The sequence below is a fragment of the Curvibacter microcysteis genome, from assembly GCF_028649455.1.
Classification (GTDB): Bacteria; Pseudomonadota; Gammaproteobacteria; order Burkholderiales; family Burkholderiaceae_C; genus Curvibacter; species Curvibacter microcysteis.
The window spans coordinates 111371-167974 of record NZ_JAQSIO010000006.1 but is presented as its reverse complement, the minus strand read 5'-3'; the positions used below and the strand labels follow the sequence as shown (position 1 = coordinate 167974).

At 66.6% G+C, this 56604-nt stretch carries 50 protein-coding genes (2 of these 50 only partly in view); 22 read left to right on the top strand and 28 right to left on the bottom strand.

Going from position 1 to position 56604, the window contains the following annotated elements; translation table 11 throughout:
• Both PSQ39_RS16170 and PSQ39_RS16165 read left to right on the top strand, forming a co-directional pair.
• Positions 1–167 carry the 3' portion of an alpha/beta hydrolase family protein gene (locus PSQ39_RS16170; RefSeq protein WP_273927866.1) on the top strand. 1447 nt of this gene lie to the left of the window's left edge, so 167 of the gene's 1614 nt are visible here — the last part of the coding sequence; the start codon falls outside the window, past its left edge; its stop codon occupies positions 165–167.
• Between the two features lie 24 nt (positions 168–191).
• The gene (locus PSQ39_RS16165) at positions 192–911 is read left to right on the top strand and encodes an OmpW/AlkL family protein (RefSeq protein ID WP_273927865.1); all 720 of its coding nucleotides are present in this window, start codon (positions 192–194) and stop codon (positions 909–911) included.
• Positions 912–1102: 191 nt separating this feature from the next.
• On the opposite strand, the gene PSQ39_RS16160 is transcribed toward PSQ39_RS16165, so the two are convergent.
• The 4 genes from PSQ39_RS16160 to purE are packed head-to-tail and all read right to left on the bottom strand — an operon-like array spanning position 1103 to position 4771.
• Positions 1103–2041 carry an SGNH/GDSL hydrolase family protein gene (locus tag PSQ39_RS16160; protein ID WP_273927864.1) on the bottom strand — a complete coding sequence of 313 codons (939 nt, stop codon included), beginning with the start codon at positions 2039–2041 and terminating at the stop codon, positions 1103–1105.
• Between the two features lie 53 nt (positions 2042–2094).
• Positions 2095–3084 carry an L-threonylcarbamoyladenylate synthase gene (locus PSQ39_RS16155; RefSeq protein ID WP_273927863.1) on the bottom strand — a complete coding sequence of 330 codons (990 nt, stop codon included), beginning with the start codon at positions 3082–3084 and terminating at the stop codon, positions 2095–2097.
• A gap of 17 nt (positions 3085–3101) precedes the next feature.
• Positions 3102–4280, bottom strand: coding sequence for a 5-(carboxyamino)imidazole ribonucleotide synthase (locus PSQ39_RS16150; protein ID WP_273927862.1), 1179 nt, complete (start codon positions 4278–4280; stop codon positions 3102–3104).
• Positions 4277–4771, bottom strand: coding sequence for a 5-(carboxyamino)imidazole ribonucleotide mutase (gene purE / locus PSQ39_RS16145; RefSeq protein ID WP_273927861.1), 495 nt, complete (start codon positions 4769–4771; stop codon positions 4277–4279). Before purE ends, PSQ39_RS16150 begins: the two co-directional genes overlap by 4 nt.
• A gap of 107 nt (positions 4772–4878) precedes the next feature.
• On the opposite strand from purE, the gene trxA reads away from it, so the two are divergent.
• A complete protein-coding gene (gene trxA / locus PSQ39_RS16140) occupies positions 4879–5835 on the top strand; it encodes a thioredoxin (RefSeq protein ID WP_273927860.1) in 957 nt (318 codons plus the stop codon).
• Positions 5836–6115: 280 nt separating this feature from the next.
• Here trxA and PSQ39_RS16135 read toward each other — a convergent pair whose 3' ends face one another.
• From PSQ39_RS16135 to pyk, 3 genes are all read right to left on the bottom strand, one after another.
• Positions 6116–7027, bottom strand: a complete 912-nt coding sequence (locus PSQ39_RS16135; protein WP_273927859.1) for a phosphoribosylaminoimidazolesuccinocarboxamide synthase — start codon at positions 7025–7027, stop codon at positions 6116–6118.
• Between the two features lie 93 nt (positions 7028–7120).
• The gene (gene fba, locus PSQ39_RS16130; RefSeq protein ID WP_273927858.1) at positions 7121–8185 is read right to left on the bottom strand and encodes a class II fructose-bisphosphate aldolase; all 1065 of its coding nucleotides are present in this window, start codon (positions 8183–8185) and stop codon (positions 7121–7123) included.
• A 188-nt stretch (positions 8186–8373) separates the two neighbouring features.
• Positions 8374–9810, bottom strand: coding sequence for a pyruvate kinase (pyk, locus tag PSQ39_RS16125; protein WP_273927857.1), 1437 nt, complete (start codon positions 9808–9810; stop codon positions 8374–8376).
• A gap of 240 nt (positions 9811–10050) precedes the next feature.
• Here pyk and PSQ39_RS16120 point away from each other — a divergent pair, with 240 nt between their 5' ends.
• Positions 10051–11163: a fatty acid desaturase gene (locus tag PSQ39_RS16120; RefSeq protein ID WP_273927856.1), complete on the top strand. Its 1113-nt coding sequence runs from the start codon at positions 10051–10053 to the stop codon at positions 11161–11163.
• 107 nt (positions 11164–11270) lie between these two features.
• On the opposite strand, the gene PSQ39_RS16115 is transcribed toward PSQ39_RS16120, so the two are convergent.
• The 6 genes from PSQ39_RS16115 to def all read right to left on the bottom strand — a co-directional run bounded on the left by PSQ39_RS16115 (position 11271) and on the right by def (position 15708).
• On the bottom strand, positions 11271–12464 hold the full coding sequence (locus PSQ39_RS16115) for a phosphoglycerate kinase (RefSeq protein WP_273927855.1): 1194 nt from the start codon (positions 12462–12464) through the stop codon (positions 11271–11273).
• 90 nt (positions 12465–12554) lie between these two features.
• Positions 12555–12890, bottom strand: a complete 336-nt coding sequence (locus PSQ39_RS16110) for an AzlD domain-containing protein (RefSeq protein ID WP_273927854.1) — start codon at positions 12888–12890, stop codon at positions 12555–12557.
• Between the two features lie 25 nt (positions 12891–12915).
• On the bottom strand, positions 12916–13653 hold the full coding sequence (locus tag PSQ39_RS16105) for an AzlC family ABC transporter permease (RefSeq protein ID WP_273927853.1): 738 nt from the start codon (positions 13651–13653) through the stop codon (positions 12916–12918).
• Between the two features lie 13 nt (positions 13654–13666).
• A complete protein-coding gene (gene fmt, locus PSQ39_RS16100; RefSeq protein ID WP_273927852.1) occupies positions 13667–14644 on the bottom strand; it encodes a methionyl-tRNA formyltransferase in 978 nt (325 codons plus the stop codon).
• A gap of 27 nt (positions 14645–14671) precedes the next feature.
• Positions 14672–15202, bottom strand: coding sequence for a hypothetical protein (locus PSQ39_RS16095; protein ID WP_273927851.1), 531 nt, complete (start codon positions 15200–15202; stop codon positions 14672–14674).
• On the bottom strand, positions 15199–15708 hold the full coding sequence (def, locus tag PSQ39_RS16090) for a peptide deformylase (RefSeq protein ID WP_273927850.1): 510 nt from the start codon (positions 15706–15708) through the stop codon (positions 15199–15201). The genes PSQ39_RS16095 and def overlap by 4 nt, the downstream gene beginning before the upstream one ends.
• Before the next feature lie 169 nt (positions 15709–15877).
• Between def and PSQ39_RS16085 the strand changes: the two genes are divergently transcribed.
• Genes PSQ39_RS16085 through PSQ39_RS16075 form a run of 3 tightly spaced genes read left to right on the top strand, consistent with a single transcriptional unit; the run spans position 15878 to position 19056 of the window.
• Positions 15878–17176, top strand: coding sequence for a LysM peptidoglycan-binding domain-containing protein (locus tag PSQ39_RS16085; RefSeq protein WP_273927849.1), 1299 nt, complete (start codon positions 15878–15880; stop codon positions 17174–17176).
• Between the two features lie 42 nt (positions 17177–17218).
• Entirely contained in the window at positions 17219–18523 is a 1305-nt protein-coding gene (gene dprA / locus PSQ39_RS16080) for a DNA-processing protein DprA (RefSeq protein WP_273927848.1), read from the top strand.
• Positions 18524–18558: 35 nt separating this feature from the next.
• Positions 18559–19056 (top strand): DUF494 family protein, encoded by a 498-nt coding sequence (locus tag PSQ39_RS16075; protein WP_273927847.1) that lies wholly within the window; start codon positions 18559–18561, stop codon positions 19054–19056.
• 27 nt (positions 19057–19083) lie between these two features.
• Here the strand turns inward: PSQ39_RS16075 and PSQ39_RS16070 are convergent, their stop codons facing one another.
• From PSQ39_RS16070 to PSQ39_RS16050, 5 genes are all read right to left on the bottom strand, one after another.
• Positions 19084–21495, bottom strand: a complete 2412-nt coding sequence (locus PSQ39_RS16070) for a DUF1631 family protein (RefSeq protein WP_273927846.1) — start codon at positions 21493–21495, stop codon at positions 19084–19086.
• Between the two features lie 29 nt (positions 21496–21524).
• On the bottom strand, positions 21525–22478 hold the full coding sequence (gene secF / locus PSQ39_RS16065) for a protein translocase subunit SecF (protein WP_273927845.1): 954 nt from the start codon (positions 22476–22478) through the stop codon (positions 21525–21527).
• A gap of 78 nt (positions 22479–22556) precedes the next feature.
• Positions 22557–24440 (bottom strand): protein translocase subunit SecD, encoded by a 1884-nt coding sequence (gene secD / locus PSQ39_RS16060; RefSeq protein WP_273927844.1) that lies wholly within the window; start codon positions 24438–24440, stop codon positions 22557–22559.
• Positions 24441–24566: 126 nt separating this feature from the next.
• Positions 24567–24899, bottom strand: a complete 333-nt coding sequence (gene yajC, locus PSQ39_RS16055) for a preprotein translocase subunit YajC (protein WP_273927843.1) — start codon at positions 24897–24899, stop codon at positions 24567–24569.
• Between the two features lie 290 nt (positions 24900–25189).
• A complete protein-coding gene (locus tag PSQ39_RS16050) occupies positions 25190–28783 on the bottom strand; it encodes an indolepyruvate ferredoxin oxidoreductase family protein (RefSeq protein WP_273927842.1) in 3594 nt (1197 codons plus the stop codon).
• Between the two features lie 297 nt (positions 28784–29080).
• Here PSQ39_RS16050 and PSQ39_RS16045 point away from each other — a divergent pair, with 297 nt between their 5' ends.
• On the top strand, positions 29081–29581 hold the full coding sequence (locus PSQ39_RS16045; protein WP_273927841.1) for an Lrp/AsnC family transcriptional regulator: 501 nt from the start codon (positions 29081–29083) through the stop codon (positions 29579–29581).
• Positions 29582–29593: 12 nt separating this feature from the next.
• Here PSQ39_RS16045 and mltA read toward each other — a convergent pair whose 3' ends face one another.
• A complete protein-coding gene (gene mltA / locus PSQ39_RS16040) occupies positions 29594–30757 on the bottom strand; it encodes a murein transglycosylase A (RefSeq protein WP_273927840.1) in 1164 nt (387 codons plus the stop codon).
• Here mltA and PSQ39_RS16035 point away from each other — a divergent pair.
• Complete coding sequence (locus tag PSQ39_RS16035) at positions 30756–30893, top strand: hypothetical protein (RefSeq protein WP_273927839.1); 138 nt, start codon at positions 30756–30758, stop codon at positions 30891–30893. The genes mltA and PSQ39_RS16035 overlap by 2 nt on opposite strands.
• 86 nt (positions 30894–30979) lie before the next feature.
• Positions 30980–31621 carry an OmpA family protein gene (locus PSQ39_RS16030; protein ID WP_273927838.1) on the top strand — a complete coding sequence of 214 codons (642 nt, stop codon included), beginning with the start codon at positions 30980–30982 and terminating at the stop codon, positions 31619–31621.
• Positions 31622–31705: 84 nt separating this feature from the next.
• Here PSQ39_RS16030 and PSQ39_RS16025 read toward each other — a convergent pair whose 3' ends face one another.
• The 5 genes from PSQ39_RS16025 to PSQ39_RS16005 all read right to left on the bottom strand — a co-directional run bounded on the left by PSQ39_RS16025 (position 31706) and on the right by PSQ39_RS16005 (position 39983).
• Positions 31706–32290, bottom strand: a complete 585-nt coding sequence (locus PSQ39_RS16025; protein WP_273927837.1) for a molybdopterin-dependent oxidoreductase — start codon at positions 32288–32290, stop codon at positions 31706–31708.
• Positions 32291–32389: 99 nt separating this feature from the next.
• Positions 32390–33019, bottom strand: coding sequence for a response regulator transcription factor (locus tag PSQ39_RS16020; RefSeq protein WP_273927836.1), 630 nt, complete (start codon positions 33017–33019; stop codon positions 32390–32392).
• A 33-nt stretch (positions 33020–33052) separates the two neighbouring features.
• Positions 33053–35071 carry a two-component system sensor histidine kinase NtrB gene (locus PSQ39_RS16015; RefSeq protein ID WP_409242048.1) on the bottom strand — a complete coding sequence of 673 codons (2019 nt, stop codon included), beginning with the start codon at positions 35069–35071 and terminating at the stop codon, positions 33053–33055.
• A gap of 17 nt (positions 35072–35088) precedes the next feature.
• Positions 35089–35904, bottom strand: a complete 816-nt coding sequence (locus PSQ39_RS16010) for a carbon-nitrogen hydrolase family protein (RefSeq protein ID WP_273927835.1) — start codon at positions 35902–35904, stop codon at positions 35089–35091.
• On the bottom strand, positions 35901–39983 hold the full coding sequence (locus tag PSQ39_RS16005) for a YhdP family protein (protein WP_409242047.1): 4083 nt from the start codon (positions 39981–39983) through the stop codon (positions 35901–35903). The genes PSQ39_RS16010 and PSQ39_RS16005 overlap by 4 nt, the downstream gene beginning before the upstream one ends.
• Positions 39984–40113: 130 nt before the next feature.
• Between PSQ39_RS16005 and glnE the strand changes: the two genes are divergently transcribed.
• Complete coding sequence (glnE, locus tag PSQ39_RS16000) at positions 40114–42825, top strand: bifunctional [glutamate--ammonia ligase]-adenylyl-L-tyrosine phosphorylase/[glutamate--ammonia-ligase] adenylyltransferase (RefSeq protein ID WP_273927833.1); 2712 nt, start codon at positions 40114–40116, stop codon at positions 42823–42825.
• 40 nt (positions 42826–42865) lie between these two features.
• Here the strand turns inward: glnE and PSQ39_RS15995 are convergent, their stop codons facing one another.
• Positions 42866–43519, bottom strand: coding sequence for a DsbA family oxidoreductase (locus PSQ39_RS15995; protein WP_273927832.1), 654 nt, complete (start codon positions 43517–43519; stop codon positions 42866–42868).
• A gap of 135 nt (positions 43520–43654) precedes the next feature.
• On the opposite strand from PSQ39_RS15995, the gene PSQ39_RS15990 reads away from it, so the two are divergent.
• Positions 43655–44242 carry an IMPACT family protein gene (locus PSQ39_RS15990; protein WP_273927831.1) on the top strand — a complete coding sequence of 196 codons (588 nt, stop codon included), beginning with the start codon at positions 43655–43657 and terminating at the stop codon, positions 44240–44242.
• 148 nt (positions 44243–44390) lie between these two features.
• Positions 44391–45608 carry an HD-GYP domain-containing protein gene (locus PSQ39_RS15985; RefSeq protein WP_273927830.1) on the top strand — a complete coding sequence of 406 codons (1218 nt, stop codon included), beginning with the start codon at positions 44391–44393 and terminating at the stop codon, positions 45606–45608.
• Positions 45609–45710: 102 nt separating this feature from the next.
• Here PSQ39_RS15985 and PSQ39_RS15980 read toward each other — a convergent pair whose 3' ends face one another.
• Both PSQ39_RS15980 and PSQ39_RS15975 read right to left on the bottom strand, forming a co-directional pair.
• The gene (locus PSQ39_RS15980; protein ID WP_273927829.1) at positions 45711–46586 is read right to left on the bottom strand and encodes a ferritin family protein; all 876 of its coding nucleotides are present in this window, start codon (positions 46584–46586) and stop codon (positions 45711–45713) included.
• 50 nt (positions 46587–46636) lie between these two features.
• Positions 46637–48208 (bottom strand): cryptochrome/photolyase family protein, encoded by a 1572-nt coding sequence (locus tag PSQ39_RS15975; RefSeq protein WP_273927828.1) that lies wholly within the window; start codon positions 48206–48208, stop codon positions 46637–46639.
• A 161-nt stretch (positions 48209–48369) separates the two neighbouring features.
• Here PSQ39_RS15975 and PSQ39_RS15970 point away from each other — a divergent pair, with 161 nt between their 5' ends.
• The 9 genes from PSQ39_RS15970 (at position 48370) to PSQ39_RS15930 (ending at position 56228) form a co-directional block, all read left to right on the top strand.
• Complete coding sequence (locus PSQ39_RS15970; RefSeq protein WP_273927827.1) at positions 48370–48966, top strand: glutathione peroxidase; 597 nt, start codon at positions 48370–48372, stop codon at positions 48964–48966.
• A 267-nt stretch (positions 48967–49233) separates the two neighbouring features.
• On the top strand, positions 49234–50541 hold the full coding sequence (locus PSQ39_RS15965; RefSeq protein WP_273927826.1) for an NAD(P)/FAD-dependent oxidoreductase: 1308 nt from the start codon (positions 49234–49236) through the stop codon (positions 50539–50541).
• On the top strand, positions 50538–51350 hold the full coding sequence (locus tag PSQ39_RS15960; protein ID WP_273927825.1) for a DUF1365 domain-containing protein: 813 nt from the start codon (positions 50538–50540) through the stop codon (positions 51348–51350). The genes PSQ39_RS15965 and PSQ39_RS15960 overlap by 4 nt, the downstream gene beginning before the upstream one ends.
• A 22-nt stretch (positions 51351–51372) precedes the next feature.
• Positions 51373–52599 (top strand): SAM-dependent methyltransferase, encoded by a 1227-nt coding sequence (locus tag PSQ39_RS15955; protein ID WP_273927824.1) that lies wholly within the window; start codon positions 51373–51375, stop codon positions 52597–52599.
• Positions 52596–53147 (top strand): chalcone isomerase family protein, encoded by a 552-nt coding sequence (locus PSQ39_RS15950; protein ID WP_273927823.1) that lies wholly within the window; start codon positions 52596–52598, stop codon positions 53145–53147. The genes PSQ39_RS15955 and PSQ39_RS15950 overlap by 4 nt, the downstream gene beginning before the upstream one ends.
• Positions 53144–54448 (top strand): MFS transporter, encoded by a 1305-nt coding sequence (locus PSQ39_RS15945; protein WP_273927822.1) that lies wholly within the window; start codon positions 53144–53146, stop codon positions 54446–54448. Before PSQ39_RS15950 ends, PSQ39_RS15945 begins: the two co-directional genes overlap by 4 nt.
• Positions 54433–54966 (top strand): DUF3833 domain-containing protein, encoded by a 534-nt coding sequence (locus tag PSQ39_RS15940; RefSeq protein WP_273927821.1) that lies wholly within the window; start codon positions 54433–54435, stop codon positions 54964–54966. Before PSQ39_RS15945 ends, PSQ39_RS15940 begins: the two co-directional genes overlap by 16 nt.
• A 3-nt stretch (positions 54967–54969) precedes the next feature.
• Positions 54970–55752, top strand: a complete 783-nt coding sequence (locus PSQ39_RS15935; RefSeq protein ID WP_273927820.1) for an SDR family NAD(P)-dependent oxidoreductase — start codon at positions 54970–54972, stop codon at positions 55750–55752.
• Positions 55753–55754: 2 nt separating this feature from the next.
• Positions 55755–56228, top strand: a complete 474-nt coding sequence (locus tag PSQ39_RS15930) for a nuclear transport factor 2 family protein (RefSeq protein WP_409242046.1) — start codon at positions 55755–55757, stop codon at positions 56226–56228.
• Between the two features lie 70 nt (positions 56229–56298).
• Here the strand turns inward: PSQ39_RS15930 and PSQ39_RS15925 are convergent, their stop codons facing one another.
• Positions 56299–56604, bottom strand: partial view of a glutathione S-transferase N-terminal domain-containing protein gene (locus tag PSQ39_RS15925; RefSeq protein ID WP_273927819.1) — the final stretch only. It continues 309 nt past the right edge of the window; the window shows 306 of its 615 coding nt (coding positions 310–615); its start codon lies beyond the right edge, outside the window; the stop codon is at positions 56299–56301.

Here is a 56604-nt window from a genome sequence, read left to right as displayed (position 1 = left end):
GCTTCGCCACCGCCAAGGCCGCGACCGCGGCAGCGGCCGTCGCTGCGGGTGCCACCGATGGGGGTGCCAGCGCCGTGATCCAGTCCTACCACGGCGGTTTGGTGCCGCCTTTCTGCACCGTGGCGGCCCGTGGCTTCTTCCAGCAAGTGCTGGCTGCCGGCGTCTGACCCCCGATCCCAGGAGACCTCATCATGACCATTTGCAAGTCCCTGGGCGGCGCCGCCGCCCTGACCCTGGCCCTGGCGGGCCTGCACACCCAGGCGCAAGCCCAAAGCCAGGATTACACCGTGCGCGTGGGCTACTCCAACATCGCGCCCCACTCCTCGGCTTCGGACGCGACCGGCCCGTTTTTGTTCAAGCCCAACTCGGGCATCAGCCTGGAGGTGAAGAACGAAAGCACGCTGTTCTTCTCCGTGGCACGCAAGATCGACGACCGCTTTGAGGTGGAGTTGGCCCTGGGCCTGCCGCCCACCCACGACGTCACCGCCAAGCTCAACCCCAGCATCGTGCCGGGCTATGTGGTGTCGGCCTACCAAGGCCAGACCATTGCGCGCATCCGGCAACTGGCGCCCACGGTGTTCCTCAACTACAGCTTTGGTGACAGCAGCAGCGCGCTGCGCCCCTTTGTGGGCCTGGGCCTGAACTACACCCGCTTCGACGAGCGCCGCTCCACCCCGACCGGCAACTCGCTCAACGGCGGGCCGACCGACATCCAGCTCAGCGACTCCTGGGGCCTGGCCGCGCAAGTGGGCCTGGACTACCGCATCAATGACAAGTGGTCGATCCACGGCTCGGTGGCCACTGCGCGGGTCAAGACCAAGCTGACCGCCACCACCGCGGGCGCCGCCCGGGTCATGGACATCAACTTCCACCCTGTGGTGTTGACTGTGGCCGCCGGCTACCGCTTCTGAGTCCGATGCGCTTCTGAGGCTTGGGGCTGCGGCCCCGTGTTGGGCCGACCTCCCGGGGTCGGCTTTTTTTTTGGCCCTCGCCCGAAGGCCGGGCGGGCGAAAAAAAACCAGCGTCAGGTGACGCTGGTGGATGCCATGGACGCCTGGTGAGCGCTGAGGAGGCCACGGCCCCACAGCGCTCCCCGATTGGCTTACCAGCGCGACTTCATGCGACCGTAGGCATAGGTGCCGTAGAGGGTTTGCGCGGCCGGGGTGAAGTAAACCTTGTCGGCAAAGGTGTACTTGGTGTAGTCGACACCGCTGGCCAGCGTGCTGGTGGTGCACAGGCTGGCGTTGACTTGGCTGGTGCCAATGCCGATGCCCTTGCCGCTGTCCACCGAGGTGCAGGCGATGTTGGTCGAGTCGGTCAAGGAATAGCCGCTCGGGCTGGCGATCACCAGGTTGTAGTAGTAGGCCGCGTCGATGTAGAGCACATTGGCGCCCAGGTCGTTGATGCTCAGCAGCAGGGCGCTGTTGAACTTCAGCACGGCCGAGCTGATGTTGCTGGCCTGGCCCGAAGCCACGCCCCAGGGCGACTTGCTCACGTCGTACAGGCCCGACACCACCACGTACTTGGCGCCCGCCGTGACCAGGCGGCGCACTTGCGTGCCCAGGTCGGTACCGGCTTGGGACATGACGTTGCTCAGTGCCGTGGCGTCGGTGCTGGCAGCGTACTGGGCCAGCAGGTCGCCCAGGCCGCCGTTGATGAAGACCACGTCGTTGCCACCGAACTTGTCGGCGGCCAGGAAGGCGTCCACCTGTTGCTTGACCGACAGGGTGCTGCCCCCCACGTCGTCGGTCGTGCTGATCAGGCGCGCGTGGCCACGGGCGTAGCTCTTGCCACCGGCCGACACCGTGCTCAGGTTCAGGCCGTAGCTGGTTGCCACTTGCTGGGTCCAGACGTTGACGGTGCCGTCGTTGACGGTGTAGCGCGAGCCCGATTGGCCCAGGTCACTCAGGCCGTCACCAAAAGCGATGAAACGCGAAGGGGCCAAAGCCGATTCGATGGTGCTGGAGCCGCAAGCGGTGAGCACGGCAGCCGATGCACAAGCCGCCAGCAACACAGCGCGGCGCAACCATTTTCCAGTCATTGAAATCTCCAAAAGATGCCGGGTAGTTTAACGAGCACAGGCCACCCTGGCCTTCAGGCCGCAGCGGCCCGTTGTAAACGATCGCGCACGCCTTCCCAGGCCGCGCCCGCCGGCGGGGTTTCGACCCAGATCAGCTTGACCCCGGCCTCGTCAAAACCGCGCAAGGCGGCAAAGAGTTGTTGCGCCGTGGCCTCGGCGTCGTCGGGCATGCGGCGCACCAAGACCTGCCCACTGGCTGGGCGCACAGGGCTGCGTGCGTACACGGCCATCCCGCTGGCCTGCGGGCCCAGCACGTCCAAGGCGGTCTGCAAGGCCTGGGCGTCCATCAGACGCACCTTGGCCAGGGGCGCGTAATGCGCCTCCAGCGTGCCCGAGGCCCGCGGGTCGGGGCTGGCCAGTTCCTCGCGGGTGCGCAGGGCCTGACCGCAGGCGGCCTCGATCTGATCGCGCGTGATGCCCCCCGGGCGCAGCAGCACCGGTGCGCCACGCGTGCAGTCCACGATGGTCGACTCAATGCCCACCTGGCAGGCGCCCCCATCGAGCACCAGCAGGTCCGGGCCGAACTCACCTTGCACATGGGCGGCGGTGGTCGGGCTGACGCGGCCAAACAGGTTGGCGCTGGGCGCGGCCAGGCCGTGCACGCCCAAGGCCACGCAGGCGCGCAGCACGGCCGTGGCCACCGGGTGTGAGGGGCAACGCAGGCCCACCGAGTCCTGGCCACCGGCTGCGGCCGCACCTGCCTCGGGGCGGCGCGGCAGGATCAGGGTCAGCGGCCCCGGCCAAAAAGCCTGCATCAGGGCACGGGCAAAGTCGGGCACCTGGTGGGCGAAGTGGTCTGCGCCCGCGGCGTCGGCCACGTGGACGATCAAGGGGTGGTCGGCAGGTCGGCCCTTGGCCTGGTAAATCTTGGCCACGGCGTCATCGCGGCTGGCGTCGGAGGCCAGGCCGTAGACGGTCTCGGTGGGCAGGCCCACCAGCTCACCGGCGGCCAGGGCCTGCGCGGCGGCCTGCACCGAGGCGCTGTCTTGCCCATCGAGGATCATGCTGCGTCCCTCATCGTTCAAAACGCTTCCAGGCCCAGCACGGCAGCGGCCTGCAAGGCCACAGCGCGCGCCGCTTCGGGCGTGGCGGCGGTGATGTTGAGGTGGCCCATCTTGCGGGCCCGCTTGGCGTCGAGCTTGCCGTACAGGTGCAGGTGGGTGCCTGGCAAGGCCAGCACGCGGTCCCAGGGGGGCGTGACAGCCTCGTTCGCGCCCGGTGCAAACCACAGGTCGCCCAAGAGGTTGAGCATGATGGAGGGGCTGTGCAGGCGCGGCTGCACCAGGGGCAGGCCCACCATGGCCCGCACCTGCAGGTCGAACTGGGACAGGTCGCAGCCGTCGATCGTGTAGTGGCCGCTGTTGTGCGGGCGCGGCGCGATCTCGTTGACCACCAGGGAGCCATCGGCCAGCACAAAGAATTCGACGCACAGCACGCCCACGTAGTCGAGGCCCGTGGCCACCGAACGCGCAGCCGCCACGGCCTGCTCGGCCAGCGCGGCGGGCAGGTTGCCCTCGAACACCTCGGTCACCGCCAGAATGCCCTCGCGGTGCAGGTTGCGCTGCACCGGGAAGTTGACCATGGCACCGTCGGCGCCACGCGCCACGATGACCGAGCACTCGCTGGCCAGGGGCAGCATTTTTTCGAGCACGCAAGGCACTTGCTTGAGCCCGGCCCAGGCGGCGTTGAGCTCCTCACGCGTCTTGACGCGGACCTGGCCCTTGCCGTCATAGCCCAGGCGCGCCGTCTTCAGGATGCCGGGCAGCAGGGACTCGTCGACCGCCGCCAGTTGGGCCGGGGTGTCGATCACGGCGTAGGGCGCGCAGGGCACGCCACAGGCCACGAAATGGGCCTTTTCACGGGCGCGGTCCTGGGCAATGGCCACGGCCGACGCGGCGGGGGCCACCGGGCGCGTGGCGGCCAGTTGCTCCAGCGCTTGCGCGGGCACGTTCTCGAACTCGGTGGTCACCGCGCAGGACAGGCGGGCCAGCTCGGCCAGGCCTTGCGGGTCCAGGTAGTCGGTCTGGATGTGGTGGTGGCTGACGCGGCCGGCCGGGCTGCTGGGATCGGGGTCCAACACCGCCGTGAAGTAACCCATTTGCTGCGCGGCATGGACGAACATGCGGCCCAGCTGGCCGCCCCCGAGCACGCCGAGGGTGGTTTCCGCCTGCACGGCGGGGAGCAAGGGGGCGCGGCTCATGCGACGGGCGGCAAGGTCATGGCGCGGGCCACTTCGGTCTGCTCGGCGCGGAAGGCCTCCAGGCGCTGGCGCAGCTCGGGGCTTTCATTGGCCAGCAGGGCCACCGCGAACAGGGCCGCGTTGGCGGCACCCGCGGTGCCGATGGCGAACGTGGCCACCGGGATGCCCTTGGGCATCTGCACAATGCTGTGCAGCGAATCCACACCTTGCAGGTGGCGGCTGGCCACCGGCACGCCGAGCACCGGCACCGTGGTTTTGGCCGCGATCATGCCGGGCAGGTGGGCTGCACCGCCGGCCCCGGCGATGATGGCCTTGAGGCCACGACCGGCCGCCGATTCGGCGTAGGCGAACATGTCGTCCGGCATGCGGTGGGCCGAGACCACGCGGGCTTCGTGGGCGATGCCGAATTGCTGGAGAATCTGGACTGCATGCTGCATGGTGTCCCAGTCGCTGCTGGAACCCATGACCACGCCAATTTGAATGCTTGTCATAGGGCTGTTGGGTTCGGCGCGGGTTGGCAGGCCGATTTTGGTCTGCCACAACCGGGTGCGCCGGGTTGCAACCTTGAATTTTACTTTTAGGCCCAGAAGGCTACGAAATGATTGACGTCACGATCCAAAACTTTGAAACCGAAGTCATCGCTGCTTCGATGCAAACCCCCGTGCTGGTGGACTTCTGGGCCGACTGGTGCGGCCCCTGCAAACAGCTGGGCCCGATGCTGGAAAAGCTCGAAGAAGAGTACGCCGGCCGCTTCATCCTGGTGAAGATCAACGCCGACGAAGAGCAGCAGCTGGCCAGCGCCTTCGGCATCCGCAGCCTGCCCACCTGCATCTTGCTGATGGGTGGCAAGCCGGTGGACGGCTTCATGGGCGCCATCCCGCCCGCTGAACTGCGGGCCTTCCTGGACAAGCACCTGCCCTCGGAAGAAGTCCTGCAAGCCGAAGCAGAAACCGAAGAGGCCGAGGCCCTGCTCGAAGCGGGCGACACCGAAGCGGCCATGGCGAAGCTGGCCGACGCGCTGGCCGCCGACCCGAGCAACGACGAGGCCCGCTACGACTATGCGCGCCTGCTGATCGGCAGCGGTATTTTTGAAGAGGCCCGGGCGCTGATCGCCGAGCCGCTGACGCGCATCCCCAAGCCGCTGCGCTTTGAAGCCTTGCTGCACTGGATGGAAGCCTTGGCGTTTGTCGGCAGCGACGAGCGCGGTCAGTGGGAGCTGGCGGCCTTCGACGCCAAGATCGCCGAGAACAAGCGCGATTTCGACACCCGATTTGCCAAGGCCCGCGTGCTGATCGCAGCGGGCGACTCCACCGGCGCCATGGACGAGCTGCTGGAGATCATCATGCGCGACAAGACCTGGAACGAAGAAGCCGCGCGCAAGACCTATGTGGCCTTGCTGGAGCTGCTGACCCCACCCAAGCCCAAGGCCAGCGCGGACGCCAGTGGCAAGTCCGCCGGCGGGATCGAGTTGGCTGGCAAGAGCGTGGCCGCGCTGGACCCGCAAGCCGAGCTGGTGGCCCGTTATCGCCGCAAGCTGAGCATGGCCTTGAATTGAGGCCCCCACGGTCGCGCACTGCGTGTCGCTCCCTGCCCCCCGAGGGGGCCGCAGGCCGCCTTGGGGGCGGCCCGGCGCCGGCCTGATCTCCACTCAATACCGACTTGCTCGAACTGAGAGGGGCTCATTCACACGCTGGGGTGAATGCCTCGTGCCTCCTGTGCGTGTGGGTGGCGGACTCCCAGAAGGGACGGCCTGATCGCCATGCAACACTGCCTGGCCTGGGCGACAGGGGAGATGCGCCCAGCCTGAGCCGGGCGCGGCGCTGGCTTCATGCCGCTCAGGCGGCGGTCAGGCGCTCCAGGGCTTCGCGGTACTTGGCGGCGGTTTTTTCGATGACCTCGCGCGGCAGGCGGGGCGAGGGGGCGGTCTTGTTCCAGGGCGCGCCATTGATGCGCACGGCTTCCAGCCAGTCGCGCACGAATTGCTTGTCGTAGCTGGGCGGGTTTTCGCCGGCAGCAAAGGCGGCGTCGTAGCCTTCGACGGGCCAGTAACGCGAGCTGTCCGGGGTCAACACCTCATCCATTAGCACCAAGGTGCCATCGGTGTCCAAGCCAAACTCGAACTTGGTGTCGGCAATGATCATGCCCTTGGTCAGCGCGATCTCGGCAGCGGCCTGGTAGATGGCGATGCTGATGTCACGGATGCGGGTGGCCAGGTCCAGACCAATCATCTCGACCGTGCGCTCGAAGGTGATGTTTTCGTCGTGCTCACCCGCTTCGGCCTTGGCCGCAGGCGTGTAGATGGGCTGCGGCAGGCGCGAGGCGTTCTTCAGGCCTTCGGGCAGGGGCACGCCACAGACATGGCGGTTCTCTTGGTATTCCTTCCAGCCGCTGCCGGCCAGGTAGCCGCGCACCACGGCCTCGACCGGGATGGGCTTGAGGCGCTTGACCAGCATGGAACGACCCGTGACCTGGGCCACTTCGTCGGCGCTGACCACGCTCTCCGGGGCGTCACCCGTCAGGTGGTTGGGGCACAGGTGGCCCAGCTTGTCGAACCAGAACAAGGCCATCTGGGTCAGCAGCTCGCCCTTGCCCGGGATGGGCTCGCCCATGATGACGTCAAAGGCCGAGAGGCGGTCGCTGGCCACCATCAGGATGCGGTCGGTGCCCACGGCGTAGTTGTCACGCACCTTGCCTCGGGCGAGCAGGGGCAGGGAAGTCAGAGCGGAAGTGTGCAGGGCGGAGGACATGGCTTTGGCGTGAGAAATATTCGGCAACCCAGAAATGAAAAAAGCCCGTTGAACAGTCAACGGGCTCGCGCTATTCAGCGTGATTATCGCAAATCAGTTCACGACCTGGGCCAGAGCGCCTTGGGCGTACTGGGCGGCCATGACCTGCAGGGTCTGGCCCTTGATCTTGCCACCTTGACCTTCGCAACCGAATTCCAGGTAACGCTGCTTGCAGACTTGCTTGGCGGCTTCGCGGGCGGGCTTGAGCCACTCGCGGGCGTCGAACTTGTCGGGGTTCTCAAACAGGAACTTGCGCACCGCGCCGGTCATGGCCAGGCGGATGTCGGTGTCGATGTTGATCTTGCGCACGCCGTACTTGATGGCTTCCTGGATTTCCTCGACGGGCACGCCGTAGGTTTCCTTCATCTTGCCGCCGTACTGGTTGATGATGGCCAGCAGCTCTTGCGGCACCGACGACGAGCCGTGCATCACCAGGTGGGTGTTGGGGATGCGGGCGTTGATTTCCTTGACGCGGCTGATGGCCAGGATGTCGCCGGTGGGCTTGCGGCTGAACTTGTAGGCGCCGTGGCTGGTGCCGATGGCAATCGCCAGCGCGTCCAGTTGGGTGGCCTTCACGAAGGTGGCGGCTTCTTCGGGGTCGGTCAGCATCTGGCTGTGGTCCAGCTTGCCGACGGCGCCGATGCCGTCTTCTTCGCCGGCGTCGCCGGTTTCGAGGTTGCCCAGGCAGCCCAGTTCACCTTCGACGGTGACGCCGGTCTTGTGGGCCATTTCGACGACCTTGCGGGTCACTTCGACGTTGTAGTCAAAGCTCGACGGGGTCTTGCCGTCTTCCATCAGCGAGCCATCCATCATCACCGAGCCAAAGCCCAGGTCGATCGCGCCTTGGCAAATCTTGGGGCTGGTGCCGTGGTCTTGGTGCATGACCAGGGGGATGTGGGGGTACGCTTCGCAGGCGGCCTGGATCAGGTGCTTGATGAAGCTCTCGCCCGCGTACTTGCGCGCACCGGCGCTGGCTTGCAGGATGACCGGCGCACCCACTTCGTCGGCCGCAGCCATCACGGCCTGGACTTGCTCCAGGTTGTTGACGTTGAAGGCCGGGATGCCATAGCCGTTGACAGCGGCATGGTCCAGCAGTTCGCGCATGGAAACGAGAGGCATGGTGGTGATCCGTGAGAAGTGATGAAACCAGACCGGCGCGACCAAATTGCATGGTAACCGCGCCGTAACTCCTGCGATTTTAGCCGCAGGCAGGGCAGAACCCCGCACTTCAAGCATCAACTGGGCCAGGCCAGGCCTGGCGCCAGCCTTTCGACGGGGGCCCGGCCGGGCTGGCCGGGCCGCGCCAATCAGCCCACGCAGCAGATTTTGAGCATGTTGGTGCCGCCCGGCGCGCCCATCGGCTCGCCGCAGGTGATGGCGTAGACGTCGCCGCTGTTGACGATGCCGCGCTTCTTGAGGTGGGCTTCGGCTTGCACGAGGGCGGTGTCGCGGTCGCCGCTGGTGTCCATCAACAGCGGGCGCACGTTGCGGAACAAGGCCATGCGGCGCTGCGTGGCCACCTTCGGGGTCAGCGCATAGATCGGCACATGGATGCGGTGGCGGCTCATCCACAAGGCGGTGGAGCCGCTGTCGGTCATGGCCACGATGGCCTTGGCGCCCAGGTGGTGGGCGGTGAACAGCGCGCCCATGGCGATGGACTGGTCAATGCGGGTGAAGGATTTGCCCAGGAAGTCCGCATCCAGCTCGACTTGCTCGGCCGACTCGGCGGCGCTGCAGATCTTGGCCATTTCTTCGACCGTTTCGAGCGGGTACTTGCCGGCGGCGGTTTCGGCCGACAGCATGACCGCGTCGGTGCCATCCAGCACGGCGTTGGCCACGTCGCTGACCTCGGCGCGGGTGGGCACCGGGTTGGTGATCATGCTTTCCATCATCTGGGTGGCGGTGATCACGACTTTGTCGTTCTCGCGCGCCAGCTTGATCATGCGTTTTTGCAGGGCAGGCACCACGGCGTTGCCCACTTCCACGGCCAGGTCGCCCCGCGCGACCATGATGCCGTCGCTGGCGGCCAGGATCTCCTCGAGGCGCGGAATGGCTTCAGCGCGCTCGATCTTGGCGATCAGGCCCGGCTTGTGGCGGTACTCGGCAGCCGCCACATTGCACAGCTGGCGGGCCATTTCCATGTCGGTGGCGTTCTTGGGGAAGCTGACGGCCACGTAGTCGGCCTGGAAGCTCATCGCGGTGCGGATGTCTTCCATGTCCTTGCCGGTCAGGGCCGGGGCAGTGAGGCCGCCGCCTTGCTTGTTGATGCCTTTGTTGTTGGACAGTTCGCCGCCGAGCTTGACCACGGTGTGGACTTGCTCGCCGCGCACGGCCGTCACGGTCAACACGATCAGGCCGTCGTTGAGCAGCAGCAGGTCGCCGGCTTTGACGTCGCGCGGCAGTTCTTTGTAGTCCAGGCCCACGCCTTGCAGGTCGCCGGGTTCGGTGCGCGAAGCGTCGAGCACAAACGAGGCACCAGCCTCCAGCATGACCTTGCCTTCGGCAAACTTGCCGACGCGAATCTTGGGGCCTTGCAGGTCGGCCATGATGGCCACTTCACGGCCAGCGCGCTGGGCGGCGGCGCGCACCAGGGCGGCGCGGTCGATGTGGTCCTGCGCCTTGCCGTGGCTGAAGTTGAGGCGCACGACGTTGACGCCCGCTCGGATCATCTTCTCCAGCAGGTCCGGGTCGCTGGACGCGGGGCCCAAGGTGGCAACGATTTTGGTGGCGCGGCGGGTGCTCATGAAGGGGTGTCTCCTGTAACTTAATTTCCATTTTTACATGGAACGAGTTACCAAGTCGGTACGAAAAGCCCCAAACCGGGTTTGTCCCAGGCGCCCCAGGGGCCGGCCGCCGCACAAGACCCGACGAGCAGCAGGGGCATGCCAGGGCGCCCAAAACATGCGCCCGGTTTGAGCCCGGTCAACGGCTTGTCTTGTCAAAGCCCTACCATCCGGGACTTGCCGCAGAACCAATAGGCGACCATGACCGCAATTCAGACCCCTTCCCAAGAGCTTCCGGCGCCGCTGGCCCCGGACGCGCCGCTGCCCCATCGCAAGATCATCCGCTCCTGGCTGATCCCGCTGTCCGAACGCACCACTTGGTGGGCTTTTGTGCTGCTGGCCTTTGACTACGCCTTGCTCGCCGCCTGCCTGTATGGCGTGGTGTCGCTGGAGCATGTGGGTCTCAAGCTGCTGTGCGGCCTGGCCGCTGGCTTTGTGCTGGGCCGCCTGTTCATCATCGGCCACGACGCCTGCCACCAAAGCCTGACGCCGCACCGCCAACTGAACAAGTGGCTGGGCCGCATTGCGTTTTTGCCCTCCATCACCCCCTACAGCCTGTGGGACGTGGGCCACAACGTGGTGCACCATGGCTTCACCAACCTCAAGGGCGTGGACTTTGTGTGGGAGCCCAAGACCCAGGCCGAGTTCGACGCCATGACACCGGGCCGCCGCTTCATGGAACGCCTCTACCGCAGCGGTTGGGCGCCGGGCCTGTACTACATGGTCGAAATCTGGTGGAAGAAGATGTTCTTCCCCAACCAGTCGAGCATGGGCACCCGCCGTCCGCTGTTCTTCTGGGACTGCGTGGGCGTGTCTGCCTACGGTCTGGTCTGGATCGCCGGCCTGGTGGCTGCTGCCCTGGCCACCAGCCAGTCGATTGCGCTGCTGCTGGTGTTGGGCTTTGTGGTGCCGATGCTGTTCTGGTTCGCCATGATTGGCTTCGTCGTCTATGTGCACCACACCCATGTGAAGGTGTCCTGGCATGACAACAAGGCCGCCTGGACGCGCGCCCAGCCCTTTGTGTCGACCACCGTGCACCTGACCTTCCCGTTCCAGATCGGCGCGGTGCTGCACCACATCATGGAGCACACGGCCCACCACGTGGACATGAGCATCCCCCTGTACCGCCTGAAGGACGCGCAAAAGATGCTGGAAGACCTGCTGCCGGGCCGCATCATCGTCCAGCCCTTCTCGTGGGCCTGGTACTTCCGCACGGCGCGCGCTTGCAAGCTGTATGACTTCTCGCGCCGCTGCTGGACCGACTTCAAGGGCCGCGCCACCAGCGAGCCGCAAGCCCTGCCCGTGGCCGCCTGAGTTTTCAGCCGACCCTGACAATGCAAAAAGCCACAGGCCCTGGCGGGCACTGTGGCTTTTTTCATGGGCGCCGCCGGCGCCAGGCCGGCAGCACAGGACCAGGGCGATCAGCCCGCGGCGCGCTGCGACAGGATGTCAAAGGCCGGCAGGGTCTTGCCCTCCAGCACTTCGAGGAAGGCGCCGCCGCCGGTGGAGATGTAGCCCACTTGCTTCTCGATGCCGTACTTGGCGATCGCAGCCAGGGTGTCGCCACCGCCGGCGATGCTGAAGGCGCTGGAGTCGGCAATCGCCTGCGCGATGGCCTTGGTGCCGTTCTCGAAAGCGGCGAACTCGAACACGCCCACCGGGCCGTTCCAGACGATGGTGCCAGCGGCCTTGAGTTGGGTGGCCAGTCGGGCCGCCGTGTCGGGACCGATGTCCAGGATGAGGTCGTCGTCGGCCACGTCAGAGGCTTGCTTGACGGTGGCCACGGCGTCGGCCGAGAAGGTCTTGGCCACCACCACGTCGGTGGGAATCGGCACCTCGGCGCCACGCGCCTTCATGGCCTCGATCACGGCCTTGGCCTGGTCCAGCAGGTCGGGCTCGGCCAGGCTCTTGCCGATCTTCAGGCCGGCGGCCAGCATGAAGGTGTTGGCAATGCCACCACCCACGATGAGCTGGTCCACCTTGTCGGCCAGGCTCTTCAAGATGGTCAGCTTGGTGCTCACCTTGGAGCCGGCCACGATGGCCACCAGCGGACGCTGCGGGTGGGCCAGGGCCTTGGTGATGGCGTCGATCTCAGCGGCCAGCAGCGGGCCGGCGCAGGCCACGGGGGCGAATTGGGCGATGCCGTAGGTCGTGCCTTCGGCGCGGTGGGCGGTGCCGAACGCGTCGTTGACGAAGATGTCGCACAGCGCAGCCAGCTTGTGGGCCAGCTCAGGCTTGTTCTTCTTTTCGCCCACGTTGAGGCGGCAGTTTTCCAGCAGCACGACCTGGCCCGGGGCCACAGTCACGCCATCGACCCAGTTGGAGACCAGGGGCACGTCGCGGCCCAGCAGCTCGGCCAGGCGCTTGGCCACCGGGGCCAGCGAGTCTTCGGGCTTGAACTCGCCCTCGGTCGGGCGGCCCAGGTGGGAGGTCACCATCACGGCCGCACCGGCGTCCAGGGCCATCTGGATGCAGGGCACGCTGGCGCGGATGCGGGTGTCTTCGGTGATGTTCCCGGCGTCGTCTTGCGGCACGTTCAGGTCGGCACGGATGAAGACGCGCTGGTCACGGACTTTGCCGCTGGCACACAGGTCGGAGAAACGGATGACGTTCATGGCTTCTTAGGTTGAGTTCTGGACAAACCCAACCATTTTAGAAGCTAGTCCTTCAGGGCCCTGACAGACGGGCCCGTTGCGCGCGGCCGCTCACCAACCCAAGCCGAGGTGCAAGGGCAGGAACACCGCCATGCCCACCACGATGGTGATCAGCACGTTTTTGCGCCAGAAGTAAACCGCGGCACCGGCCAGGGCCGCGTACAGGCGCGCGTCCTGCAGCGTGGGCGTGAGCTGGCCCTGCACCATCACCACCTCAGGCACGACCACCGCAGCCAAGGCGGCAATCGGGGCGTACTGCAGGCCGCGCTGGGCCCAGTGCGGCAAGCTCCAGGGCTTGCTGGAGATGAAGAAAAAGCTGCGTGCAATCACGGTCACACAGGCCAGGCCCACGATCACGGCCACGCTCCAACCGTCGGTTTGTCCCATGGTTCAGGTCTTTCTGGCCGCAGCCTCAGTGGCCTGGTGCGCTCGGGCGGTGCGGCTGCAGGCGCTCCAGTCCCAGGCACAGCAACACGGCCACTGCAATGGCCACCACGATGTTGAGCTTGAGCGGCAGCGAATACGCCACCACCGCAGCCACGCCCGCCACGGCCGCCGCCACCCCGCGCAAGCGGGTGCTGCCCAGCGAGCACAGGATGCCGATCAGGCACAAGATGCCGGCGAAACCCAGGCCCCATTGGGTGGGAATGAAATTGGCCAGGCCCACCCCGATCAGGCTGGCCAGCATCCAGCTGCCCCAGTTGATCACGCAGTTGCCCGCCAGGTAGGCGGCCTGCGCCAGCTGCTGCTCGGGCGTGCTGCCGGGCTTGGGGTAGCGGCGGGTGAACAGCACATAGGTCAGGTCGGCCGTCAGGTAGCCGTGCATCAGGCGTTCCCAGCGCGGCAGGTGCATCAGGTAGGGCCGAAGGTGCAGGCTGAACACCACAAAGCGCAGGTTGACGCAAAAGCCGGTGGCCAAGATCACCCAGGCTGGCGCGTTGGCCACCAGCAGCGGGATGGCCGCCAACTGCGAGCTGCCGGCAAACACCAGCAAGGTCATGAGCACCGACTCGAACACGCTCATGCCCGACTTGACCATGGCCACGCCGGTCATCAAACCCCAGGCGGCAATGCCAGGGGCCTGGGGCCACATGTCCTTCACCCCCTGGGCAAAAGCCGGATGGCGGTAATGGGCGGCGCGCAAAAACATCGGCAGGCTCCGTTCAGGCCGCGGCCTGGCCGAGCACGGCGCCCGGGCTCAGGGCAAAACCCCGCAAGAAGTCCGCCACCGGCAAGCGCTTGCCGCCAGCCCGCTGCAGCACCCGCAGGCGCAGCACGCCTTGGCCGCATTGCACGGCCACCGAGTCGGCGTCCAGCGCCAGGACCTGGCCGGGCACCGTGCCCGCAGCCGGCACGGCTGGGCCGTCGGCCACGGCCGCCGCCCACACCTTGATCACCTCGCTGCCCAGCGCCGTCTGCGCGCCGGGGAAGGGGTCAAAAGCGCGCACGCGGCGGGCGATTTGATCGGCGCTCAAAGCCCAGTCGATGTGCGCCTCGGCTTTTTCGATCTTGTGCGCGTAGGTGATGCCGTCAGCGGGCTGCGGCGTGCGGATCAGGCCGCCACCGGGCGCGCGTTGCAAGGCCTCCACCACCATGCGCCCACCCAGCTCGGCCAGGCGATCGTGCAAGGTGGCGGTGCTGTCCTCGGGGGCGATGGCCAGGCGCTCGATGAGCAGCATGTCGCCGGTGTCCAGGCCCGCATCCATTTGCATGATGGTGACGCCCGTGTCGGAGTCACCAGCCTCGATGGCGCGGTGGATGGGGGCCGCCCCGCGCCAACGCGGCAACAAGGAGGCGTGGATGTTCAGGCAGCCCAGCGGCGGGGTGTCCAGCACCCACTGCGGCAGGATCAGGCCGTAAGCGGCCACCACCATCACATCGGCCTGGGCCGCCAGGATGGCGTCTCGGCCCGCTGCGGCCTCCTCGGGGTACTTGCCGTCCAGGCGCAGGCTGCGCGGCTGGGCCACGGGCACGCCATGGTCCAAGGCCCACTGTTTGACCGGCGAGGGCTGCAGCTTCATGCCGCGCCCGGCGGGGCGGTCGGGCTGGGTCATCACCAGGGCGATCTCGAAGCCCGCCGCATGCAGGCGCTCCAGCGCGACCCGCGCAAATTCCGGCGTGCCGGCAAAAATCACTCTCATGGTCTCGGGCCCCCTGCGGGGGCTAGGTCAACGTAACAGGCGCTCGCCCGAATCGCGCACCTGCTGGTAGACCACGCGGCGCAACACGCCTTGGGGGTCCAGGTGCAGGTAGGCATAAAAAGCTTCGTTCAGGTCCAGGAAGCGGTAGACCCACACATCGCCCTCAAAACGGGCCACGTGGTCCACACGCACCGGCGCACCATAGCGGCGGCGGATGTCTGCGGCCTGGGTCTGGTCGATCACCAGGTCGGTATCAAGGCGGTTTTTTTCCAGGGGCTGGTCGATGCGCTGCAAGCGGCCCTGGGCGTCCAGGTCCAGGTTGTAGACCGCCGTGCCCGCGGGCAAGAAGGAATACTGCAGCCGCTCGCCCGCCGCCAAGGCGTAGGTCGCGGTGGGCGGGCCCAGGCGGCTCAGCACGTCGGCCCGGGTCGAGCCCAAGGGCTGTGAGGACGGGAAACGAAACACCGGCGTGCCCGCGCAGGCCGACAGCAGACCCGCGGCCACAGCGAGCGCCGCCAACAGGCCGGCGCGGCGGGAACCGGCCTGGGTGAAGCTCACTCGCGGGCCTCGCGCTGGGCCTTGATCAGCTTGGTCTTGATGCGGTTGCGCTTGAGGGGCGACAGGTACTCGACAAACACCTTGCCCATGAGGTGGTCCATCTCGTGCTGAATGCAGACCGCCAGCAGGCCGTCAGCGCTGATTTCACGCGACTCGCCTTGCGCGTCCAGGGCCTTCACGCGCACCTCGTTGGCGCGTTCCACACCGTCGTAAATGCCGGGCACCGAGAGGCAACCTTCTTCGTTGAGGTGGCGCTCGGGGCTGGACCAGACGATCTCGGGGTTGATCAGCACCAGGGGCTGATCACGGTCTTCGGACACGTCGATGACGATCAGGCGCTCGTGGTAGTCGACCTGGGTCGCTGCCAGGCCAATGCCCTTGGCGTCGTACATGGTCTCGAACATGTCTTGGACGCGCGCTTGAAGGCGCTCGTCAAAAACCGTGACGGGTTTGGCCACCTTGGTCAGGCGGGGGTCGGGGTAGCAGAGAATGGGTAAAAGAGCCATGGCGTTTCGCAGCAGTTGTCGCTATTTTCGCCACTTTTGTGATCGCTGGCTGAGGCGCACCGATTTTTCATTGCCCAATCAAGGGCTTGGGCGCAAAATCTGAGCCGATTTGTGATGATTCCGCCGGGTTGACGCCCACCTTCAATGGCGGACCCCGGGAGCGACAGGAATGCCAAACCAACTCAACCAAGCAGCGGTGCAATTCCAGCGCCGGCGGATGACCTTCTCCGCCCTTTCGCTGCTGGGCCTGATGAGCACGCCCAGCTGGGCCCAACGCTACCCCGTCACCTCCGAGCAAAAAGCCACGGCCGAGCGCGTGGCCCAGAACGGCGTGCCCGTCAGCGAACTCGCCGCCAATGCGCCCGACAGCTACACCGTCAAGGCCGGTGACACCTTGTGGGGCATCTCGGGCCTGTACCTGAGCAAGCCCTGGCGCTGGCCCGAACTGTGGGGCATGAACCGCCAGGACGTCAGCAACCCCCACCTGATCTACCCCGGCCAAACCCTCTACCTGATCCGCCAAGGTGGCCTGGCCCGACTGAGCCTGCGCAGCAACAACAACAGCAGCGACGGCGGTGAGATCCCCACCGTGAAGGTGGTGCCGCGCACCCGCACCGAAGCGTTGTCGGCCAACGCCCTGCCCACACTGCGCATCCAGCTGATCGAACCCTTCCTGGCCGAGCCGGTGGTGGTCGACGAGCGCACCTTGCTCGAGGCCCCGCACATCGTGGCCGGCCAGGACGATCGCGTGCTGATCAGCCGTGGTGACCGCGCCTACGCCCGGGGTGAAGCCAACACCCCACTGGTGATCGGACCCGGCCTGCCGCGCGACTTCCGCGTGTTTCGCAGCGCCAAGCCCATCAAGAACCCCAACAACGGCGAAATCCTCGGCTACGAAGCCCAGTACCTGGGCCGAGCCCGCCTGGAGCGCAGCGAAAGCACCCAAGACGCCCCCGAGGCCAGCCCGCCGCTGCGCCCCTTCCCGGACAGCCGCGTGTCGGACCAAGGCTACCCCACCGAAGCGCCCAAGCCCGCGCCCGGCGAGGTGGTGCCCGCCACCATCGACATCGTCTCGATCAAAGAAGAAATCCGCGCGGGCGACCGCCTGCTGCCCGAGCCGCCGCGCCAACTGGTCAACTACGTGCCGCGCGCCCCTGAGATGCCCATCACCGGCGGCCGCATCGCTTCGGTCTACGGCAGCGCTGTGGCCAATGCGGCGCAAAACCAGGTCGTGGCCATCAACCTGGGCAAACGCGACGGCATCGAGGCCGGCCATGTGCTGGCCATCCTGACCGAGGGCGCGCGCATGATCGACAAGACCGACGACCAGCGCACCCGCGTGAAGCTGCCTGATGAGCGCAACGGGCTGCTGATGGTGTTCCGCACCTTCGATCGCGTGTCCTATGCGCTGATCCTCGAGATCAAGCAAACCGTGCGCGTCGGCGACCGGCTGATCCACCCGCTCTGAGCAGCGCCCATGCCTGCGCAGCACCGTCCCCCGCGAGGCTGAATGCCCCAAGCCCTGCCCAGCCGCGAGGAAATCTCGGCTTGGCTTCGGCTCACGCTCAGCCCTGGCCTGGGCAAGCAAAGCGCGTATCGCTTACTCAGTACCTTCGGTCTGCCTGAGGGCTTGTTTGAACAATCCAGCGCGGCCCTGTCCCCGCTGCTCAGCCCGGCCCAGATCCGCTCGCTGCACACGGTGCCCGAGACACTGCCCGAGCTGCTGGAACGCACCTGGCGTTGGCTGCAAGCGCCCGCCCCCGGCCTGCGCCACCGCGTGCTGAGCCTGGCCGACCCCGACTACCCCAGCGCCCTGTTGGCCCTGGACGACCCGCCGCTGCTGCTGTACCTGATCGACGCCGCAGCGCCCCCTGCAGCCCCGACCCCGGCCGGCCCAGAGGCCCCATCCACCTGGGGGCGGGGCGCCCAAGCGCTGGCCATGGTGGGCAGCCGTGCGGCCAGTCCGCAAGGCCTGGAGACCGCCCAAGCCTTTGCCCAGGCGCTGGCGACGCAAGGCGTGACCATCGTTTCGGGCCTGGCCCTGGGCATTGATGGGGCGGCCCACCGGGGCGCACTGGCTGTGCCGGACCCGACACCACACTGGCCCACCCTCGCGGTGGTGGGCACCGGGCTGGATCGGGTCTACCCACGCCAACACCAGGCCCTGGCGCACCAAATCGCCCAACGCGGCCTGCTGCTCAGCGAATACCCTTTGGGCACGCCGCCGCTGCCGGGCAACTTCCCCCAGCGCAACCGCTTGATTGCAGCGTTGTCGCAAGGCACGCTGGTGGTCGAAGCCGCTTTGGCCTCGGGCTCCCTGGTCACCGCGCGTTTGGCCGCGGAACAAGGCAGGGAGGTGTTGGCCATCCCGGGCTCCATCCACGCGCCCCATTCCCGGGGCTGTCACGCGCTGATCCGCCAGGGCGCCAAGCTGGTCGAGACGGTGCAGGACATCGTCGAAGAAATGCCCTGGCAGACGCTGGCCCCCAGGGTTCAGACCCGCAGCTCACCGGCCCGAAGCCGCGCCAACGCTGCAGCGGCACGGGCCCGCCACAACCCCCAACCCCAAGCCATGCCCAACACCGAGCGCCCCGCGACCGACACGCCCGCTGAACCCACGGCCAGCCGTGCCATGCCCCACGACCCCGATGCCCTGCTGGCCGCTCTGGGCCATGGCCCCAGCTCGTTGGACGCGCTGCAAGCCCGCAGCGGCCTGCCCACGCCCGAGCTGCAAGCCCGTTTGCTCACGCTGGAGCTGGACGGTCAGGTGGCGCGCCTGCCGGGTGGGCTGTTCCAGCGCGTCGGACTGGCCTGAAAAGCGGGCTTGGGCAAGTCGGCTATATTCCGCGCATGATGGAAGTTCTGGCGTTTGTGTACGAAAACTATGGGCAAGGCGACAACTGCCCCGAGCTCAAGCAACTCAGCGACAAGCTGAATTCCGAGGGCTTTGACGAGACCGAGGTCGAACAGGCCCTGGATTGGCTGGAAGGCCTGCAAGAGGCCGCCGCCACGCTGCGCCGCCAGCGCCCCAACGCCAACAAGCAAGCCAGCGCCCTGGCCTGGCTCGCGCCGCAGGCCACCAGCCTGCGCGCCTACACGTCGCATGAACTGGAGCACCTGGGGGCCGAAGGCCTGGGCTTCATCCACTTCTTGCAGGCCGCGGGTGGCCTGCCACCGGCCCTGCATGAGGTGGTGATGGAGCACGCGGTCGCCACCTCGGGCCGGGCCCTCACGCTGGAGGCCCTGAAGGTCATCATCTTGATGGTGTTCTGGCAGTTCAACCACCAGCCCAACGCGCTGGTGCTCGACGAGCTGTGCAGCTCGCCCACCCAACGCACCCTGCACTGAACTGCCGGCCCCGTCGGGCACGGCCAATCAGCTGAGCAAGCGCTCCGGGTTGGCGTCGAGCTTGGCCAAGGCCTCGCGCGTGGCGCGCAAGGTCAGCGTTTCTTCTTCCTGCGGCACCAGCAAGCCGGCTTGCAGGTAAGCCGCCAGGCGGCGCAGCTGGATCAGGTAGCTGCCGCCATCCAGGGAGGCAAACAAGTGCAGCTGTCGGCGCTCGCTGCGCCAGGCGTACTGCACCTGGGTCGTCGAGCCATTGTGGTCCAGCGTGAACCACAAACCCGGCTGCAATTCCAGCGCCCAGGCCAACATGTCTTCGCTGGCCTGCCCGCCGCCACCCACCACCACGGTGAGCGAAGTGGAGTCCACGCCCAGCATGACCTCCAGGCTTTCGGCGTCCAGCGGCAACTCGTCCAGGCCCTCTTCGGTGACGTAGTCCTCGAGGTGGGTCAGGCGCTTGGCCATGGCGTCGATGGTGGCCTGGGGGATGGCTTCGGTCTTGGACAGGAAGGCGTCCGCCAAGGTCTCGCTGAGGATCTTGATGTGCGCCTCTTGCGCGCTGCCATTCACGCCCAGCAGGCTCAGGCCCTGGCGCAGGCGCTGCAGCAGCATGGGCAGGTCGTGGATGACGCGCGCGCGATCGGCCCGGTTGGGCTTGGCGCTGGCAGCCCACACCAGATCGGCCGCGGTCTTTTTGAACAAGACCGTGGTCTCGTGCTGGGGCCCGCTGCGCACCGCCGACAAGGCCAGCACCTCGGACCAGACCTTGAACAGGAAGTCGCGCACCTCGTCGCGCACCGGCATGTCCTTGAGCATGTTGCGCAGCTCGATGGTGTACTGGATGCCCAGGGTTTCTTTTTGCTCCACCTGCTGGGCCACCGAGACCAGGCGCGAGGTCTTGCTCTTCTCGGTCAGGAATCGGTCGAGGAAGCGCTGGAACTCGTCGTGCACCAGCTGGAACACGCGGCGGCCGGTTTCAGGGTACTGCTCGATCACCTGCACCACGCGGCGGATCTCGGCCTCCAGGGCCGAGTCGGCGATGGCGTTGTCATCAAAGCCCAGCACGCAAGAGCCCATGCGGTCGATCAGCAAACGGGCTGGGTGGCTGAGGTTCTCAAAGAACTCGGGCTCGGCCAGGGCCACGCGCAACACCGGCACCTGAAGGCGGGCAAACCAGACCCGGATGGTGGGCGGCAGGCGCTCTTCGGACAGGATGCTTTGGAACATCAAGGCCACGATCTCAATCGTGGCCTTCTCCGCCGGATTAGAGGTCTTCTTCTTGAGCTCGGCCGACTTCTCGCGCACCGCACCCGCGGCCGCGGCCACACCGCCGGCCGTGGCGTCGAGCACCAGCACGTCCGACATGGGCGCGCCGTCGCGGCGTTGCTGCAGCAGCGGGGCCTGCGCCAGCGCCTGAGCCAGCGCTTCGCTGGCCACGCCGGACAATTGCAGACCAGCGCCCAGGCCGCCCGCCACGCCCATCCCCCCAGAACCCGATCCCGTGAAAGACCCGGCGCCTGAGGCGGGGCCTGCCAACACCGACGCGCGGCCGCTCGAGAAGCCGCCGGGCACATCGCCCACCGAGCGCATCAGCAAACGCTGCAGCTGCCCCATCAGACCATGCGCCCGCGCCCGGGCGCGCAACAAGGGGGTGGTGGCGGTCAGCAAGCGGGTGTCTTCGATGCGGCCGCCCCCGCTGCCCAGGCCGGTGCGGGCCGAGTGCAGGTCTTGCGCGGTCGACATCAAGGTGGCCGACTGGGAGCTCAGCTCCAGGCCAGCCGAGGAGGGCGCGCGCTTCACGCGGGCCCGCAGATCGTCATTGGCCACCACACCGCGCTGCATGAGCCAGGTGTTGGCCTGGCGGTAGGCCTCGCGCAACTGGGCCGCCATCAAACCCTTGAGGCGCTCGAACACGGCCACCAGGCTGTCGCGCGACAGCTCGCACTTCACCCACTGTTCCACCATCAGCTGGACCAGGGTCTCGACGCGCAGCACATCGTTGGCGGGCAGCTCCTCGCCCGCTTGCAATTCCTGCAGGCGGCCGCGCAGCTCACCCCACTCCAGGGCCACACGCTCGGACAGCGAGGCCGCCAGGCGCGAGGACATGATCTTGTTCTCGACCACGTCGTCGCCGAGCAACTCCAGGTTGAGCACATCGAAGTTCGCTGCACGCGGCGCGGGGGACGGCGAAGAAGGCTTGGCAGCCCCCTGCCAGGCCTGGCGCAAGCCCGCCAGCAAGCTGGGACGCTGGTCTTGCCAGGCCAGCCAGGCATCACGGTGGGCCTGCATGTCGCGCGCCGTGCCGGTCTGGGAAGCCAGCGCCAGCAGTTGGGTGTCACAGGCTTCGGCCAGCGCCGGCAAGCCTTGCAGGAGCACATCGATGAAACGCTTGCGTACCTGCGCCCCCAGCTCACCGGGAGGCGTGGTCGCAGCGTAAGTGGCCATCGGTGCTCAGCTCCTGTGGATCAGGCAGGTCAGACCGTGGCCCCGGCGTTGGGGTCGGAGGGGTCTTCGTCCTTGCGCACCGGGCCCTTGACCAAGTCTTCGCGCTTGATGCCCAGCCACATGGCAATCGCCGCGGCCACGAAGACCGAGGAATAGATACCGAACAAAATGCCGATGGTCAGGGCCATGGCGAAATAGTGCAGGGTCTGGCCACCAAAAAGCAACATGGACAACACCATGATCTGGGTCGATCCGTGGGTGATGATGGTGCGGCTGATGGTGGAGGTGATGGCGTTGTCGATGATCTCGACTGTGTTCATCTTGCGGAAACGGCGGAAGTTCTCGCGGATCCGGTCAAAAATCACCACCGACTCGTTGACCGAGTAGCCCAGCACGGCCAGCACCGCGGCCAGCACGGCCAGCGAGAACTCCCACTGGAAGAAGGCAAAAAAGCCCAGGATGATGATCACGTCGTGCAAGTTGGCGATGATGGCCGCCACGGCGAACTTCCACTCGAAGCGCACGGCCAAGTAAATCATGATGCCCAGCACCACCACGCCCAGGGCCTTGAGGCCATCGTGGGCCAGTTCTTCACCCACCTGCGGGCCGACAAATTCCGTGCGGCGCAGCGTGGCTTCAGCGTCCAGGGCCTTCAGCGCGCCCATGACCTGCTCGCTTTGCTGGGCCGAGCTGACGCCTTTTTGAGCCGGCAGGCGGATCATCACGTCCTTGGAGCTGCCGAAGTTCTGCACCTGCACGTCCGAGAAGCCCAGGCCCGCCACCGAGGTGCGGACCTTCTCCAGCTGAGCCGCCTGGGTGTAGCTGACGTGCATCACGGTGCCGCCGGTGAACTCCACCGACAGGTGCAAGCCGCGCGTGAGCAGGAAGAACAGCGCTGCGGCAAAGGTGAGAAAGGAAATCACGTTGAACACCAGCGCGTTCTTCATGAACGGGATGTCTTTGCGGATCTTGAAAAATTCCATCGCTTGGGTCCTTGCTGGGCCGCGCTGCCCTCAGGGGCGCGCGGCCGGATTCAGTCTGCCTGTTTCAGTCGGCCCGGTTCATTCAGCCCGGCTCAGCGCCGTGCCACCGTCGGGACGCCACACCGTGCCAATGGCCACGGACTTGAGCTTCTTCTGACGGCCATACCAAAGGTTGACCAGGCCGCGCGAGAAGAACACGGCCGAGAACATCGAGGTCAAGATGCCGATGCAGTGCACCACGGCAAACCCGCGCACCGGGCCGGAGCCGAAGGCCAGCAAGGCCAGGCCCACGATCAGGGTCGAGATGTTGGAGTCCAGGATGGTGGCCCAGGCGCGGTCGTAACCGGCGTGGATGGCCGCTTGCGGCGCCGCACCGGCGCGCAACTCTTCGCGCACGCGCTCGTTGATCAGCACGTTGGAGTCAATGGCCATGCCCAGCGCCAGCGCCATGGCGGCGATGCCGGGCAGGGTCAGCGTGGCCTGCAGCATGGACAGCACGGCCATCAGCAGCAGCAGATTCAGGCCCAGGGCCAGGCTGGAGAAGACGCCGAACATCATGTAGTAGACGCACATGAAGACGCAGATCACCACAAAGCCCCAGGTCACGCTGTGCAGGCCCTTGGAGATGTTCTCGGCACCCAGCGTGGGGCCGATGGTGAGTTCTTCGATGATTTCCATCGGCGCGGCCAGCGAGCCCGCGCGCAGCAGCAAGGAGGTGTCGGTAGCTTCCATGGCCGTCATGCGGCCCGAGATCTGGACCCGGCCGCCGCCGATTTCAGAGCGGATCACCGGGGCGGTCACGACCTCGCCCTTGCCCTTTTCGAACAAGATGATGGCCATGCGCTTGCCCACGTTCTCCCGCGTGACGTCGCGGAAGATGCGCGAGCCCTTGGCGTCCAGCGTCAGGTTGACGGTGGGCTCCTGGGTCTGGCTGTCAAAGCCGGGCTGAGCGTCGGTCAGGTTCTCACCGGTCAGGATGAACTGCTTCTTGACCACCAGGGACTGGCCGTTGCGGTCGGGGTAGCGTTCGCTGCCAAACGGGACGGGGGCGCGGCCGGTTTCAGCCGAGCGGGCGTCCGAACTTTCGTCGACCATGCGCACTTCCAGGGTCGCGGTGCGGCCCAGGATGTCCTTGGCCTTGGCCGTGTCCTGCACGCCAGGCAGTTGAACCACGATGCGGTCCACGCCTTGCTGCTGGATCACGGGCTCGGACACGCCGAGTTCGTTGATCCGGTTGTGCAGCGTGGTGATGTTCTGCTTGAGCGCCATCTCCTGCACCTTGCGCGCGGCTTCGGGCTTGAGCGCGGCGCGCAATACGAATTCGGTGCCATCGGGGGCGTCGGTCAGCAGCAACTCGGGGAACTGGTCGGCGATGGCGTTGCGCGCAGCCTGCACGGTCTGGGCGTCACGTGCCTTGACCTCGACCACCTGGCCGTTGCGGCTGATGCCGCCATGGCGCACGGTTTTCTCGCGCAGCAGGGAGCGGATGTCGCCCGCCAGCGAGTCGGCCTTCTTGGTCAAGGCGGCCGCCATGTCGACTTGCAGCATGAAGTGCACACCACCGCGCAGGTCCAGGCCCAGGTACATGGGCGCGGCGTGCAAGGCGCTGAGCCAAGACGGGGTGCTGGAGAGCAGGTTCAGCGCCACCACATAGGACGGGTCGCTGGCGTCAGGCACCAGGGCGTGCTGCAGCGCGTCCTTGGCCTTGAGCTGGTCGTCGGGGGTGAGAAAGCGCGCCTTGATGGAGTTGCCGTCAAAGGTCAGCGCATCGGCCTTGAGGCCCGCCGCGCCCAGCGCGTCTTGCACGCGCTGCACCGTGCCGGTGTCGATCTTGATCGTTGCCTTGCCCGAAGACACTTGCACGGCCGGAGATTCGCCGAAGAAATTGGGCAGGGTGTAGAGCACCCCTACGAGCAACACGACCAAGATGATCGCGTATTTCCAGACCGGGTAACGGTTCATGATCGCGCTGATACCTGACTAATGAAAAGAAAGTTGGCCCAGCGCTCGGCAGCACACGCCGCCGAAGGCAGGGCCGGCCAGACAGGCAAGCGCAGAGAGCGGTTTGCCTGGTGGGCCATGGCTGGTTTACTTCACCGAGCCCTTGGGCAGCACTTGGACCACGGCGCTGCGCTGGATTTGCACTTCCACGCCATTGGCCACTTCCAGGCCCAGGTGGGTTTCACCCATCTTGGAGACCTTGCCCAGCAGACCGCCGGAGGTCACGACTTCGTCGCCCTTGGCCAGCGCGTCAATCATGGCGCGGTGTTCTTTTTGGCGCTTCATCTGGGGGCGGATCATGACGAAGTACAGCACCACAAACATCAGCACCAGGGGCAGCATGCTGGTCACGGAGGACATGATGTCGCCACCGGCGGCAGCGGCCGGGGCCGTTTGGGCAAAAGCGGAAGAAATGAACACAAAAGACTCCACAAGGGGTGACAAAAAACAAAGCTTGCCGGCCCGCCCAGGCCGGAGCCAGGCGGGCGGGTGCTGGCAGATTGTAAGCCGGGACCATCCCCCTGCCTGGCCAGGGATTTGACAGCGGCACTGGCCTTTTTCAAGGCCTGCGGCTGAAGGGATCAGGCGACGGCCGAATAGCGGGCTGGGCCACAAGCACGGGCCACCATGAAAAAGGCCGGGTGTCGCCACCCGGCCGCTGGGCCCTGAGGCCATTGAAGCGGCGCCCCATGACGCCCGCGTGTCGCCCCTCAGGCCGCTTGACGGCTCGGCGCCTGGCCGCGCCACTGGGCCAACAAGGCCTGCCAGCGCTGGCGCGCGGCGTGCAGATTGCGCTCCTTGACGTGGCCGTAACCCTTGATTTGCTCAGGCAAACGGGCCAACTCAAGGGCCAAAGCGTGGTTATCGGCGCTCAGGCCCCGGCACAGCTCCTCGACCAAGGCGCGGTACTCGGTGATCAGGGCACGCTCGGTGCGGCGCTCTTCGGTGCGCCCAAACACATCGAAGGCCGTGCCACGCAGGCCCTTGAGCCGCGCCAGCCAGCGGAAGCCCGTCAACATGGCCGGGCCGTACTTCTTCTTGAGCAACTGACCCTTGTCGTTCTTCTTCGCCGTCAGCGGCGGCGCCAGGTGGAAGTTGAGTGTGAAGTCGCCCTCGAACATGCTGTTCACACGCGCCAGGAAGGCCGGGTCGGTGTGCAGGCGGGCCACTTCATACTCGTCTTTGTAGGCCATCAGCTTGAACAGGTAGCGCGCCACGGACTCGCTCAGCGCGGTCTTGCCCAGCGCGCCCTCGACCTGCTGCACCTGGGCCACCAAAGCTTGGTAGGTGCTGGCGTAGGCCGCGTCCTGGTAAGCGGTGAGGAACTCCACCCGGCGCGCCACCAGCGAAGCCACGGTCTCACGCGGCTTGAACTGCAGCACCTGGGTGGGGGCCAGCAGGGCCTGCACCGCCGCCGGGGCGTGCGCGGCCTGACGGCCCCAATGGAAGGCGGCCTTGTTGGCCTCGACCGCCACGCCATTGAGCTCGATGGCCCGGGTCAGCGAGGCCAGGCCCAGCGGGATCCAGCCTTTTTGCCAGGCGTAGCCCAGGATCATGGGGTTGACGTAAATGCTGTCGCCCATCAGGCGGCTGGCCACGCCTTCGGCGTCAAACGCGCCCAGGCCGGCGCCCACCGCCTGCTGGATTTGGGCAAGGCAGGCATCGGCGGGGTTTTGCCATTCGGCATTGCGCACAAAAGCGGCCGTGGGCGTGCTGTGCGAATTGAGGGCGACGAAGGTGCGGCCTTCGCGCATGCGGGCCAGGGTTTCCTTGCCTGCCGCCACCAGCGGGTCGCAACCCAGCACCAGGTCGGCCGCAGCCACGCTGACGCGGGTGGTGCGGATGTCGTCCTGACGCTCGGCGATCAGCACATGGCTCCAGGTGGCGCCGCCCTTTTGGGCCAGGCCCGCAGCGTCTTGCGTGACGATGCCCTTGCCCTCGATGTGGGCGGCCACGCCCAGCAGTTGGCCGATGGTGATGACGCCGGTGCCCCCGACACCCGCCACCACAATGCCCCAGACCCCGCCATGCGTGGCCGGGATGCCGCGCAGCAGCGGCTCGGGCACGGCGCCCAGCTCGAACGGCGACACGGCTTGGCCCTTGGCCTTCTTCTTGAGCTGGCCACCTTCGACGGTGATGAAGCTCGGGCAGAAGCCCTTCAGGCAGGAGGTGTCCTTGTTGCAACTGCTTTGGTTGATGGTGCGCTTGCGACCGAACTCGGTCTCCAGCGGCTCCACGCTCAGGCAGTTGGACTGCACGCCGCAGTCGCCGCAGCCCTCGCAGACCAGCTCGTTGATGATCACGCGCTGGGCCGGGTCGACCATCGTGCCGCGCTTGCGGCGGCGGCGCTTTTCGGTGGCGCAGGTCTGGTCGTAAATGATGACCGTGGTGCCCTTGAGCTCACGGAAGGCGCGCTGCACCGCGTCCAGGGTGTCACGGTGCTGGATGGCGATGCCCTCGGGCAGGCCTTGCACGCCGGCGTACTTCTCGAGTTCGTCGGTGACGATGGTGATTTTTTGGGCGCCCTCGGCGCGCATGCTTTGCGCGATCTGCAGCACCGAGTGGCCCTCGGGGCGCTCACCGACCTGCTGGCCGCCCGTCATGGCCACCGCGTCGTTGTAAAGGATCTTGTAGGTGATGTTGACCCCCGAGGCGATGCTTTGGCGCACCGCCAGCAGCCCGCTGTGGAAGTAGGTGCCGTCGCCCAGGTTGGCGAACACATGCTGCTCGGTGCTGAAGGGCTGCTGGCCCGTCCAAGGCACGCCCTCGCCGCCCATCTGCGTGAAGCCCACGGTGCTGCGGTCCATCCAGGTGGCCATGAAGTGGCAACCGATGCCGGCCATGGCGCGTGAGCCTTCAGGGACCACGGTGCTGGTGTTGTGCGGGCAACCCGAGCAGAACCAGGGCTGGCGGTCGGCGCCTTGCACGCCGTTGACCTCGATCACCTGCATGGAACGCTGCTTGGCCTCCAGCAGGGCCAGCTGGGTCTGCACCCGGGTGGCCAGGTCACTGCCCGGCACCAAAAGGCCCAGGCGCTGCAGGCGCTTGGCGATGGCACGTGCGATCAGCGCAGGCGACAGGTCGGCGTTGGCGCGCAGCAAGGTGTTGGCAGAAGGGTTGGGACGCGACCATTCGCCGCCACTGAATTCGCCCTCGCCCTCGTCGAACTTGCCCAGCACATTGGGGCGCACGTCGGGACGCCAGTTGTAGAGCTCTTCCTTGAGCTGGTACTCGATGACCTGGCGCTTTTCCTCCACCACCAGGATCTCTTGCAGGCCAGTGGCGAATTCGCGGGTCAGTTGGGCCTCCAGCGGCCAGACCACGCCCACCTTGTGCAGGCGGATGCCCAGGGCGCGGCAGGCGTTGTCGTCCAGGCCCAGGTCGACCAGGGCTTGGCGCATGTCGTTCCAGGCCTTGCCGCTGGCCATGATGCCCAGGCGGTCATGGGGCCCCTGGACGGCGGTGTAGTTGAGGCGGTTGGCGCGGATGTAGGCCAGGGCGGCGTACCACTTGGTGTCGAACAGGCGGGCTTCCTGGTCCAGCGCGTGGTCGGGCCAGCGGATGTGCACGCCACCCGGGGGGATCTCGAAGTCGGTCGGGATCTGGATCTGCACCCGGTCCGGATCGATCATGGCGGTGGCGCTGGACTCGACGATCTCTTGGATGGTCTTCATGCCCGACCAGACGCCGGCATAGCGGCTCAGCGCAAAGGCATGCAGGCCCAGGTCCAGGATTTCCTGCACGGTGGACGGGAAGAACACCGGGAAGCCGCAGGCCTTGAAGATGTGGTCGCTCTGGTGCGCGGCGGTGGAGCTTTTGGAGATGTGGTCGTCGCCCGCCACCGCGATCACCCCACCCCAAGGCGTGGTGCCAGCCATGTTGGCGTGCTTGAAGACGTCGGAGCAGCGGTCCACGCCCGGGCCCTTGCCGTACCAAATGCCAAACACCCCATCGAATTTTTGCGTGCCCTCGGGCGCGAAGCCCAGTTGCTGCGTGCCCCACAGCGCGGTGGCGGCCAACTCTTCGTTGACGCCGGGTTGGAACACGATGTTCTGCGCCTTCAGGTAAGGGCTGGCCTTCCAGAGGGCCTGGTCGTAGCCGCCCAGGGGCGAGCCCCGGTAACCGCTGATGAAGCCCGCCGTGTTCTTGCCCTGCTGGGCGTCGCGCAGGCGCTGAAGCATGGGCAGCTTGACCAGGGCCTGCACCCCGCTCATGAAGGCGCGGCCGTAGTCCAGGCTGTATTTGTCGTCCAGCGTCACCGTTTCCAAGGCGCGGCGAATGTGGTCGGGTAAGGGGGCGTTCATCGTTGTCTCCTGGCGCGGCACGGGGGCCTGCCGCTTGTTGCTTTTTTGACGCCGGTCCAGCGCGCTGGGCCTGACGTGGCGAGGTTCGAATGAGTGTATGCGGCGGGCCCAGATATGTCTTTGCGTTCTATTCCCTCAAAAAGGCATCAAAAGATCAAATCTTCCCCATAATTCAGTTCTGAGAAAGATTTATCCAAATCAAGGGTTTTCACGGCAATTCAGCCCTGGCTGCTTCAGGCCTCTGCAGGCGCTGTCCAGCCTCCCTTGATGCGCTTTTTGCCGACCGGCCGACACCCCATGAACACCCTGGACAAATTCGACATCGCCATCCTCATCGAGCTGCAGGCCGACGCCCGGCTCACCAACGCCGAACTGGCCCAGCGCGTGGGCCTGTCGGCCGCGCCGTGCTGGCGCCGCGTGCGGGCGCTGGAGGAGGCAGGCTTCATCAAGGGCTACCGGGCCGAGATCGACCGCCACAAGATCGGCCTGGGCGTGCTGGCCTTTGTGCGCCTGGACGCCGAACGCAACACCGGCGACGCCACCAAGCGCCTGGAAGACGCGGTGCGCGAGCTGCCCGAGGTGATCTCCTGCCACTACATCAGCGGCACTGGCACCTTTGAGTTGCAGGTGGTGGCGCAGGACCTGGACAGCTTCTCGCGCTTTGCGCTCAAGAGCCTGATCAACCTGCCCAATGTGAAGGACCTGCACACCAGCTTCTCGCTGGGCGAGGTGAAAGCCAACAGCGCCTTGCCCCTGGGCCACCTCTTGCCCCAGGGCAAGACCTCGGCGCCACGTTGAAGCCGAGTGTGCTCAGCGCGGCCACAACACCCACAAGCGCAGCGGCTGCTTGAGGCGGCCGGCCAGCTCGCCCGCGTCGGCGCCCCAGCCGGCAAAGTAGTCGGCCCGCACCGGGCCGATGATGGCGCTGCCCGTGTCCTGCGCCAGCACCAAGCGCTGCAGCTGGGCCGTGGGACCGCTGGAAACCAGCCACACCGGCGTGCCATAAGGGATGTTCTGGCGCTCCACCGCGATCGAGCGGCCGGGCGTCAGCTCCACGCCCTGGGCACCGCGCGGACCTTGAGAGGGATCGGTGCCGGACAAGGCCTCTTCCTTGAAGAACACGTAGCGCGGGTTGCTCCACAGCAGCTCGTTGCTGCGCTGCGGGTTCTGCGAAATCCACTGGCGGATGCCTGGCCAGGTGGCGTCGCGTGTCAGGTTCTGGTCGAGCAGCCAGCGGCCAATGCTTTTGTAAGGCTGGTCGTTGGTGGCCGCAAACGCCAGACGCACCATGCGCTGGCTACCGTCGGGCTCGGTGATGCGCAGGCGGCCCGAGCCCTGGATGTGCAGCACCATGGCCTCGACCGGGTCGGCGATCCAGGCGATCTCGCGCCCGCGCAAGGCGGCCTGGGCGTCGGCCTGGGTTTCGATCTCCTGGCGCGTGTACCAGGGGCGGCGCTGGCCCAGGCTGGCGGGCGCGCGGTACAGCGGCACGGTGTAGCCCTTGCCGGGCAGGCGGCTGGCCGGGATCACGGGCTCGTAGTAGCTGGTCAGCAAGCCCTCGGCCTGGCCGTCCAAGGACTCCACCCGGTGCGGCTGCAGGCGCCGCAGCAGCCACTGGCGCTGCTCTTCCGGGGTGGCGATGCTGAGTTGACGCACCTCGGCGCACAAGGGGGCAAAGACCGGGCCAGGCCGCTCGCAACTTTTGACCCAGGCGGTCCAAGCCTCGAACAGGTTGTCGTCCTTGAAGCCCGGCAAGTCCGACCAGCGCACCGGCACCCAGCGGCTGTTGCCTTGCACGCGCGGCACGGGCAAAGGCTGGTTGTCATCGGCCTCCAGGGGCGCGGACGGCGTGACCACCGGCGCCGGGAGGCTGGTTTCAGGGGGGCTGCTGGGGGCCGGCAAGCGGCTGGCACAGGAGGCCAGCATTCCTACAATGAGGACTGTCGCGGCATTCCACAGGAGTCTTTTGATCATGGGTCTGATTTTGCTTGAAGCCCTGCTGGCGCTGGCCGTGCTGGTCTTGATTGTCTGGTGGACCATGTTTTCTGGTCGCCAAAAAGGTGAACTACCGCCACCGGACGAAAAAGACACAGATTCTCACAAAAAGTAAAGCCAAAACCGACGATTGGCAGCTTAAAGCAGCTACAAAGCAGTCTCAACCCGGGGGCTCCTGCGCCCCCATCCTGGAGACTGACGATGAAGAAAACCCTGCTCACCGCCCTGGCGGCAGCCACCCTGTTGGGCGCTTGCGCCGACATGAGCGAGAACCAACGCCGCACCACCACGGGCGCTGGCGTGGGGGCCTTGGCGGGCGCCGTGTTGAGCTCCGCCACGGGGGGCAGCGCCGGTACGGGGGCGGTGTTGGGCGCCGGCATCGGGGCCCTGGGCACCTACATCTGGTCGCGCCACATGGACGAGCAAAAGCGCACCATGGAACAAGCCACCCAGGGCACGGGCGTGACCGTGACCCAGACGAGCGACAACCAACTGCAGCTCAACATCCCCAGCGACATCTCGTTTGACACCGGCAGCGCCGCCATCAAACCCAACCTGCGCCCCATCCTGGACCAGTTCGCCACCAGCCTGCGCAACAACCCGCGCGCCGAGGTGCGCATCGTGGGTCACACGGACAGCACGGGCAGTGACGCCGTCAACCGGCCCCTGTCGCAGGACCGGGCCGCCAGCACGCGCGACTACCTGGCCGCACGCGGCGTGGCTTTCGAACGCATCCAGATCGAAGGCCGGGGCGCCAGCCAGCCAGTGGCCAGCAACGACACCGTGGAAGGCCGGGGGCGCAACCGGCGTGTGGAGATTTTTGTCGGCGAGCGCTCCAACTGAGCAAACTGACCGGGGCCTCGCGCGGGGCCTCTGACCCGCCCGCCCGGGGCTCCCCACGCCCAACACGGCTTGCGCTGGCCGCGCTCAAGCCGCCTTGACGCCGATGTGGTATAGGCCCCAGGGCGCCTTGGCAAAGCCTTCGCTGGCGGGTTTGCCCTTCAAGGCGGGCAGCTTGGCGGGGTCGAAAACGGCCCACAGCGGGCCCAGGCCCCCCAAGGCCATGGGGCGACCGTCGATGCGCGTGGCCACCATCATTTGGCGCGCCTGGATGTCGGCCACGCTGAGTGCGACGTTGTAGCCATCCACCGCGCGCAGCTCGATATGGCGCGTGGGCGTCAACACCACGCCTGCGGCTTGCAGCACCGTGGTCAGCAACGGCCCGCTCAACTGGTGTGGTTTGTTGTCGTACTCCAGCGCGGGCTGGATGCTGACCGCGGGCAGCGCCGCCAGGGCCGAAGCCGTGAAGGTGGTGGCCTGGCTGAACTCGATGCCGTGCTTGCCCATCATCTGGTCGATGACCTTGTCCAAAGGACCCCGATTGGGCTTGCCCACAGCCCCGCTGACGGTCAGCAGCACGGGTTCGTCGCTGGCCGCTTGGGCCTGGCTGGGCAGGGTGGGCAGCAGCGCGCCGGCCGCGCCAGCAAGGGACAGGAAATGGCGTTTTTTCATGCAAGGCTTTCTGCGCCCGGGGGCCCGGGCGGGTGGGCGAAATTCTGCATGAGCCGCTTGTCGGCCACAAGCGGAGGCGCCCGCGCAGGGGCCCCGTGCTCAGTCCAGGCTGCGCAGCAGATTGGCCAGCTCGACGGCCGACTTGACGTTCATCTTGTCGAACACGCGCGAACGGTGCACTTCCACCGTGCGCACGCTGATGTCCAGTTGGTCAGCGATCAGCTTGTTGGGCAGGCCCTCGATGACCAGGCGCATCACGTCACGCTCGCGGTCGGTCAGCTCGGTCAGGCGGGTTTGCAGGCCCACGCGCTGGCGCCGCGTGGCCAAGACCTCGGCCGAGCGCCGCAGGGCCTGCTCGATGCGGTCGACCAGGGCGTTGTCGGAAAACGGCTTTTCACAGAAGTCAAAGGCGCCGCGCTTGACCGAGTCAACCGCCGTGGGCACGTCGGCGTGGCCGGTCAGGAAGATCACCGGCATGGCGTCTTGCAGGCCGCGCTCGATGAGCTGCTCGAACAAGGCCAGGCCGCTCATGCCGGGCATGCGCACATCGAGCAACAGGCAGCAAGGCTGGGTGGGCGCGGGGCGCGATTGCAGCACGCGGTCAAAGCTCTCGGCGCTGTCAAAGACCTCGCTGAGGAGGCGGCGCGAGCGCAACAGCCAGGCCAGGGCGTCGCGCACGCCGGCGTCGTCGTCCACGATGTAAACAGTAGCGTCAAGCGAGGGTTCCATAAGCGTTGGTGCAGTGCGTGAGCGCGTCCCAGGTCAGGGCGCCGGGGTTTTCTTGACGGGCAGGGTGAAGCGAAAGATCGTACCGGTTGGCGAGAGCCGCTCGAAGCCCAGGTAGCCGCCGTGCTGTTCCACCACCGTGCGGCACAGGCTCAGGCCCAGGCCCATGCCCTCGGCCTTGGTGGTGAAAAAAGGCGTGAACAGCTGCTGGCCGACCTCGTCGGGAATGCCGGCGCCCTGGTCGGCCACCGACCATTCCAGCCAGCCATTGGCCTCGTTCGACGCGGCCTTGCGCGCCTGGATGCGCAGCACGCGGTCGCGGATCTCGGGTTGGTCCATGGCCTGCATGCCGTTGCGGGCCAGGTTGAGCAGCACCTGCTCGACCATGGTGCGGTCGCACATGACCTCGGGCAGGCCGGGTTCGATCTCGGTGACCACGCGCACGCCCAGCTTGCGGGCCTGCAAGGTGACCAGGGGCATGATGGCCTCCAGCAAGCGGCGCGCGGGCACGGCCTCGCGGGCCTGATCGCGCCGGCGCACAAAGTCGTGCACGCTCTTGATCACACGCCCGGCGCGCTCGGCCTGCTCGGCGATGCGGCGCAAAGCCATTTCGATGTCCGGCGTGACCGTGCTGTCGCCCTGGCGCAGCAGGTTCATGGAGCCGGTGGCGTAGCTGGAGATGGCCGCCAACGGCTGGTTGAGTTCGTGGCTGAGCAGCGAGGCCATCTCGCCCACCGTGGCCAGGCGGGCCGTGGCCTGCAGGCGCTCTTGCGAGGCGCGCGACAGCTCTTCGATGCGGCGCTGCTCGCTGATGTCCAGGAAGGCGCTCATCCAGCCGGTCTGCAGGCCTTGGGCGTTGATCAGCGGGGCCTCGATCACCAGCACCGGGAAGCGGCTGCCGTCCTTGCGCATGAAGACCGACTCAAAGCCTTCGCGTGGCGGCACGTTGCCCGCCAGGCGAATGGCCTGGCGCTGCTCGTACTCGCTGACCAGGTCCGGCGGCCAGTAGGGCGCGGGCATGCCGTGGCCCAGCAGTTCGTCCGAGCCAAAGCCCACCATCTGGCAAAACGCCGGGTTCACGTAGGTGATGTGGCCTTGCAGGTCGCGCGCGCGCAAACCGGTGACCAGGGAGTCCTCCATGGCCTTGCGAAAAGCCAGGGCGTCGGCCAGGTCACGCTCGGCCGCCAGGCGCCGGCGGGTGTCCTTGGCCAGCAGCACCAACACCGACACCAGGGCAATCGCCATGGCCGTGACCAGCGCCGTCATGACATTCGGGAACAGGCTGGGCGCGCTGTGCCAGCTGTCCAGGCGCAGCACCAAGGTGTTGCCCGGCAGGTCCAGCAGCTGCTGGGCGGTGAACATGCGCGTGCCACGCCGCGCCGAGCCATGCAAGGCCAAGCGGGTGCCGTCGGCCTCGGTGAAGGAAAGTTCCTGGCTGCGCGTCAGCTGCTTGCCCACCAGGTTGGACAGCACCTCTTGCAGCGCGTAGGTGGCCAGCACATACCCAGAGACGCGACCCGAGCTGATCAAGGGCATGCACAGCTCGACCACCTCCAGGCCCAGGCCGTCAATGCGGGGCACGAAATAGGAGCTGGAATACGCCGGACCGTTGAAGCGCCGCGCCGTGGCGCAGGCCAGGGCCACATCGGTCTGAGCGCTCTCGCGACCGCTGCGGTCAAACAAGCTGCTGCGGTAAGGGGTGTCGACCTGGGACAGGGTGTGCAGCGCGCTGTCGCGCCACTCGATGCGCACGATTTCGCGGTGCTCGCGCAACAGCTCGGCGGCCTCGATGGCCCAGGAGTTGGGGGTGGGGTTGCTGGCCTGCAAAGCCTGCAGGCTTTGCACATTGCGTGTGAGGCCGCTGCGGATGTCGGTCACCGCGTCCGAGGTGTCGCGCTCGATGCGGGCCTGCACCTGGCTGGCCTCGTAGCGCCCGGCCAGGTAGACCATCACGCCCAGCATCAACAGCACCAGCACCGCCAGCAGCAGCCACAGGATCCAGCGCCGCCAGCCCAGGGGCAGCAGGCGGGCCTCATCGGCACGCCCAGGCAGCAGGGTTGAGCTCGGCCCGCTCACAGAACGCGGTGGCCCAAAGCGGGCAGTTGTGCACGGCAGCGCTGCAGCACCGCGGCATCCAGCTCGGCCATCACCGCGCCCGGGCCCTGGGCCTGCTCGGCCAGCAGCTCGCCCCAAGGGCTGACAGCCAGGCTGTGGCCCCAGGTATGGCGGCCGCTTTCGTGCACGCCACCCTGGGCTGGCGCCAGCACATAGGCCAGGTTCTCGACCGCACGGGCGCGCAGCAGCAGCTCCCAGTGGGCCTGGCCCGTGGTGTAGGTGAAGGCGCTGGGCACCAACATCAGTTGGGCGCCATCGCGGGCGTAAGCACGGTACAGCTCGGGAAAGCGCAGGTCGTAGCAAATCGACAAGCCGATGCGCCAGGTGTGACCGTCACGCGAGGGCAGGTCAAAACACGCGGGCTGGTGCCCGGCTTCGAGCACGCGCGACTCGTCGTAGCGCTCACGCCCGTTGTCAAAGCAAAACAGGTGGATCTTGTCGTAGCGGCTCACGCAGTCGCCCGCCGGTGACCAGACCAGGCAGCTGTTGGTCACGCGTTCGGGCTGGGCCGTGCTGAGCGGCAGGGTGCCGCCCACGATCCACAAGCCCAGCTCGCGCGCCGCGCGGGCCAGGAAGTCCTGGATGGGACCTTGGCCCGGGCGCTCCTGCACCGCCAGCTTGTCGGTGTCGCGCGCGCCCAGCAGGCAAAAATACTCGGGCAGCACGGCCAGCTCGGCGCCTTGCTCGGCGGCCTGCTGCAGCAGTGCGCGGGCGGCCTGCAAATTGGCGTCCACGCTGGTGGCCGACACCATCTGGAGGGCTGCGACTTTCATGGGTGGAGGGCTCCGTTGGAAGTAGGGCTGGCCTCGCGCGCGGGGCGTTCGACCTTGACGATGCGCGGCTCGGTCCAGCTGCCATCGATGTGGAATTCTTGCGTGGCCGCTTCCATCAGCGGGCGGCGCAGGAACATCTGCGCCAGGAAGGTGCCCAGGCCGATGGCGGGGTTGATGGCGGTGGCCACCAGCGAGGCCGTGCCGGCATTCACCTCGGGCACCACCACCACCTTGAGGTCCTGGGTTTCACGCGCCAAATCGGCCGAGCCTTCCATCAACACCGCCGCATTGACGCCCTTCATTTGCAGGTTGTTGGTGCTGGCCCGGCCCTGCTCGATGCGTGCGTCGCCACGCACCAGGTCAAAGGAAAAGCCCTGGCTGAAGACGTCGCGGAAGTCGAGCGTCAGTCGGCGTGGCAAGGCCTGCAGGCTGAGCACCCCCAGCAGCTTGGCCAGGCCCGGATCGGCCTTGAGAAACTGCCCCGATTCCAGGTTGATGCTGATCTGGCCGGCCAGGCTGGGGTAGTCCAGCGACAGGGGCGAACCCAACCAGGCCACCTGACCTTCCATCAGCCCATGGCCCTGCCGCACCACGCCGGCCATGCCCAAACGCTTGAGCAGTTCGCCGGCGTCGCGCACGTCGAGGCGGAAATTCATCACGGTGCGCCGGTGCTCTTGCAGCGAGCGGCTCAGGCGCGACGCGCCCACCTGGGCCCAATTGCCAGTGGCGGTGAAGGTGGCCTCGGGCGTGATGAGGTTGAACTTGTTGAGCCGCCACTCGCGCTGGGCCGTGTCGCCACCTCGGTTGACGGCTTCGATCTCGACCCGCCCCAGGCGCTTGCCGCGCAGCTCGAAATCGTCGACCACGATGTCCAGCGCGGGGATGGTGGCGGGCTGCTCGTCGAGCAGGGCTTCGACCTCGTTTTGCGTGCTTTGCGCCAGCTTCAGGCGCGACAGGCGCGCGAACAAGCGCCCGGCCCCGGTGCCGCCGGGCGGGCGGTACTCGAGGTAGCCATTGAGCTCCTGAGCGTCCAGGTTGGCGCGCCACATCGCGCCCTCGCGGGTGCTGCCCAGCACCACGTTGTGCAATTGGCGGCCGTCCGCGGTCAGCTCGCCCGCGCGCACCGCCATGGCCGTGGGCAGGTAGCTTTGGGTGGCGGCGTCGGCCGCGTTGCTGGCGGGTGCTGCTGCATTGGGTCGACCCGGCCCGCCAGCACGGGTCAGCACGTGCTCCCAAGCGTCCAGGTCCAGCTGGGGCAGTTGCACGCTGGCCATCACGCCGCTGGCTGGCAGGGGCGCGGCTTCACCAGCGGCCAAGCCCACCGCCACGCTGCCCTGCAACACGCGGGCCTGGGGACCGGACAGGTCGCGCAGGTAGTGCACCGACATCAATCGGCCCAGCTCCACCTGCAACTGATCGCGCAAGGGTCCCCCCGCGCCCGCATCGCGCAGCAAGCTGTTGTCAAAACGCAGCGGCAGGGCGACATCGGCTGGCTTGTTCAGGGGCGCGGGCAGGTTCAGTGCCAAGCCTTGCAAGCTGCTTTGCACCTGGATTTCCGGCTGGCCCTGGTAAAAGCCCAGGGCCAGGGTGTAGGGCGCACTGCCACTGGCGTGCTCGGCTAGCTTGGCGACAAAGCCCAGCTCCGCCGCCTGGCGCAGGCCTTCGGCCGTGGCCACACCGCTGGCGCGCAACTGCACCTGGGGCTCGCCCAAGGCCACTCCCGGGCTGGCCGCTGGGGCCGGGCGCATGCCGCCCTCGAGTTTGAGATCCCCCCCCAGGGCCCGGCCCTGCACGTTGTTGAGTTGGAAGCCGGTCTCGGAAAACGCCACGCTGCCGCGCAGGCGTGACAAGCCCGGTGCCTGCGGCGCGATGCGCAAATCGTTGCTGCCGGTGAAGGCCACGCTGCCTTGCACCTTGGTGCGCTCGATCTGGCTGATGGGCAGGGACAGCTTGAGTTTGACCTCCGTGGGCCCGCTGACGCTGGCCTGGCCCAGGGCCTGGTGGGTCAAGCGGCTGAGGGCCGAGCCATTGACCAAGGCCACCACTTCAGGCAGCGGGCCTTTGACCGTGGCATCCACCCCGACCACGGTGCGCATCAGGTTGGGGATGTCGGCCTCGACCTTGGTGATTTGCAGTTCGGGGTGATTGGCAAAGCGGGCGCTGGCGCCTTTGACGTACATGCCCAGGCGATCGAACACCAAGTCCCCTTGCAGCTCACTGAGCGCCGGCCAGGGCAAGGTGCCAGCCGGCATGATCGACTTGGGCACATAGGTCAGGGCCGCGTCGCGCACCTTGGCGCTGATGCGGAACTCGCCCTGCTTGGGGTTGGCGAAAGGCAGGTCATGCAGGTCGCCCTTGATGCGGAACTGCGCGTGGCTGACCCGGCCGGCCGTGACGGCTTCCTGCACGTAATGGCGCACATCCGCATTCAAATACAGCGGCAGGTAGCGGTGGATGCGGGCGCCGTCGGCTTCGCTGACGGTGGCGTTCAAGTCCAGCACACCAGGAAACCGGGAGCGGGCACTGGACTTGGCCGGGTCGGCGCTTTGCCACTGCAGGCGGGCCTCGCCGCGCAAGTCGGGGTTGGCAAAGTGCAGATCGCCGACCTGCAGCGTCAGACGATCCCCTTCACGCTGCCACTGCAACTGGGCATCGAACTGGTCGACGGGCAACACCGGCTCATCGAACACGCCAGGCAGGTCAAATTGCCCACCCGCCATCTGCAAAGCGGCCTTGCCACCGGCCTGGGTGAGGTCAAAGTCCAGGTCCAGCCCCCGCACCCCAGGCAGGCCCTCGCGGGCGCTGAGGGACAGGCCGGCCACGCGGCCTTTGACGCTGTAGCGCTCCGGCCCATCGGCCGGGCCTTGCCACTGGGCTTGCAAGGTCTGCACCAGGCCGCGCGGCGCGTGGCGGGCCAGTGCCTGGTGGGTGGCCTCGCCCAAGGGCACGCGGTGGGCAATCTGGCTCAAGGCGGCCAGATCCATGCGGTCGGCACGGAACTCGCCCCGCCCGGGCTGTTTGGCCTGGGGCAGGGTGTAGCTGACGAACACATTGCCCCCCGGCCAGCGCAGGCCATCGGCGGTCAAGAACTGCAAACCGCTGGTCGAGAAATCAAAGCCCCCGGGCAGGCGGTGCCCGCCCAGGCGCCCCTGCACCGAGCTCAAGGCCAGCGGCTCCAGGCCCGGCGCCAGCTGCACATTGACCGAGGCCAGGGCCACGTCCGCGACGGCGCCAGTGAGCTGGCCCTTGGCCACATCGGCCCACAGGCGCAGCGCGCCCTGGCCGCTGCTGACTTCGAACCCCGGGTCAATTTGCTGGCGCAGGCGCGCCACATCGACACGGTTGAACTGGGCGAAGACCTGGCCGGTCCAGTCCTGCCAACGGCCCCGGTGCACGCTGATCAGAGGCTGGCGAAATTGCGCCACCAGGCTGAAACGCTCGCCCCACTGGGACGGCGGGGTGGCGTCTAGGCGCGCGATGTGGCGCCGGGGGCTGTTGCGCATGACCAGGCTGAGGTCGGACAGCGACAAAGTGTCCAGGCCGCGCTGTTCGTCTGTCCAGTGGACGATGCCGCCGGAGATCACCAGTTCGGCCTGAGAAAACACCCAATCCGCGATCTGGCCCCCATCCCCAGGCGTCCCGTCCAAGGCCAGGCCCGCCACATGCAGGCGGCCGTCGGCGCTGCGCCTCACCTCCAGCTCGGGCCGGTCCACATACAACTGTTGAAAACCCAGGTTCCACAGGGAGCGCGGCGACAGGGCCGCCACCACGCGCGGCAGGATCAGGGCATCCCGCCCTTGCATGTCGGACAAGGTGACGTCTTCGAGCTCAAAGGTGGGGATCAAACCCTCGCTGCGGGCGCTGATGTGACCGATGTGGACAGGAAGCCCCAAAGCCCGGCTGGCTTGCCTTTCCAGCTGCGGACGGAATTCAGCAATCCGGGGCACAATCCAGCCGTGCAGCGCCCCCCAGGACAGCGCCAGCACGAACCAAAAAGCCAGCAACACCCGCAAGGTCCAACGCGCCAGGGCTGAGGCCATCTTCAGTCCTCGGGTTGGAAGGGGCAGGGTGTCGTTCATGTCGCGGATGGAATGTGGCCGGAATTATGACCCGCAGCGAAACCAGGGCCGACAGCGGCCCTATGAAGATATGTGAATCAAAGCAGCAACCACCCGGTTGCTTGCTGGCGTGCCCTGAAGGCCTTTGACCATGCAGCCCTTAGCCGAAAAATCCCGACTGGTGCAACGCCTGCGCCGCCGCTACGAAAACCTGTTGCATTTGTTGCCGCCGGGCACCCCCACCCGGGCCAGCATGGCCGAGGCCCTGGCCGCCTTGCGCGAGCGCCAGTACGACACCAGTGCGGCCCTGCGCATCCTGCGCCAACTGGTCATGGAGCGCCTGGTGGTGTTGGATTGCGAGCAGCAGGCCCCGCTCCACACCGTCACGCGTGCGGTCACCGAGCTGGCCGAGTTGGCCCTGGACGTGGCTTGCACCGAGGCGCAGCAAGAGTTGGACAGCCGGCACGGCGTCCCCCTGGGCCCGGACGGCCAGCGCGCCGAGCTGTGGGTCATCGGCATGGGCAAGCTGGGGGCACGCGAACTCAATGTGTCCAGCGACATCGACCTGATCTACGTCTACGACCACGACGGCGAAACCGCCGGCCAGGCCGATGGGCGCGGCCGCATCACCCACCATGAGTACTTTGCGCGTGCCGTGCGCATGATTTTTGGCCTGATTGGCGACACCACCGAGCACGGCTTTGTCTTCCGCGTCGACCTGGCGCTGCGCCCCAACGGCAACTCCGGGCCGGCCGCCGTGTCACTGAGCGCGCTGGAGGAGTACTTCCAGGTCCAGGGCCGCGAGTGGGAACGCTTTGCCTGGCTCAAGAGCCGGGTCATTGCACCGCGCGCCTGCCTGGGCAACCCAGGCGTGCAGCAACTGCGCGGCGTGGTGCTGCCCTTTGTGTTCCGCCGCTACCTGGACTACAGCGTGTTCGAGGCCTTGCGCATCCTGCACCGCCAAATCCGTGAACATGCCGCGCGCCGCAGCGCCGGCCACCCCGAGCGGGCCAACGACGTCAAGCTGTCGCGCGGCGGCATCCGCGAGATCGAATTCACCGTGCAACTGCTGCAAGTGGTGCGCGGCGGCCAGTACCCCGAACTGCGCTGCCGCCCCACCTTGGAGGCTTTGCAACGCCTGGCCCGCGCCGGCCTGATGCCCACCGAGACCGCCGAGGCACTGGCCCGGGCCTATACCTTTTTGCGTCGGGTGGAGCACCGCATCCAGTACCTGGACGACCAGCAAACCCATGTGCTGCCCACCCAGGACGACGACCTGAAATGGGTGGCCCAGACCCTGGGCTTCGAGAGCTACTGCCCGTTTTTGCATGAACTCGACGCGCACCGTGAACTGGTGGCGCAAGAGTTCGACATCCTGCTGGGCCAGAGCGAAGAGCGCAAAAGCTGCCGCGGCGGTGGCTGCGGCGGCCCCAAGGGAGGACAACCGCCCGCCGAGATCGAGGGCCTGCTGGACCAACTCCCCGAGCGTTTGCGCGAGCGCCTGAAGCCCTGGCGCGACCACCCCCGCGTGCAGGCCTTGCGCGAGGACGTGCGCTCGCGCCTGATCCGCCTGATCCAGCGCAGCAGCCTGTGGGTGCGTGAAGGCCGGGTGACGGAAGAATCCGCCTTGCAGCTGGTCAACTGGCTCGAGCCCCTGCTGCGCCGCGAAAGCTACCTGGCCATGCTGCTGGAACGCCCCGCGGTGCACGAACGCCTGATGCACCTGCTGGGCGCCGCCCGCTGGCCGGCACGCTACCTGCTGCAGCACCCCGGGGTGATCGATGAGCTGGCCAGTGACGCCATGCTCAGCGAACGCTTCCACCCGGCCGAGTTCAAGGACGAGCTGTCACGCCGCATCGACTCGCTGCGCTCCACCGGCGAAGACGACGAAGAGACCCTGCTCAACTTGCTGCGCCGCGCCCACCACGCGGAGACCTTCCGCACCCTGGCGCGCGACGTCGAGGGTCGCCTGAGCGTCGAACAGGTGGCCGACGACCTGAGCCTGCTGGCCGACACCTTGCTGCAAATCACCGTGCGCTGGTGCTGGGAACGCCTGAAGAACCGCCACCGCAGCGACGCCGACCTGCCGCAGTTCGCCATCATTGGCTACGGCAAGCTGGGCGGCAAAGAGCTGGGCTATGGCAGTGACCTGGACATCGTCTTCGTTTACGAAGACGAGGACGAGCGTGCGCCCGAGGTGTTTGCCGCCTTTGTGCGCAAGCTGATCAACTGGCTCAGCGTGAAGACCGGCGAAGGCGATCTGTACGAGATTGACACCGCGCTGCGCCCCAACGGCAACTCGGGCCTGCTGGTCACCACCTTCGAGGCCTATGCCAAGTACCAGTCCCAGCGCGGCAGCAACACGGCCTGGACCTGGGAACACCAGGCCATGACCCGCGCCCGCTTTGTGCTGGGCAGCCCCGCCTTACAAGCCCGCTTTGACGCGGTGCGCGAGGCCGTCATCACCGCGCCGCGCGACGCCCAGGCCTTGCGCCAGGAGATCGTCACCATGCGCGAACGGGTGCGCAGCGCCCATGCCGTGCGGGCGGGCCAATTCGACGTCAAACACAGTGTGGGCGGCATGGTGGACGCCGAATTTGCCGTGCAGTACCTGGTGCTGTCGCAATCGGCCCAGCACCCCGAGTTGCGCGCCAATGTGGGCAACATCGCACTGCTGCAACGCGCCGAAGCCACCGGCCTGCTGCCCGCCGGTGTGGGCGAGCGCGCGGCGGTGGCCTACCGAGAACTGCGCCGCATCCAGCACCAGGCCCGACTCAACGAAGAGCCGACCCAGATCGACCCGGACCAGGTGAAAACCGAGCGCGAGGCCATCGAGGCCTTGTGGAGGACGGTGTTCGAATGAAACCAGGCCGGTCGGGGCCTTGAGCCCCGGCCTGCGCAGCTCAGGCGCCAGCGGCGATCTGGCGCAGTGCCTGCTCGAACACCTCAGGCGGTTGACCGCCCTGGATCAAATGCCGGTCGTTGATGATCACGGCAGGCACCGAGTTGATGCCGTGCTGTTGGTAGAAGGCCTCCTGGTCCCGCACCTCGCCAGCAAATTCATCGCTGGCCAGAATGGCCTGTGCCCGGTCGGCGTCCAGACCGACGGCAGCCGCCAATTCGACCAACACCACCGGGTCTGAAGGGTTGCGGCCCGCGCCGAAGTACGCGTCAAACAAGGCCTTCTTGAGCGCCAGTTGCCGGCCTTCGCCTTCGGCCCAATGCAGCAGGCGGTGGGCGTCAAAGGTGTTGTAGATGCGGTCACGGGCGGCCATGTTGAAGGCGAAACCCACCGATGCGCCACGTTGGCGGATGGCTTCGCGGTTGGCGGCGCTCTGCTCGGGCGTGGCGCCGTACTTCTGGGCCAAATGCTCGGAGATGTCCTGGCCTTCTGGCCCCATCTGCGGGTTGAGCTCAAAGGGTTGGAAGTGCAGCTCTGCCTGCACCGAACCGTCCAAGCGCTGCAAGGCTGTTTGCAGGCCGTTCAAGCCGATGGCGCACCAGGGGCAGGACACATCAGAAACAAAATCAATCTTCAGCACGGTGGGAGTGGTCATGGGGCCTCGCAGCAAGGTGCAGCGCCCAGAAGCGCCACAGACAAATCAAGAATCGCCGCATGGTAGGCCAAAGTGGCGAGCCTTGCTGGGCAGCAAAGCAAACACGAACGGAGCTCAGGTTAAGCTTTGCGCCCCATGCCGCACACCCTCTCCGCCCCCGCCCACGCCGAACTGGTGATCAAAAAGAGCCGCTTCATTTGCTGTGTGCAGCCCATGGCCGACCGCACGGCCGCCCAGGCCGTGGTGCAGCAATTGCGCGCCCAGCACCCAGGTGCCGCCCATGTCTGCTGGGCCTTGCTGGCCGGCGGGCAGTCCGCCGCGGTGGACGATGGCGAGCCGGGCGGTACGGCGGGCCGCCCCATGCTGGACGTGCTGCGCCACCAGGACCTGGAAGGCGTGCTGGCCACCGTGGTGCGTTACTTTGGCGGCGTCAAACTGGGTGCTGGCGGCCTGGTGCGGGCCTACACCGACAGCGTGGCCCAGGCATTGCTGACTGCGCCCAAGGTCCGGCTGGAAAAATGGTGTGAACAGGCCTGCAGCGTGCCCTATGCACTGGAGGGCAGCCTGCGCCGCGAACTGGACCTGGTCCAGGCCGAGTTGCTGGACGTGCAGCATGGCAGTGTGGTCACGGCACGTTGGCGCTTGCCGGCCTCCAAGCAAGCCGCCCTGGTGGCGCGCTTGCAGGAAATGGGGCAAGGCCGGCTGGCCTGGGTCGAGGCCTGATCGCCCCTGCCGGGGCCCGCTCCCCAAGGGATGATGTGAAATTCATACAAATGGATACATAAAACCGGCAGTCGTTGACTTGACAGTCACAACGGTCAACTATCAGTCCCCTCAGACCAAAGCAATGCGCTCATAATCAAAACAGATCATGAAGCTCGTCAAGCTAGACCTCGAAACCATTCCTCTGGGCTACCCCTTGCCGTTTGTGTTGCGCAGCAGCACGGGTGTCCTGCTGGCCCAAAAAGGCTATGTGGTGCAATCCAAGGAAGAGCTGCAGGCCATGGCCATGCGCGGGCTCAACCTGTGCGTGGACACCGACGAGTCCGGCGACAGCCACCGCGCCTATGTGAGCAAGCTGCACGCCATGGTGCGTGAGGGCAAGACCCTGGGCACCATCGCTTCGACCCAGTTCATCACCGACGGCAAAGGCCCGGAAAGCACGGCACCGACCATCACCGACGCCAGCCGCCGACCCAACTGGCACGACATCCAGGTGCGCGCCAACGGGGTGCTGCGCAACCCCGACAGCAGCGGCTTCATGACCCGCTTGTTCCAGCTGCATGCCGACCTGATGCTGCTCAAGGACCGCCAGCCCGATGCCACCCTGTTTGCGCTGATGCACCTGTCGGCCACGGAAACCCGCATGTACAGCGCCACCCACGCCATGTTGGTGTCGGTGGTGTGCATGCTGGCGGCGCGCCAGGTGCTCAACTGGACCGAGGACCAGGTCAGCTGCCTGGGCAAAGCGGCCCTGACCATGAACATCAGCATGACCGAGATGCAAGACCAACTGGCCCAGCAGGCCCAGCCGCTGACCAACTTGCAGGTGCAAACCATTGACAACCACTCGGCAGAATCGGTCGCTCTGCTCAAGAAACTCGGGGTCGAAGAGCCCGACTGGCTGGAAGCCGTGGCCCACCACCATGACCGCAAGCCGGGGCCCTTGGCCCCGCGCCCGATCGCGCAGCAGATGGCCCGGCTGATCCAGCGCGCCGACATTTTTGGCGCCCGCATGGCGCCGCGTGCCACGCGCTCGCCATTGCCCTCCACCGCGGCCATGCAGGGCAGCTACTTTGATGAAGAGAAAAAAGTCGACGAAGCCGGTGCGGCCCTGATCAAGGCCGTGGGCATGTACGCGCCGGGCTCCTATGTGAAGCTGGCCTCGGGCGAAATCGCTGTGGTCACCAAGCGGGGCCAGACGCCGAGCACGCCGCGGGTGGCGGTGCTGATCAACCGCCAGGGCATGGCCACGGCCGAGCCCACGGCGCGCGACACGGCTCAAGCCAATTTCAAGGTGCTCAGCGGGGTGCCGGTGAAAGACGTCAAAACCCATTTGCCCCTGGAGCGCTTGCTGACGCTGATGTGAGTCAGTGCCTCCAAGCCCCCCTGAAGCCAAACGGCCCTTGACGGGCCGTTTTGTTTTGCGCGTGGACGTGGAGGCCTGCGAGGCATCCACGTGGCCACAGGATCACGCGGGCTGTGCGCCTGCGGCGGGTGTGCCCGACGTGGCCGGCGCCAGGCTGGCTGCGAGCTCCTTGCGGTAGCGGTTGAGTTCTTGCACGCTCTTGAAGCTGCGGTCCATCAGCAGGCTCATGTTGTGCAGGATGCGGTCCACGACCTTCGTTTCCCACACGGCGTCAAAGTTGATCTGCTTGTCCAGCCAGTGTTCCAGCCACTCGGGGTTGGGCAGGCGGCTCTGGATGGTGTCACGCGGGAACAGGTCTTTGTTGACGTGCAGGTTGGTGGGGTGCAGTGCTTGCGCGGTGCGGCGAGCGCTGGCCATGAGCACCCCCACCTTGGTGAAAGCGGCTTTGGCGTCGTTGCCAAAGTTGTTGATGGCGCGCTTCATGTAACGCAGGTAGGCACCACCGTGGCGGGCTTCATCCTGGCTCAGCGTGGTGTAGATCTGCTTGATCACCGGCTCGGTGTGCCACTCGGAGGCGCGGCGGTACCAGTGGTTGAGGCGGATTTCGCCGCAGAAATGCAGCATCAGGGTTTCGAGGGCCGGCGCGGGGTCGAACTCAAAACGGATTTCATGCAGTTCTTGCTCGGTGGGCACCAGCTCGGGGCGGAAGCGGCGCAGGTACTCCATCAGCACCAGGGAGTGCTTTTGCTCCTCGAAGAACCAGATCGACATGAAGGCCGAAAAATCGCTGTCACCCCGGTTGTCACGCAGGAACATCTCGGTGGCCGGCAGGGCGGCCCACTCGGTGATGGCATTCATCTTGATGGTCTGGGCCTGCTCGTCCGACAGCTTGGAGGCATCGAACTGGTCCCAGGGAATGTCCTTGTCCATGTCCCAGCGGACGGACTCGAGTTGCTTGAAAAGTTCAGGGTAGAGCATGGCGATCTTTCGTTATTCCCCCAATTTTAAGGGCTTGGCTCAAAAAACCTTTACAAATCATCGAGATGGTCAAGGACATAAGTGGCCGTTTCGGTTATGCGGTCCCGCTCCTCGGGGGACAAGCGTGCCGTGCTTTTGACCATCAAGGCGGTGCGGGGGTTGCGCGCCAGCTCATCGGCATGGCGCAGCAAGAAGTGCCAATACAAGGTGCTGACCGGACAGGCCTTGGGGCCCACGCGCTGAGCCGGGTCGTAGGCGCAGCCCTGGCAGTAGTTGCTCATGCGCTTGAGGTACTGGCCACTGGCAATGTAGGGCTTGCTGGTGAAACGCGGACCGGTGGCGTGCAAGGCCATGCCCGCCGTGTTGGGCAGCTCCACCCACTCCACGGCATCCACGTACATGGCCAGGTACCAGTCGCTGACCAGGCGCGGCTCCACCTCGGCCAACAAAGCGAACTGACCGGTCACCATCAGGCGCTGGATGTGGTGGGCGTAGCCATGCGCCAAGGTTTGCTGCACCACCTCGCGCTGGCAGGCCATGCGGGTCTGGCCGGTCCAGTACCAGGCGGGCAGGGCGCGGTGATGGTCAAAGTGGTTGGCCTCGGCCATGTGCGGCATGTCCAGCCAGTACAGGCCCCGGATGAACTCACGCCAGCCCAGGATTTGCCGGATGAAACCCTCCACACTGGCCAGCGGCAGGTGGCGCTCGCGCCAGGCGGTTTCAGCAGCGGCAATCACCTCGCGCGGGTCCAGCAGGTGCAGGTTCAAGGCCACCGACAGCAGCGAATGCCAACCCCAAGGCGTGCCGGTCCACATGGCATCCTGGTAGGGGCCGAAGGGCGCCAAGCGCACGGTGATGAAGCGGTCCAGCGCCTCCAGCGCCTGGGCCCGCGTGACGGGCCAGACAAAGTGGGCCAGCGAACCCGGGTGGTCAGGGAACTGCTCCGCCACCAAGGCCAGCACTTGTTCGGTGATGCGGTCTGGCGGGAACTGCTCCGGCGTGGCGATGGGGCCTGGACCACTGGACGGAAAGCCCTGTCGGTTGTCGCTGTCGTAATTCCACTGCCCGCCCGCCGGGTCACGCCCGTCCATGAGCACGCCGTGGCGGCGCCGCATGTCGCGGTAGAAGAACTCCATGCGCAGTGTCTTTTTGCCCAGGGCCCAGCGCGCAAATTCGGCGCGGGAGCACATGAAATGCGGGTCTGCCAAGACCTCAAAGTCCACCCCCAGCCCATGCGCCACGCTGCGCGCGGACTCCAGCGTGCGCCAGTCGCCAGGCTCGCACAGGCGCAGGACCTTCGGCTGCAGTGTTTGCAAAGCCTGCTGGGCGCGACCTGCCAGACTGGGCTCGTCAGGCATGTCGGTCAGCCGCACATAGGTGTAGGCCCAGCCCTGACGGTGCAGGTCGTTGCAGAAATGCCGCATGGCCGACAAAAAAACGGCTATTCGCGCCCGGTGGTTCCAGACGGCGCGGGCTTCGCCTGGCGCCTCCACCATCAGCACATGGTCGGTGGCCGGGTTGAAGTCGACCAGGGCGGGGTGCCCCAGCCACAACTGGTCACCCAGTACCCACACGACCCGCTGGGGGCGGGTCCAGGCCGGGCTGCTGCGCTCGGGGCTCATGGCCGGCTCCGGGGTGCTGAAAGCTGATACGCGCGCATGGTCAAAGCCTGTGTCAACAAAGTGGAGAAATAAAAACCAAATGGTATTAAAAGAATACTAAGCAGTATACTTTCGCAAGGATGAAGATACGTCTTCTCACCAATTTCCGAACTGGGGTCTGTATGCGCACTGTTCTTGCCGCCAAACTGCTGCTGCCATGGGTCTGGGGTCTTGTCTGGGCCCTGCCGGCCAGCGCCGCCAACCCGGCCCCCAGCGCGGCCACAGGCAGCGACGCGGCCTGCCCAGCCATCTTGCAACACACCTTCGCCCGCCTGCAAGACGAAAAGCCACAGTCGCTGTGCCAGTACAAGGGCAAGGTGCTGCTGGTGGTCAACACGGCCAGTTACTGCGGTTTCACGGGCCAGTACAAGGGCCTGGAAGGCCTGCATGCCCGCTACAAGGACCAAGGCCTGGTGGTGCTGGGCTTCCCATCCAACGATTTTTCGCAAGAAACCGGCAACAACCAGCAGATTGCGGACTTCTGCGAAAACACCTTCGGGGTGAAGTTTCCGATGTTCGCCAAGAGCAGCGTGTCGGGTGCGCAGGCCTCCCCCTTCTACAAGCAACTGGCGCAGATGTCGGGTCAGACCCCGCGCTGGAACTTCTACAAGTACGTGATCAACCGCAAGGGCGAGTTGGTGGGCAGCTACTCCAGCATGACCGGCCCTGACGACAAAGCCCTGCTCAAAACCCTGCAACGTGAGTTGGCAGCCCCCTGAGGCTGCGGAGACCAACGCCATGCCTCTCTCTTTTGACAGGAAATTACCTGTGAACCGGTGGAACTTTCTGTCGCCGACCCCACTCTACGCATCACTGAACACCTTGGGTGGACAGTGTCTTTCGATGTTGCGAAGCCTTCTGGCGCCGTGTGGCCCAGATGAAATCCTGAAACGCTTCTCCTCCTCCCTCCCTCCCTCCTTCGTTTCGGGGCGCTTCGCAACACTTTTCTTCCCCTCGCCTTGGGCTGCCCTGGGTCGGAGGTCCACATGAAGATCGCCATCATTGGCTCCGGCGTCTCGGGCCTGGCAGCAGCGCACGCGCTGCGCGGCCACGCCGAGATCAGCTTGTTCGAGGCCGGTGACTACTTTGGGGGCCATGCCCACACGGTCGATGTCACCCTGCCCACGCCGCGCGGTCCGGTCACCCACGGGGTGGACACGGGCTTTCTGGTCTACAACGAGCGCACCTACCCCCAACTGATCAGCCTGCTGGCCGAGCTCGGCGTCGCCACCTCGCCGTCGGACATGTCGTTTTCGGTCCAAGTGCCGGACGCCTTGGGCCCAGGCCGCAAGCTGGAATGGAGCGGCTCCAACCTGTCCACGGTCTTCGCTCAGCGGGGCAACCTGCTGAACCCCCGCTTCCTGGGCATGCTGGCCGATCTGCTGCGCTTCAACCGGCTGACGACGCAAATCGCCCAGGCGGCGCAAGAGTCCGCGCTGATGCAGCCGCTGGAAGACTTCCTGCGCGAGCACCGCTTTGGCGACGCCTTCCGCGACTGGTACTTCCTGCCCATGCTGGGCTGCATCTGGAGCTGCCCGACCGACCAGATGCTGCGCTTCCCGGTCGCCACCATGATCCGGTTTTGCTACAACCACGGCCTGATCCAGGTCAGCAACCGCCCGGCTTGGCACACCGTGAGCGGCGGCTCGCGCCACTATGTGGAGAAGATCACCGCCGGCATCGCCGACAAGCGCCTGAACACCCCGGTGCGCCTGATTGAGCGTGACGCAGCGGGTGTGCGCATCATCACCGATGGCCGCGCCGAGCGCTTTGACCGCCTGATCCTGGCCACCCATTCCGACCAGGCCCTGGGCCTGTTGCGGGACGCCTCGGCGGCGGAGCATGAAGTGCTGGGGGCCATCAGCTACCAGCCCAACCTGGCCGTGCTGCACACCGATGCCCGCGTGCTGCCGCAGCGCCGCAGCGCCTGGGCCGCCTGGAACTACGAACGCGCGCAAAGCAAGGAGCGCGAATCGGCCCGCGTCTGCCTTCACTACCTGCTCAACAAGCTGCAACCGCTGCCCTTCGAACAACCGGTGCTGGTGTCGCTCAACCCGGTGCAGGACATCGACCCCGCGCAAATCTTGGGCCGCTATGAGTACGCGCACCCGGTGTTCGACCAGGCCGCCATCCGGGCCCAGCAGCGCGTGCCTGAACTGCAAGGCCAGCAGCACACCTGGTTCTGCGGTGCCTGGACCGGCTACGGCTTCCATGAGGACGGCCTCAAGTCCGGCCTGCAAGCGGCGCGCCAAGTGCTCAACAGCTTGCCCCAAAGGCAAGCGCAAGCCGCATGAACCCGCGACCCCAGGCGCAGGCCAAGGCCCCCGGCACACCGGGGCCAGACCGTCCGCTGCTGGGCTTTGGCCAGGTGCGCCACACCCGCCTGCGGCCGGCGCACAACGCCTTCGCCTACCCCACGTTCTTTGTCATGCTGCCCATGCGCGGCGCGGCGCTGCACGACAGCCCGCTGGCCATCAACCGGCGGGGCGCACTGAGCTTTCATGACCGCGACCACGGTGACGGCAGAGCGCCTGAGCAAGGCGGCGCGCTGGCTTGGCTGGACGAGCTGCTGACCGCCGAAGGCATTGCCGACGCCGACGGCCAGGTCTGGTTGCACTGCTACCCGCGCGTGCTGGGCTACACCTTCAAGCCCGTGAGCTTCTGGTACTGCCACCGGCGCGACGGCACGCTGCGCGCCATCGTGGTCGAGGTCAACAACACCTTTGGCGAACGCCACTGCTACTTGCTGGACCAGCCCGCCTGGGGCCAGGAGCTGAGCGCGCGCAAGGTGTTCCACGTGTCGCCGTTTTGCGCCATCAGCGGTGGCTACCGCTTTCGCTTCATGCGCACCACGCAAGCCGGTCAGGAGCGCACGGTGGTGCGCATCGACCACGACGACGAAGCCGGCCCGCTGCTGCAAACCAGCGTCAGTGGCCGGTTGGTTCCCATCGACGCGGCCAGCCTGCGCCACGCGCTCTGGGGCTACCCGCTGATGACGCTGGGCGTGATGGCCCGCATCCACTGGCAAGCGCTCAAGCTCTGGCTCAAGCGCGTGCCCTTTTTCCGCCAGCCCGAGGCCCCCAGTGCCTTTGTGAGCCGTTGAAACCCAACCCAACGACACCGCTATGAACAGCAGTACCGCCACCTCCCGCTTCGTTCTGCCCCAGGGCACCCCAGCGGCCGCCCGTACCGCCGTCAAACTGCTGCAACGGCTGCAGCACGGCTCTCTGACCGTGCAGTTCCCCGACGGCTCGCTGCAGCACTTCGGCAACGGCGACGGCCCCGCCGCCGCCATGACGATGCGCAACTGGCAGGTGTGCCACGCGGCGCTCAAGTCGGGCGACATCGGCTTTGCCGAAAGCTACATCGCCGGCGACTGGACCACCCCCAACCTGACCGAGTTGCTGAAGGTCTTCCTGGCCAACCGCCAGCATGTGGACGACGTGATCTATGGCAGTTGGGCTGGCCGCCTGCTGTACCGCCTCAAGCACCTGCTGCACCGCAACACGCGCAGCAACAGCCGCAAGAACATCCACGCCCACTACGACTTGGGCAACGCCTTCTACGAGCTGTGGCTGGACGACACCATGAACTACTCCTCGGCCTGGTTCGAGGGCGGACCCGAGCAGGACATGCGCCAGGCCCAATCCGCCAAGGTGCGCCGCGCCCTGCGCATGGCCCGCGTCGAACCCGGCCAGCGCGTGCTGGAGATCGGCTGCGGCTGGGGCGCGCTGGCCGAAATGGCCAGCACCGAATTCCAGGCCTCGGTGACCGGCGTGACCCTGTCCACCGAGCAGCTGGACTTTGCCCAGGCGCGCATGCAGCGCCTGGGCGTGCCCGAGCGTGCCGACCTGCGCTTGCAGGACTACCGCGACATCCAGGACGAACCCTTTGACGCCATCTGCTCGATCGAGATGATCGAAGCCGTGGGCCGCGAGTACTGGCCGACCTACTTCGAGACGGTGCACCGCCTGCTCAAACCGGGCGGCCGCGCCTGCATCCAGAGCATCGTGATCGACGACGCGCTGTTTGAGCGCTACATCGGCGCCACCGACTTCATCCAGCAGTACATCTTCCCCGGCGGCTGCCTGCCGTGCCCGCGCGAGTTCCGCCAGGCCGCTGAGGCTGCGGGCCTGCAGGTGGAAGACAGCTTTGCATTCGGCCAGGACTACGCGCTGACCCTGCAGCACTGGCGCGAGCGCTTCTTGGCGCAACGCAGCCGCATCCAGCAGCTGGGCTTTGACGATCGCTTCATGCACATCTGGGAGTTCTACCTCGCCTACTGCGAGGCGGGCTTTGCCATGGGCAGCATCGACTTGGTCCAGTACACCCTGGTCAAGCCCCAGCCATGACCCAACTGACGCGCCGCCGCTTCAACCGCCGCCTGGCCCTGGGCTTGGGCAGCGTTGCGCTGGGCGCACCAGCCCAGACGCCGGTTGCCGAGGCCCCCTTGGCTGGCGGCCGTGCCGCAGGCCAGGCGACCATGCGCTTTTTGGGCCTGGAGATTTACCACGCCCAGCTCTGGGTGAGCCCGGGCTTTGAGCCCGAGCAGTACGCAGCGTTGCCCCTGGCGCTGGAGCTGACCTACCAGCGCGAATTCAGTGGCAGTGCGATTGCCAAACGCTCGCTCGACGAGATGAAGCGCATCGGCGAATTCAGCTCCGAGCAAGGCACGCGTTGGCTGCAACAGCTGCAGGCCCTGCTGCCCGACGTGAAGCGCGGCGATCGCCTGCTGGGCCTGCACCAGCCCGGGGTGGGCGCCAGCTTCAAGATGGGTGGTAAGACCCTGGGCACGCTCAACGACCCCTTGTTTTCACGGTTGTTCTTTGGCATTTGGTTGTCGCCGGCCACCTCCGAGCCCAAGCTGCGCCAAGCGCTGATCACCTTGGCGGCGCCATGAGCTCCCAGCCCTGGACCTGGCGCCATGGTCTGAGCTACGGCCTGCTGGGCCTGCCCCTGGCCTTCGTGGCCCTGCCGCTGTACGTGCTGCTGCCCAACCACTACGCCCGCGAGTTCGGCATGCCCCTGGCCAGCCTGGGCGCCTTGCTGCTGGGCGCGCGCCTGCTCGACGCCTTGATCGATCCCTGGCTGGGCCGCCTGAGTGACCGCCTGTTCCAGCGCTCGGTGCACGCCGTCTGGCGCAGCGCCACCCTGGCCTCGGGCCTGCTGGCCCTGGGCATGACCGGCCTGTTTTTTCCACCCGCCCTGTCCGCCAACGGCCTCCTGGTCTGGGCGGGCGCCTTGCTGATGTTGACCTACGCGGCCTACAGCCTGCTGAGCATCGCCCACCAGTCTTGGGGGGCCCGCCTGGGGGGCGCTGAGCTGCAGCGTGGCCGCATCGTGGCCTGGCGCGAGGGCGCTGGCCTGCTGGGCGTCTTGCTGGCCTCCGTGCTGCCCTCCTTGGCGGGCCTGCCGGCCATGCTGGCCGCCCTGGCCTTGGGCCTGCTGCTGGGCGGCTGGGCCTGGCGCCGGGCGCCCCAGCCCCCGCAGGAGGCCCCAGGTGACACAGCAGCCACCAGCCTGTGGCAGCCCTGGCGGCAAGCAGGCTTCAGGCGCCTGCTGCTGGTCTTCATGCTCAATGGGATTGCCAGTGCCGTGCCCGCCACCCTGGTGCTGTTTTTTGTGCAGGACCGACTGCAGGCCAGCGCCGCCCAAGAGCCGCTGTTCCTGGGTCTGTACTTTCTCTGCGCAGCGCTGTCCATCCCGCTGTGGCTGAAAGCCGTGGGCCGCTTCGGCCTGGCGCGCAGTTGGCTGGCGGGCATGCTGCTGTCGGTCAGCGTGTTCGCCGGCGCCGCCGCGCTGGGCGAGGGCGACAGCCTGGCCTTTCTGGCGGTGTGCGCCCTCTCGGGTCTGGCCCTGGGCAGTGACCTGGCCCTGCCGGGCGCGCTGCTGGCCGGACTGATCCAACAACGCGACGGCGACCCCGCCCAAACGGGGGCCTACATGGGCTGGTGGAACTTCGCCACCAAACTCAATCTGGCCCTGGCCGCTGGCCTCGCCCTGCCTCTGCTGGGCCTGTTGGGCTACACGCCGGGCAGCCGCAGCGCCGAAGGCTTGCAGGCGCTGTCGCTGGCCTATGCGGTGCTGCCCTGCGGTCTCAAGCTGCTGGCGGCACTGGGGCTTTATGGCTTGATCGTGCGCCCTGCCAGCGCGGCTTCTCTCCCCCCATCCCCAAGGAGTTTTTCATGCAACGACGTTTGATGCTGGGGGCCTTGGGCACCAGTGCTTTGGCCCTGGGGGGCTGCGCCGGCCCCCAGGTGAGCGACTACCGCAACGAGAAGCCGGTGCTGAACCTGCGCCAGTACTTCAATGGTCGGGTCGACGCCCATGGCGTGTTCATGGACCGCAGCGGCCAGGTGGTCAAACGCTTCAGTGTGGTGATGGACTGCCAATGGCAGGGCGCCGAAGGCGTGCTCGATGAGCAGTTCAGCTATTCCGACGGCAGCACCCAGCGCCGCGTCTGGCGCATCACCGAATTGGGCGAAGGGCGCTACAGCGGCCGCGCCGACGACGTCATCGGCGAGGCAGTGGGTCAAAGCGCGGGCAACACCTTGCGCTGGAACTACACCCTGGCCTTGCCCGTGGACGGCAGCATCTACCACGTGCAATTTGATGACTGGATGATCCTGATGAACGACCAGGTCATGCTCAACCGCGCCACGATGAGCAAGCTCGGCGTGCGCCTGGGCGAGGTCATCTTGTCCTTTCAAAAGCGCTGAGCCATGAGCCTCAATCCCCGCATCACCGTTTGGCAAGGTCAGCGCGTGTGGCTGATCGGCGCCTCCAGTGGCATCGGGCGGGCCACCGCCAGTGCCTTGCACCGCCGAGGCGCGCAGGTGATCGTGTCGGCGCGTGGCGCCGCTGCGCTGAACAGCTTTGTGGCGGAACACCCTGGCAGCCAAGCCCTGGTGCTGGACTGCGCGGATGCCCAGCAGGTGCAGGCCGCTGCCGCGCAGTTGCTGGCCGCCGGCCCGCTGGCCCTGGTCTGCTACTGCGCCGGACACTACCGCGACCTGCGCGCCACCGACTACGACCTGGCGGAAATGCTGCGCCACCAAGAGGTCAACTACCTGGGCGCGCTCTACGTGCTGGCCGGTGTGCTGCCCGGCCTGCTGGCCCAGGCGCGTCAAGGCCAGCCGGGTCACATCAGCCTGGTCAGCAGTGTGGCGGGCTTTCGTGGCCTGCCCAAGAGCCTGGCCTACGGCCCCACCAAGGCGGCGCTGATCAACCTGGCTGAAACCCTGTACCTGGACCTGCACCAACAGGGACTGGGCGTGAGCGTGATCAACCCCGGCTTTGTGGCCACACCGCTGACGGCCCAAAACAACTTTGCCATGCCCGCGCTGATCAGCCCCGAAGAAGCGGCCCAGGCCATGCTGCAAGGCTGGGCACAGGGGCAGTTCGACATTCACTTTCCCAAGCGCTTCACGCGCTTCATGAAACTGCTGCGCCTGTTGCCTTATGGCCTTTATTTTCCGGTGGTGCGACGCGCCACTGGACTGTGACCATGAAGCCCGCGCCCCCCACGCCTTGGATGACTGACACCCGCGACCCCCACACGGCTCTGGCCGATATCGTGCTGTTCTTCGAACAGCTGCAGGCCAGCGACGTGGGCCGCCTGGGGCAGTTTTACGCTGCGGACGCCTACTTCAAGGACCCGTTCAACGAGGTGCGGGGCGTGCCCGCGATCGAAGCGGTGTTCAGCCACATGTTCCTGGCCTTGCACGAACCTCGCTTCGTGATCACCAACCAGGTGGTGCAGGACGAGCAGGCCTTTCTCAGTTGGGACTTTGTGTTTCGCTTCAAAGGCTTGGGCGGGCCCCAGGTCCAAACTGTGCGCGGCGTGAGCCACCTGCGCCTGGACGCTCAAGGCCGCATTGCCTGGCACCGCGACTACTGGGACGTGGCCGAAGAACTGTACGAAAAACTGCCCGGCTTGGGCGCGCTGATGCGCTGGCTCAAGCGCCGGGCGCGCAGCTGAAACAGCCCAGCAAGCGCCCCAATAAAAAACCGGCCGCCAGGGCCGGTTTTTTTGGGGAGGGCTCAGGACCTCACTCGGGGCGGGTGTCAGCAAAGCTGGGGCGTTGCATCAGCTTGTCCATCAAACGCGCCAGGTTGGGGTACTCGGTCCGCCAAGCAATCTCGGGGTAACGGAACTCCAGCCAACCCAGGGCGCAACCGACCGCGATGTCGGACAGGCTCAGGTGGATGCCGCTGCAATAGGCTTTGTCGCCCAGGCCTTGGCTCATGGCCTTGAGGGCCTCGTTGATCTTGCCAAACTGGCGGTCGATCCAGGCTTGGCAGCGCTGTTCAGGCGGGCGGTGCGCCCAGATCACTTCCATGCGGGCCAGCAGGCC

Bases quoted from the DNA above. Each gene is read 5' to 3' on its own strand.
- PSQ39_RS16025 (WP_273927837.1), bottom strand. From the start codon at position 32,290: ATGAAAAAACGCCATTTCCTGTCCCTTGCTGGCGCGGCCGGCGCGCTG.
- PSQ39_RS15980 (WP_273927829.1), bottom strand. From the start codon at position 46,586: ATGCTCTACCCTGAACTTTTCAAGCAACTCGAGTCCGTCCGCTGGGAC.
- trxA (WP_273927860.1), top strand. From the start codon at position 4,879: ATGATTGACGTCACGATCCAAAACTTTGAAACCGAAGTCATCGCTGCT.
- PSQ39_RS16120 (WP_273927856.1), top strand. From the start codon at position 10,051: ATGACCGCAATTCAGACCCCTTCCCAAGAGCTTCCGGCGCCGCTGGCC.
- PSQ39_RS16135 (WP_273927859.1), bottom strand. From the start codon at position 7,027: ATGTCCTCCGCCCTGCACACTTCCGCTCTGACTTCCCTGCCCCTGCTC.
- PSQ39_RS16020 (WP_273927836.1), bottom strand. From the start codon at position 33,019: ATGGAACCCTCGCTTGACGCTACTGTTTACATCGTGGACGACGACGCC.
- PSQ39_RS15950 (WP_273927823.1), top strand. From the start codon at position 52,596: ATGACCCAACTGACGCGCCGCCGCTTCAACCGCCGCCTGGCCCTGGGC.
- PSQ39_RS16115 (WP_273927855.1), bottom strand. From the start codon at position 12,464: ATGAACGTCATCCGTTTCTCCGACCTGTGTGCCAGCGGCAAAGTCCGT.
- PSQ39_RS16110 (WP_273927854.1), bottom strand. From the start codon at position 12,890: ATGGGACAAACCGACGGTTGGAGCGTGGCCGTGATCGTGGGCCTGGCC.
- PSQ39_RS16045 (WP_273927841.1), top strand. From the start codon at position 29,081: ATGAACACCCTGGACAAATTCGACATCGCCATCCTCATCGAGCTGCAG.
- purE (WP_273927861.1), bottom strand. From the start codon at position 4,771: ATGACAAGCATTCAAATTGGCGTGGTCATGGGTTCCAGCAGCGACTGG.
- PSQ39_RS16085 (WP_273927849.1), top strand. From the start codon at position 15,878: ATGCCAAACCAACTCAACCAAGCAGCGGTGCAATTCCAGCGCCGGCGG.
- PSQ39_RS15945 (WP_273927822.1), top strand. From the start codon at position 53,144: ATGAGCTCCCAGCCCTGGACCTGGCGCCATGGTCTGAGCTACGGCCTG.
- pyk (WP_273927857.1), bottom strand. From the start codon at position 9,810: ATGAGCACCCGCCGCGCCACCAAAATCGTTGCCACCTTGGGCCCCGCG.
- PSQ39_RS16005 (WP_409242047.1), bottom strand. From the start codon at position 39,983: ATGAACGACACCCTGCCCCTTCCAACCCGAGGACTGAAGATGGCCTCA.
- PSQ39_RS16155 (WP_273927863.1), bottom strand. From the start codon at position 3,084: ATGATCCTCGATGGGCAAGACAGCGCCTCGGTGCAGGCCGCCGCGCAG.
- dprA (WP_273927848.1), top strand. From the start codon at position 17,219: ATGCCCCAAGCCCTGCCCAGCCGCGAGGAAATCTCGGCTTGGCTTCGG.
- PSQ39_RS16075 (WP_273927847.1), top strand. From the start codon at position 18,559: ATGATGGAAGTTCTGGCGTTTGTGTACGAAAACTATGGGCAAGGCGAC.
- PSQ39_RS15965 (WP_273927826.1), top strand. From the start codon at position 49,234: ATGAAGATCGCCATCATTGGCTCCGGCGTCTCGGGCCTGGCAGCAGCG.
- PSQ39_RS16105 (WP_273927853.1), bottom strand. From the start codon at position 13,653: ATGTTTTTGCGCGCCGCCCATTACCGCCATCCGGCTTTTGCCCAGGGG.
- PSQ39_RS16035 (WP_273927839.1), top strand. From the start codon at position 30,756: ATGGGTCTGATTTTGCTTGAAGCCCTGCTGGCGCTGGCCGTGCTGGTC.
- PSQ39_RS15930 (WP_409242046.1), top strand. From the start codon at position 55,755: ATGAAGCCCGCGCCCCCCACGCCTTGGATGACTGACACCCGCGACCCC.
- PSQ39_RS15995 (WP_273927832.1), bottom strand. From the start codon at position 43,519: ATGACCACTCCCACCGTGCTGAAGATTGATTTTGTTTCTGATGTGTCC.
- mltA (WP_273927840.1), bottom strand. From the start codon at position 30,757: ATGATCAAAAGACTCCTGTGGAATGCCGCGACAGTCCTCATTGTAGGA.
- fba (WP_273927858.1), bottom strand. From the start codon at position 8,185: ATGCCTCTCGTTTCCATGCGCGAACTGCTGGACCATGCCGCTGTCAAC.
- PSQ39_RS15990 (WP_273927831.1), top strand. From the start codon at position 43,655: ATGCCGCACACCCTCTCCGCCCCCGCCCACGCCGAACTGGTGATCAAA.
- PSQ39_RS15975 (WP_273927828.1), bottom strand. From the start codon at position 48,208: ATGAGCCCCGAGCGCAGCAGCCCGGCCTGGACCCGCCCCCAGCGGGTC.
- PSQ39_RS15960 (WP_273927825.1), top strand. From the start codon at position 50,538: ATGAACCCGCGACCCCAGGCGCAGGCCAAGGCCCCCGGCACACCGGGG.
- PSQ39_RS16030 (WP_273927838.1), top strand. From the start codon at position 30,980: ATGAAGAAAACCCTGCTCACCGCCCTGGCGGCAGCCACCCTGTTGGGC.
- PSQ39_RS16050 (WP_273927842.1), bottom strand. From the start codon at position 28,783: ATGAACGCCCCCTTACCCGACCACATTCGCCGCGCCTTGGAAACGGTG.
- secF (WP_273927845.1), bottom strand. From the start codon at position 22,478: ATGGAATTTTTCAAGATCCGCAAAGACATCCCGTTCATGAAGAACGCG.
- PSQ39_RS16150 (WP_273927862.1), bottom strand. From the start codon at position 4,280: ATGAGCCGCGCCCCCTTGCTCCCCGCCGTGCAGGCGGAAACCACCCTC.
- fmt (WP_273927852.1), bottom strand. From the start codon at position 14,644: ATGAGAGTGATTTTTGCCGGCACGCCGGAATTTGCGCGGGTCGCGCTG.
- PSQ39_RS16165 (WP_273927865.1), top strand. From the start codon at position 192: ATGACCATTTGCAAGTCCCTGGGCGGCGCCGCCGCCCTGACCCTGGCC.
- PSQ39_RS15935 (WP_273927820.1), top strand. From the start codon at position 54,970: ATGAGCCTCAATCCCCGCATCACCGTTTGGCAAGGTCAGCGCGTGTGG.
- glnE (WP_273927833.1), top strand. From the start codon at position 40,114: ATGCAGCCCTTAGCCGAAAAATCCCGACTGGTGCAACGCCTGCGCCGC.
- PSQ39_RS15955 (WP_273927824.1), top strand. From the start codon at position 51,373: ATGAACAGCAGTACCGCCACCTCCCGCTTCGTTCTGCCCCAGGGCACC.
- PSQ39_RS16070 (WP_273927846.1), bottom strand. From the start codon at position 21,495: ATGGCCACTTACGCTGCGACCACGCCTCCCGGTGAGCTGGGGGCGCAG.
- PSQ39_RS15985 (WP_273927830.1), top strand. From the start codon at position 44,391: ATGAAGCTCGTCAAGCTAGACCTCGAAACCATTCCTCTGGGCTACCCC.
- PSQ39_RS16010 (WP_273927835.1), bottom strand. From the start codon at position 35,904: ATGAAAGTCGCAGCCCTCCAGATGGTGTCGGCCACCAGCGTGGACGCC.
- PSQ39_RS16160 (WP_273927864.1), bottom strand. From the start codon at position 2,041: ATGACTGGAAAATGGTTGCGCCGCGCTGTGTTGCTGGCGGCTTGTGCA.
- PSQ39_RS15970 (WP_273927827.1), top strand. From the start codon at position 48,370: ATGCGCACTGTTCTTGCCGCCAAACTGCTGCTGCCATGGGTCTGGGGT.
- PSQ39_RS15940 (WP_273927821.1), top strand. From the start codon at position 54,433: ATGCAACGACGTTTGATGCTGGGGGCCTTGGGCACCAGTGCTTTGGCC.
- secD (WP_273927844.1), bottom strand. From the start codon at position 24,440: ATGAACCGTTACCCGGTCTGGAAATACGCGATCATCTTGGTCGTGTTG.
- def (WP_273927850.1), bottom strand. From the start codon at position 15,708: ATGGCTCTTTTACCCATTCTCTGCTACCCCGACCCCCGCCTGACCAAG.